44 protein-coding genes, 1 tRNA gene and 2 pseudogenes are annotated in these 46,751 nt (G+C 49.3%); 16 read left to right on the top strand and 31 right to left on the bottom strand.

What is annotated here, in order from left to right; translation table 11 throughout:
* Positions 1-70 precede the first annotated feature (70 nt).
* The 4 genes from H6G00_RS30895 to H6G00_RS30880 form a co-directional block, all read right to left on the bottom strand.
* Positions 71-694 (bottom strand): L-threonylcarbamoyladenylate synthase, encoded by a 624-nt coding sequence (locus H6G00_RS30895; protein WP_190799643.1) that lies wholly within the window; start codon positions 692-694, stop codon positions 71-73.
* Between the two features lie 68 nt (positions 695-762).
* Positions 763-1,662 (bottom strand): peptide chain release factor N(5)-glutamine methyltransferase, encoded by a 900-nt coding sequence (gene prmC, locus H6G00_RS30890; protein ID WP_190799642.1) that lies wholly within the window; start codon positions 1,660-1,662, stop codon positions 763-765.
* A gap of 130 nt (positions 1,663-1,792) precedes the next feature.
* Positions 1,793-2,584, bottom strand: a complete 792-nt coding sequence (locus H6G00_RS30885) for a Tic22 family protein (protein ID WP_190679727.1) — start codon at positions 2,582-2,584, stop codon at positions 1,793-1,795.
* A 405-nt stretch (positions 2,585-2,989) separates the two neighbouring features.
* Positions 2,990-3,063, bottom strand: a tRNA-Pro gene (locus tag H6G00_RS30880).
* A gap of 140 nt (positions 3,064-3,203) precedes the next feature.
* On the opposite strand from H6G00_RS30880, the gene H6G00_RS30875 reads away from it, so the two are divergent.
* Complete coding sequence (locus H6G00_RS30875; protein ID WP_190799641.1) at positions 3,204-3,644, top strand: DUF4332 domain-containing protein; 441 nt, start codon at positions 3,204-3,206, stop codon at positions 3,642-3,644.
* A 54-nt stretch (positions 3,645-3,698) separates the two neighbouring features.
* On the opposite strand, the gene H6G00_RS30870 is transcribed toward H6G00_RS30875, so the two are convergent.
* The gene (locus H6G00_RS30870; RefSeq protein WP_190799640.1) at positions 3,699-4,217 is read right to left on the bottom strand and encodes a GNAT family N-acetyltransferase; all 519 of its coding nucleotides are present in this window, start codon (positions 4,215-4,217) and stop codon (positions 3,699-3,701) included.
* 308 nt (positions 4,218-4,525) lie between these two features.
* On the opposite strand from H6G00_RS30870, the gene H6G00_RS30865 reads away from it, so the two are divergent.
* Entirely contained in the window at positions 4,526-5,251 is a 726-nt protein-coding gene (locus H6G00_RS30865; RefSeq protein ID WP_190641929.1) for a hypothetical protein, read from the top strand.
* A 20-nt stretch (positions 5,252-5,271) separates the two neighbouring features.
* Here the strand turns inward: H6G00_RS30865 and H6G00_RS30860 are convergent, their stop codons facing one another.
* From H6G00_RS30860 to H6G00_RS30850, 3 genes are all read right to left on the bottom strand, one after another.
* A complete protein-coding gene (locus H6G00_RS30860) occupies positions 5,272-5,880 on the bottom strand; it encodes a DUF3318 domain-containing protein (protein ID WP_190799639.1) in 609 nt (202 codons plus the stop codon).
* Between the two features lie 22 nt (positions 5,881-5,902).
* Entirely contained in the window at positions 5,903-7,114 is a 1,212-nt protein-coding gene (locus H6G00_RS30855; RefSeq protein ID WP_190799638.1) for a M20 family metallopeptidase, read from the bottom strand.
* A 177-nt stretch (positions 7,115-7,291) separates the two neighbouring features.
* Positions 7,292-8,422: a glycosyltransferase family 4 protein gene (locus tag H6G00_RS30850; protein WP_199318816.1), complete on the bottom strand. Its 1,131-nt coding sequence runs from the start codon at positions 8,420-8,422 to the stop codon at positions 7,292-7,294.
* A 205-nt stretch (positions 8,423-8,627) separates the two neighbouring features.
* On the opposite strand from H6G00_RS30850, the gene H6G00_RS30845 reads away from it, so the two are divergent.
* The gene (locus H6G00_RS30845) at positions 8,628-9,017 is read left to right on the top strand and encodes a VOC family protein (RefSeq protein ID WP_190799637.1); all 390 of its coding nucleotides are present in this window, start codon (positions 8,628-8,630) and stop codon (positions 9,015-9,017) included.
* Between the two features lie 12 nt (positions 9,018-9,029).
* Here the strand turns inward: H6G00_RS30845 and H6G00_RS30840 are convergent, their stop codons facing one another.
* Both H6G00_RS30840 and H6G00_RS30835 read right to left on the bottom strand, forming a co-directional pair.
* The gene (locus H6G00_RS30840; protein ID WP_190799636.1) at positions 9,030-11,786 is read right to left on the bottom strand and encodes a CHAT domain-containing protein; all 2,757 of its coding nucleotides are present in this window, start codon (positions 11,784-11,786) and stop codon (positions 9,030-9,032) included.
* An 821-nt stretch (positions 11,787-12,607) separates the two neighbouring features.
* Positions 12,608-12,820 (bottom strand): hypothetical protein, encoded by a 213-nt coding sequence (locus tag H6G00_RS30835; RefSeq protein ID WP_190641925.1) that lies wholly within the window; start codon positions 12,818-12,820, stop codon positions 12,608-12,610.
* A 214-nt stretch (positions 12,821-13,034) separates the two neighbouring features.
* Here H6G00_RS30835 and H6G00_RS30830 point away from each other — a divergent pair, with 214 nt between their 5' ends.
* Positions 13,035-13,922 carry a Ycf66 family protein gene (locus tag H6G00_RS30830; RefSeq protein ID WP_190799635.1) on the top strand — a complete coding sequence of 296 codons (888 nt, stop codon included), beginning with the start codon at positions 13,035-13,037 and terminating at the stop codon, positions 13,920-13,922.
* Between the two features lie 13 nt (positions 13,923-13,935).
* On the opposite strand, the gene H6G00_RS30825 is transcribed toward H6G00_RS30830, so the two are convergent.
* A complete protein-coding gene (locus tag H6G00_RS30825) occupies positions 13,936-15,546 on the bottom strand; it encodes a S8 family peptidase (RefSeq protein ID WP_190799634.1) in 1,611 nt (536 codons plus the stop codon).
* Between the two features lie 301 nt (positions 15,547-15,847).
* Between H6G00_RS30825 and ileS the strand changes: the two genes are divergently transcribed.
* On the top strand, positions 15,848-18,787 hold the full coding sequence (gene ileS, locus H6G00_RS30820; RefSeq protein WP_190799633.1) for an isoleucine--tRNA ligase: 2,940 nt from the start codon (positions 15,848-15,850) through the stop codon (positions 18,785-18,787).
* Between the two features lie 32 nt (positions 18,788-18,819).
* Here the strand turns inward: ileS and H6G00_RS30815 are convergent, their stop codons facing one another.
* The gene (locus H6G00_RS30815; protein ID WP_190799632.1) at positions 18,820-19,785 is read right to left on the bottom strand and encodes a hypothetical protein; all 966 of its coding nucleotides are present in this window, start codon (positions 19,783-19,785) and stop codon (positions 18,820-18,822) included.
* An 892-nt stretch (positions 19,786-20,677) separates the two neighbouring features.
* Between H6G00_RS30815 and H6G00_RS30810 the strand changes: the two genes are divergently transcribed.
* Positions 20,678-23,332: an ATP-binding protein gene (locus H6G00_RS30810; RefSeq protein ID WP_190799631.1), complete on the top strand. Its 2,655-nt coding sequence runs from the start codon at positions 20,678-20,680 to the stop codon at positions 23,330-23,332.
* A gap of 373 nt (positions 23,333-23,705) precedes the next feature.
* The gene (locus tag H6G00_RS30805; RefSeq protein ID WP_347278248.1) at positions 23,706-25,463 is read left to right on the top strand and encodes a protein kinase; all 1,758 of its coding nucleotides are present in this window, start codon (positions 23,706-23,708) and stop codon (positions 25,461-25,463) included.
* Here the strand turns inward: H6G00_RS30805 and H6G00_RS30800 are convergent.
* Positions 25,446-26,390, bottom strand: a complete 945-nt coding sequence (locus H6G00_RS30800; RefSeq protein WP_190799629.1) for a phosphorylase — start codon at positions 26,388-26,390, stop codon at positions 25,446-25,448. The two genes, H6G00_RS30805 and H6G00_RS30800, sit on opposite strands and share 18 nt — an antisense overlap.
* Positions 26,391-26,599: 209 nt before the next feature.
* On the opposite strand from H6G00_RS30800, the gene psaI reads away from it, so the two are divergent.
* Complete coding sequence (psaI, locus tag H6G00_RS30795; RefSeq protein WP_190641916.1) at positions 26,600-26,713, top strand: photosystem I reaction center subunit VIII; 114 nt, start codon at positions 26,600-26,602, stop codon at positions 26,711-26,713.
* Between the two features lie 83 nt (positions 26,714-26,796).
* Complete coding sequence (locus tag H6G00_RS30790; protein WP_190641915.1) at positions 26,797-27,282, top strand: photosystem I reaction center subunit XI; 486 nt, start codon at positions 26,797-26,799, stop codon at positions 27,280-27,282.
* A 160-nt stretch (positions 27,283-27,442) separates the two neighbouring features.
* On the opposite strand, the gene H6G00_RS30785 is transcribed toward H6G00_RS30790, so the two are convergent.
* The 9 genes from H6G00_RS30785 to bioB form a co-directional block, all read right to left on the bottom strand.
* Positions 27,443-27,562 (bottom strand): photosystem II reaction center protein J, encoded by a 120-nt coding sequence (locus tag H6G00_RS30785; protein ID WP_190641914.1) that lies wholly within the window; start codon positions 27,560-27,562, stop codon positions 27,443-27,445.
* A gap of 88 nt (positions 27,563-27,650) precedes the next feature.
* On the bottom strand, positions 27,651-27,776 hold the full coding sequence (locus H6G00_RS30780) for a photosystem II reaction center protein L (RefSeq protein WP_190641913.1): 126 nt from the start codon (positions 27,774-27,776) through the stop codon (positions 27,651-27,653).
* 8 nt (positions 27,777-27,784) lie between these two features.
* Entirely contained in the window at positions 27,785-27,919 is a 135-nt protein-coding gene (gene psbF, locus H6G00_RS30775) for a cytochrome b559 subunit beta (protein ID WP_190641912.1), read from the bottom strand.
* Positions 27,920-28,061: 142 nt separating this feature from the next.
* Positions 28,062-28,307: a cytochrome b559 subunit alpha gene (gene psbE, locus H6G00_RS30770; protein WP_190641911.1), complete on the bottom strand. Its 246-nt coding sequence runs from the start codon at positions 28,305-28,307 to the stop codon at positions 28,062-28,064.
* A 159-nt stretch (positions 28,308-28,466) separates the two neighbouring features.
* Entirely contained in the window at positions 28,467-29,480 is a 1,014-nt protein-coding gene (locus H6G00_RS30765) for a photosynthesis system II assembly factor Ycf48 (protein WP_190641910.1), read from the bottom strand.
* Between the two features lie 60 nt (positions 29,481-29,540).
* Entirely contained in the window at positions 29,541-29,906 is a 366-nt protein-coding gene (locus H6G00_RS30760; RefSeq protein ID WP_190799628.1) for a rubredoxin, read from the bottom strand.
* A gap of 122 nt (positions 29,907-30,028) precedes the next feature.
* A complete protein-coding gene (gene lspA, locus H6G00_RS30755) occupies positions 30,029-30,523 on the bottom strand; it encodes a signal peptidase II (protein WP_190799627.1) in 495 nt (164 codons plus the stop codon).
* A gap of 71 nt (positions 30,524-30,594) precedes the next feature.
* Positions 30,595-31,179 carry a biotin transporter BioY gene (locus H6G00_RS30750; RefSeq protein ID WP_190679711.1) on the bottom strand — a complete coding sequence of 195 codons (585 nt, stop codon included), beginning with the start codon at positions 31,177-31,179 and terminating at the stop codon, positions 30,595-30,597.
* 83 nt (positions 31,180-31,262) lie between these two features.
* Positions 31,263-32,381: a biotin synthase BioB gene (gene bioB / locus H6G00_RS30745; RefSeq protein WP_190799626.1), complete on the bottom strand. Its 1,119-nt coding sequence runs from the start codon at positions 32,379-32,381 to the stop codon at positions 31,263-31,265.
* Between the two features lie 697 nt (positions 32,382-33,078).
* Between bioB and H6G00_RS30740 the strand changes: the two genes are divergently transcribed.
* The 3 genes from H6G00_RS30740 (at position 33,079) to H6G00_RS30730 (ending at position 36,975) form a co-directional block, all read left to right on the top strand.
* A complete protein-coding gene (locus H6G00_RS30740; protein ID WP_190799625.1) occupies positions 33,079-35,187 on the top strand; it encodes a BamA/TamA family outer membrane protein in 2,109 nt (702 codons plus the stop codon).
* 471 nt (positions 35,188-35,658) lie between these two features.
* Positions 35,659-35,907, top strand: a complete 249-nt coding sequence (locus H6G00_RS30735; protein WP_190641904.1) for a hypothetical protein — start codon at positions 35,659-35,661, stop codon at positions 35,905-35,907.
* Between the two features lie 288 nt (positions 35,908-36,195).
* The gene (locus tag H6G00_RS30730) at positions 36,196-36,975 is read left to right on the top strand and encodes a class I SAM-dependent methyltransferase (protein WP_190799624.1); all 780 of its coding nucleotides are present in this window, start codon (positions 36,196-36,198) and stop codon (positions 36,973-36,975) included.
* A 148-nt stretch (positions 36,976-37,123) separates the two neighbouring features.
* On the opposite strand, the gene H6G00_RS30725 is transcribed toward H6G00_RS30730, so the two are convergent.
* The 3 genes and pseudogenes from H6G00_RS30725 to H6G00_RS30715 form a co-directional block, all read right to left on the bottom strand.
* Positions 37,124-38,269: an alkene reductase gene (locus H6G00_RS30725; RefSeq protein WP_190799623.1), complete on the bottom strand. Its 1,146-nt coding sequence runs from the start codon at positions 38,267-38,269 to the stop codon at positions 37,124-37,126.
* Between the two features lie 227 nt (positions 38,270-38,496).
* Positions 38,497-38,871, bottom strand: a complete 375-nt coding sequence (locus tag H6G00_RS30720) for an isochorismatase family protein (RefSeq protein ID WP_242042603.1) — start codon at positions 38,869-38,871, stop codon at positions 38,497-38,499.
* 36 nt (positions 38,872-38,907) lie between these two features.
* A pseudogene (locus tag H6G00_RS30715) lies at positions 38,908-39,402 on the bottom strand (transposase).
* 902 nt (positions 39,403-40,304) lie between these two features.
* Here H6G00_RS30715 and H6G00_RS30705 point away from each other — a divergent pair.
* A complete protein-coding gene (locus H6G00_RS30705) occupies positions 40,305-40,925 on the top strand; it encodes a LysE family transporter (protein ID WP_190642552.1) in 621 nt (206 codons plus the stop codon).
* Between the two features lie 226 nt (positions 40,926-41,151).
* Here H6G00_RS30705 and H6G00_RS30700 read toward each other — a convergent pair whose 3' ends face one another.
* Positions 41,152-41,946 (bottom strand): SDR family oxidoreductase, encoded by a 795-nt coding sequence (locus H6G00_RS30700; protein ID WP_190799621.1) that lies wholly within the window; start codon positions 41,944-41,946, stop codon positions 41,152-41,154.
* 275 nt (positions 41,947-42,221) lie between these two features.
* A complete protein-coding gene (locus H6G00_RS30695; protein WP_190799620.1) occupies positions 42,222-42,917 on the bottom strand; it encodes a DJ-1/PfpI family protein in 696 nt (231 codons plus the stop codon).
* Between the two features lie 93 nt (positions 42,918-43,010).
* On the opposite strand from H6G00_RS30695, the gene H6G00_RS30690 reads away from it, so the two are divergent.
* Positions 43,011-43,712: a LuxR C-terminal-related transcriptional regulator gene (locus H6G00_RS30690; RefSeq protein ID WP_190799619.1), complete on the top strand. Its 702-nt coding sequence runs from the start codon at positions 43,011-43,013 to the stop codon at positions 43,710-43,712.
* Between the two features lie 181 nt (positions 43,713-43,893).
* Complete coding sequence (locus H6G00_RS30685; protein ID WP_190799618.1) at positions 43,894-44,613, top strand: hypothetical protein; 720 nt, start codon at positions 43,894-43,896, stop codon at positions 44,611-44,613.
* 71 nt (positions 44,614-44,684) lie between these two features.
* On the opposite strand, the gene H6G00_RS30680 is transcribed toward H6G00_RS30685, so the two are convergent.
* From H6G00_RS30680 to H6G00_RS36370, 3 genes are read right to left on the bottom strand one after another with little or no spacing between them, the layout of a single operon-like run.
* Positions 44,685-45,182, bottom strand: a complete 498-nt coding sequence (locus H6G00_RS30680; RefSeq protein ID WP_190799617.1) for an MFS transporter — start codon at positions 45,180-45,182, stop codon at positions 44,685-44,687.
* Positions 45,179-45,568 (bottom strand): MFS transporter, encoded by a 390-nt coding sequence (locus tag H6G00_RS36375; protein ID WP_277882011.1) that lies wholly within the window; start codon positions 45,566-45,568, stop codon positions 45,179-45,181. The genes H6G00_RS30680 and H6G00_RS36375 overlap by 4 nt, the downstream gene beginning before the upstream one ends.
* Positions 45,519-45,917: an MFS transporter gene (locus tag H6G00_RS36370; protein ID WP_190799615.1), complete on the bottom strand. Its 399-nt coding sequence runs from the start codon at positions 45,915-45,917 to the stop codon at positions 45,519-45,521. Before H6G00_RS36370 ends, H6G00_RS36375 begins: the two co-directional genes overlap by 50 nt.
* A gap of 444 nt (positions 45,918-46,361) precedes the next feature.
* Here H6G00_RS36370 and H6G00_RS30665 point away from each other — a divergent pair, with 444 nt between their 5' ends.
* Positions 46,362-46,643 (top strand): hypothetical protein, encoded by a 282-nt coding sequence (locus tag H6G00_RS30665; protein WP_199318815.1) that lies wholly within the window; start codon positions 46,362-46,364, stop codon positions 46,641-46,643.
* Between the two features lie 2 nt (positions 46,644-46,645).
* Here H6G00_RS30665 and H6G00_RS30660 read toward each other — a convergent pair.
* Positions 46,646-46,751 (bottom strand): annotated as a pseudogene (locus tag H6G00_RS30660) (IS630 family transposase); the annotation flags it as partial.

Here is a 46,751-nt window from a genome sequence, read left to right as displayed (position 1 = left end):
GCAACCCGCGAAGCGGGTTGCCCTTCTATCTGTAACCCTAATTTTTGGAATTGGTATTACTTGAGAATTGCTATAGCTGGATGCTGCCTTGCCGTAAGATTTCCCATTGGTTGTCCTGCCACCGGATGACAGTAGAAGGAACTCCCTGAGAGGTCGCTGGGTCAAGCTCAGAAGGTTTTGCAGGAGACAGCGTTTGTTCCAGCTTGTCCAGTTCTGACGAGGGGAGGGTGAGAACTTCTGGAAACTGGGCAGCGATCGCCTCCATGGTTTGCAGCGGAGGCTCCCCCGAACGGTTGGCACTGGTGGTGGCGAGCGGACCTGTCTGCGACAGAATGTAACGGGCGATCGCACTATTCGGCACTCTAATTCCAATCGTGGTTGGGTCAGTTGGGTTGACTGCGGCGGGCAGATGACTGCTCGCAGGCAACACAAGCGTCAATGCACCAGGCCAATATTGCTCAGCGACTTGTTGCCAAATTTGTTTTTCCTCAGCACTGCCTGCTGTAAACTCCCACAGATCTGCACTGTTAGCCCCCATTAAGATTAGCGGTTTGGTCTGGCTGCGCTGTTTTGCCGCAAAAATTAGCGCAGCTCGCTCAGGTCGCACTGCCAACGCCGGAACGGTATCGGTGGGGAAGCTAACAAGGCGATCGCCAGAACGAGCCGCAGCAATCAGGTCAGAGAAGGAGTGCATGGAAAGGACGAAATGACAGGATAGGTTAGCACGTAACCCATCCTACAAGAACTTCTCATCCTTCACCCCTAACTTCTGGCTGCCAGCGCAAACCGCTCAATTCCTGCTAAGTCTGCGTGAATTTGAATGTCTTGATAGCTACCGTGTTGGTGTAGTAGGGTCGCAACGGTTTGGGCTTGACCTGCCATCATCTCAATCAGCCAGATACCGCCAGCTTGTAAATAATCGGGTGCCGTGCTGATCAGGTGACGAATGCTATCGAGTCCATCGTCACCACCATCCAAAGCTAATTGGGGTTCATGTTTGGCGACTTCGGGTTGCAGTTCAGACACCATTGAGCTGGGAATGTAAGGCGGGTTAGAAACGATGCCGCTGAGGCTGCGCTTGAGTGGCACAAGCGGCTGAAACCAGGAGCCTTGGTGAAATTGAATCTGATCGGTTAAGTCATACCGCTGAGCATTGATTTGAGCGATCGCCAATGCTTCAACACTGAAATCCACTGCGTGAATGGTTGCCGATGGAAAGGCAGTTGCCAATCCCAGGGCGATCGCCCCGCTTCCCGTGCCCAGATCTGCCCAGTGTCCTTGCCTTAGCTTGGGATTTGAGACGGTAGCGGCGATCGCCAAATCAATTAAAAGCTCGGTTTCAGGTCTGGGGATCAAGACAGCAGGGGAAACGGTCAGAGAAAACTGTCTCCAGGGTGCGACTCCTACTAAATATTGGACAGGAACGCTGTCCTCTAACCGGCGCTGCCAAAGTTGCATTACTTCTTCTAAAGGCAGCTTTAACGGTACCTTTTCTTGATTACGGATAGTTCCAGAATATAGGTGCAGCCGATCCAGACCTGCTTCTCGCAAAAGCCACTCAATTTCAAAGCTGGGGATGTGAGCGATCGCCGCCTGCTGTCGAGCATCCTGCCACCATCGCCAAAGCTCTTGGCCAGATACTTCAGCTAGAGGTTTCGTCATCTGCACTTGTAGCTCAATACGATATAGGGGCGCTTCACGAACCGCCCCCTACGCCATTCTCACATCAAACACAAAACCAACAGCACTCAAACACTTACGTTGTAATCCGGGGTCTTACAATTCCGTGAGCCTATTGAGGTCGAGCAGGTTGCCCTTGAGCAGGTTGTCCTTGAGCAGGTTGTCCTTGAAGCGATCGAATGAATTCAATAGTCTCCCTAGGAGGAACCAGCAAAATCTGATTTAGCTCTGGGTTATCGCTATCCTGCAAAGTTTGAATCAGACTTTCCAAATTGACTACCTGAATCGTCATTGATTCAGCCAATTCCGGTTGGCTTTCTCTCAGTTGAGCCAGGAGGTTCTGCAACTCAGCCTGATTGAAGAACATGGGAACAACCTGATTTTGTCCCTGTTGAATGGTCAGGTAACCACCATCTTCGGCAGTCGAGCGAGCCAGGAAAACTGGCACACCGCTAAACTCCTCAGGATTTTCGCCACTCTGCTGAAGCACAGAACGAGCTGACTCAACCTGCTCCGTCGTGGGTACAAACGTAAACTCTAGAGGCTGCTCCTGGTTTTCGTTAGCCACCGCTAGCTCATAGACTTGGGCTAAAGAAACAGGCACAACCTGCACATCCGTAGCAAGCTCTGGATCGCTTTGACGCAGATTGTCGAGAGAGGCTTGAGCATCTTGGCGGCTAATGAATACTCCTGCAACGGCTGGTGCTGCCTCTTCATCTCCCAAAACGGCAACTAGAGGGACACCTTGTGCATTGGTAATCATAAAGACGGGCACTGACTGTAGTCTTTCTACAACCTGTTCTGGCGTCAATGCCAATGCTCGATTGGCTCCACCTAGCAGGGAACCCAGTAGAATACCCCCGACTAGGCTGAGTGTCGTACTCCAGCGAACTAATGACTTCATAACTGCTCCTGATAACAAAAACTGCAACGGGATTCATCCAATGCTGAGTGATTTAGCAGCATCGTTTTGCAAGGTCAAACCCATTGCCCTGTAGATTGACCGCCTAGTTAAGCATCTACCGGACGGACAACAGCAAGCCTTTGACCTTTCAACATAACATCAGACCTTTAAATTTACTTTCGATGTATCCAGGACCAAACCAGGACTGATTGAAATTTGAGCTTTTAAGGTTTTCCTGAACTGATGTCTTCTCGACTCGATGACCTGGTAAATGCAGAAATGGTTCCGAGCGCAATGCATGGAAGACAAGGTTTCACCATATTGCTGTAGCCAAGCCATCGTGCTAATCGCAAAGAGCAACCAGTCTGAAAGCTGCTAACTTCAGTCAATCCTAGCGTTCGGTAATCGGGATGACAGGATTTGAACCTGCGACATCCTGCTCCCAAAGCAGGCGCGCTACCAAGCTGCGCTACATCCCGTTAATGTCACACATCAGTATAACCTGCTTTGCAAAAACCAACCGATTGATTTTTGGGGCAAACTCTTTATAAGGAGTCTCATCACAAACTATAAGATGGAGGAAGCTCCTGAATTTCATTCACCCTAAGCAAGAATTATTATGGGAACTGCTCAGCGTACTCGCCACAGCACCATTCAACCCGCTGATTGGAATATTGCTCAACTGCCTGGGTTGAGTAAGGAGGATTGCGATCGCCTAGCTGCCAGTGGCATTCACACCACGCTACAGCTACTCGAAACGATCAAGACGGTTCCTGAGAAGCAGGCTCTGGCAGCGGAAATCCAAATTCATATTCAACACGTCAACAAGTGGCTAGCACTGTCTGACCTGGCACGTGTGCCCATTGTTGGCTGTCAGTATTGCGGCATGTTGCTGCACGCCGGGATCAGTTCTGCTACCCAGCTAGCGCAAATGTCTCTGCCCAGGCTGCATCAGCAAATTTTGAAGCTGCACGTCTCGACCCTGCACAATCAGGACCACTGCCCGTCTTTAGATGAATTAGCAAATTGGATACGACAGGCGCGATCGCTAAACATTTAGCTAAATATTTAAAGGAATGAGGGAGGATGTTCTCCCTCCATTCCTTTGATCGAATTACTCTGGATACCAAAACATTCCTTTAATGCCTTCTGGGTCGGGCATAAAGCCTAGACCCCGATAAAAGTCTACGACTTGAGGATCAGCAAACAGCGTGATGTTGCTAATATCTTCACTTCGCAGCTTCTTAATCACCTGCTTCATCAGCGCCTTCCCCAACCCCTTTCCCTGAAAGTCTGGATGCACAACCACATCCCAAATGGTTGCATTAAACGCATGGTCAGACGTAGCGCGGGAAAAGCCAATCAGCCGTCGCTGAGTGCCTCGATGTTCCCACATTGAGACAACTAAAAAGCTGTGTTGGATTGCCTTCTTTACTTTTCGGAGCGGACGGCGCGACCAGCCTACGGCATCGCACAGTTCCTCCAGATCGTAAAGATCAATTTCCCGCTCAGTGCTAAAAAAGATGCGACCGTCAGTGGTCGTGGCACCTTGAGCGGTATACCCCCCTCCTGGAGCTGGTTTTGAGGGGGTAGCTGTGTCAGAGGCGCTAAATAAGCTTTTCCAAAAACCCATGCAGGCGTGGTTAGAGTAGTGAAGGTTAAAGAGTGGTACTTGCTAGTATATCTCCCGCGCTCCATCATCGTTTCAATATGATCAATACCATTTCCATTTCAGAGCCACATGTTTAGGAGTGTGTTTCGCAGAGACAGGGCATGCCCCCAGATATGTAGCTTTACGGAGTGGGTTCGCTAACAACATTAATTGAAATGGGGTGGTGCAATTTGTCGGAGATTGCCCTAAAGTTAGGGTTTTCTAGTAAAAGACTCTTAGCCCTTTCGCATCTTACCTCTTGACCGGGCAGGCAAGGTTTACTCCCAATTATGGCTGCGGGCTTGAAATCATCGACGCTGGAACTGCTAAAGCGCTTTAACCGAGCGTTTCCTCAGTTTTATGAGCAGTTTGTTAGTAGTGAAATCCAATTGCAGAACCTGCGACTAGCCTATCAGCTTTACAAAAGTAAACAGGCAGTGATTGAGCTGAAGCCAGAGGGTAGCAAAAGTGCCTTGCATTTTGCTTATCGCAATCAGTCTTTTCTGCTAAGCGATATTTTTGGTGTGTTGGCTGCCTACGGTTTAACGATTCACAGCCTCAGCCTGTACGGGCAAATTTATCCACCAATGCTAGTGTTCATCAAGTTGGTGGTGTCGCGAGGCGGCAAAGCATTAGCTGACAAAACGGCTGAAAATGTTTGTCGGGCAGTGCGTGAGGCACTAGCGGGGCGGTTTGAAGTTGAGGAAATGCTGGCAGTAGAGTTTAACCTGGACGCAGGCTTAGAGCAGGTGGAAACAGAGTTCTACGTTGATCCAGTCTTTCACTTGCCTGCCTTGCTAATTGAGGCAGACAACCAACCGGGTTTATTCTACAAGGTGATGTACTCCATTTGGCAGGAAGATTTGCTGGTCGTTAACGCAAATTTGTTAGTCTGGCGAGGAAGAACGCGCCTGATCCTGTATTTGCTGGGGCCTAATGAGAGCTTGATTCCAGAATATTTGGGGCAAAAGATCGCTGAAAGCGTCAGGCAACGGCTGTTAGGCAGACGCTTTTAAAGTGCGTGCTTACTACGACTTTATTCTCGACGCAGAGTTTGGGGAACTCCGACGGGGGAGAGTCCGGCGATCGCCTTCAGATTTTGCACCCGCAGCAGTTCGGTAAAATCGAGCTGAGAGCGGCCTTCGATGTGGGAAACAGACTCGATTGCTGCCATCAGGTGACGGGCAGCATCGGTTTCGCTGTAACCTCGGCGAACGGCAACCCGTACAGCTGCTTCATCGGCTTCGAGTTCACGTTCAGAACTGTAGTTTTTTCGCCAAATCTGAGTTCCAGCAAGGCTGGTTAGTCCGCCTGCGGTGACAGCGCCAATAATGTCACCCTGCACCAATTCGAAGATAGTGCCGACAACTCCTGCTGCGACTAAACCCTGGTAGATGTCGGGCTTGAGCCAGTTAACACTGCCCAGCCAATTGACGGTTCTCAAGATCAGCAAATCTCGCTGGGGTTTGGGAAGCTGGCTCCAGAGGTCAAAGTTGATAAAAACCGGACGAGTCTGATCCCAGGGTTTGGGAAGTTGGGCGGCAATGACAGTGGGCTGTTCCGGTTTGCTCTTGATTTTGGCAAACATGCGACCGGATGCAGGCAGCAGATCCACAAGTCGATAAATTTCGGAGTCTGGATTCATCATGGGTGAGGAAGGGGCTGCGCTAGTTTACACAAAATTTTTCCACACAGCGGACAAAGATTTCTACACCCATTCCCAAGACGGTTTCGTCAAAGTCAAAGCGGGGATGGTGATGGGGATAGGCTAAATCACGCTCAATGTTGGCTGCGCCCAAAAAGAAATAGCAGCCAGGAACCTCTTGTAAGAAGAAGGACATATCCTCACCGCCCATGGTCTGGCATTCCGGGACGATGCCTAGCGGGGTCTCGATCACGGTTTCAGCGACGGAGCGGACGAGGGAGGCGATCGCCGAATTATTCACGACAGGGGGATAAATCCGCTTGTAGTCTAGCTCATAGCTTGCGCCGTGACTCTGGCAAACGCCGCTAACGATTTGTTCCATCCGCTGTTCAAAAAATCCTTCAAGTCCGGGATCAAAGTAGCGTACCGTGCCTTGAAGTTTAGCAGTGTTGGCAATGACGTTGCGGGCATGTCCGGCATGAAAGCTGCCGATGGTGACAACGCCCGCCTTAAGGGGATCAACGTTGCGCGACACAATCGTTTGCAGCGCGTTCACGACTTGAGCGCCAACGACGATAGAGTCAACGGTTTGGTGAGGCATTGCGCCATGTCCACCTCTGCCCTTAATGGTGCAGTCAAATAGCTCAACAGCTGCCATCATTGCACCATCGCGAACCCCAAGTGACCCCAACGGCAGGTTGTTCCACAGATGTAAGCCGATGATTGCGTCCACATCAGGATTTTTTAGGACTCCCGCTCCTACCATCGGTTTGGCTCCACCGGGACCTTCTTCAGCAGGTTGAAAAATCAGTTTAACGGTTCCAGCAAAATCGGGATGTTGAGACAAATAATAGGCGGTGCCAAGGGCGATCGCCGTATGTCCATCGTGACCGCAAGCGTGCATGACCCCATCATGCAGCGAACGGTAGGGCACCTGGTTAAGTTCTTGAATCGGCAATGCGTCCATGTCTGCCCGAATGGCCAGCACAGGTCCAGGACGGTTGCCAGGAATGATTGCCACAATCCCTGTTTCGGCAATTCCGGTTTGATGCTCGATGCCCCACTCTTGTAGCTTTTGGGCAATCGCTTCTGCGGTTAGCCGCTCTCGAAACCCTAACTCTGGGCGCTGATGAAAGTGTCGTCGCCACTCTACCAAACGCGGCTGTAGAGCTTGAATTTCTGGACGAATTCGGGATTGATCAACGTGGAGTGGCTTGAGAGAAGTGGCGACCATAATTTTGAAGAGACTCCAGGCGGTGAAGAATTCCTATCGTGCGGGATATTTCTAAGGTAGCGGATTCCCGTACATTCAATTGAGTTGAATTATGATTCCAAAACGTCTCAATTAGGAACCCCACTGCCGGGTCAGAAGGAAAAGGGGGAGAAGGGAAAGGAGCCCTGTTAATCGAAGTTAATCGCGTGGACGAGGAACGCGAAGGCGGGGCACTTGCGGGGTAATCATCAGCTTTTTCCACAAGTTCTCGTAACTTTCTGTCATGGCTTCGACGGTGAAATGGGCGATCGCCACTTCTCTTGCTCGTCGTCCTAGTTGCGATCGCAGAGCTGGATCATCTCGCAATTGCCGAATTGCTTGAGTGAGTCCATTCACATCATTTTTGTCGATCAGCAGCCCAGTTTCCCCGTGCCATACCGCTTCTGGAACGCTGCCTACGCGAGTTGCGATGACTGGACGTGCTGCTAGCATTGCTTCAACAATCGCCAGGGGAAATCCTTCTGAGCGGGAAGGGAGTGCGATCACATCAAACCCTGGTAAATACAAGCGGGGATTATCTACCCATCCCGGTAGGCTGACGCGATCGCTAATTCCCAAGTTAAATGCCAGTTTTTCCAGGGCAGTTCGCTGTTCGCCTTCGCCTAAGATGACGACTTTTACCCCTTCAAGGGGAGAGATCGCCTGCAACAGCACTTCATGCGCTTTCATCAGGTCGAGCCGTCCAACACTGCCAACGACGAGCTGTTTATTTGTCTCAACAGGAGATTCGGGTTCGCCGAAATCGGGCACCCCATTGGGAATTGATAGAACAGAATCTCGCCCAAGGGCATAGAAGTCTTCCATGCGCTGAGCGCTTGCCTTACCTACAGCAACATGAGCATCGACTCGCAAGGAAATAGCTCTAGTGCGCCAGAGGGCGATCGCGTCGGTTGTTCGCAGTGGCAGTTGGTCAACTCGCACGACACGAGCGTGGGGCAGCATCAAAGCGGCCGTTAAGCCCGTTGCACAAGCCCAAGGCGTACATAAATTAGCGTGGACAATGTCAGGCTGAAGCTGCGATAGGGTATGCAGGTGGGCGGCAAAGGATTGAAGTCCACGAGAGGGCAAGATGAATCGGTCTGCTTGGGGACGGCCGTGGGCGATCGCCTCCACCACAGTCTGAGAAACGCCTACCACGGATATTTGAAACTGAGCTGACGCAGTAGCTACTAAATACCCCAGGCTAATCTCTGCGCCACCAATCCCAGCCGCATCCGTATAGGCAACCACTCGCAGCGGTCGATCAGTCCCAGCTTGGACAGTTGTCATGCAGACGGACCGTTTGAAATTTCAGTTGGCTCGCGGGTTGCTCAATCTCCTCGATTTGCAACCGCACCAGAGAGCTATCCTAATTTCACAGCCGTCATGTTGTCATATTCCCCTCGAAAGAATTGTACTAATTCCAAAAATTAGGGTTACAGATGGAAGGGCACCCCGCTCTGCGAGGTGCCCTTTTTTGAGAGATTTGAGAGAGATGTTGTTACTTTTTGCTTTGCCTAAGAATTTTGAATGTAGTGCTGCCTTTGTGACACTGGCTACGACTCGGCTAGAGGAGCTGGTCAAGTTCTACGCTCAGTTATTCGGTCAACTGCCACAGCCTCATCTTCCCAATCGCTATGCTGAATTCCAGCTTCCGGGTCTGCGTTTGGGCATTTTTCAGCCAAAAGAGGAAAATGAAGCAGAATTTGCAGGAGAACGAGGCAAAATCAGCCTGTGTTTGGAGGTGAAAAGCCTTGAGGAGGCGATCGCCCACCTCACTGCACTAGGCTATTCACCTCCGGGTGAAGTGGCGATCGCCTCGCATGGCAAAGAAATTTACGCCTACGATCCCGACCAAAATCGACTCATTCTGCATCAGTCTTGAACCCGACTCGCTCTAGCGTTGTGCTAAAGCGCTCCAGGATTGAATTGCCTCTTGCGTCCAGAGCCAGTTATTGCTTAGCGCTTCCGCCTGGAAATTAGTCGGGTCACTCATCATCACCATCTGGTAAAGTTTGACCGACTTACTCTCCAGGTTGCTTTGCTCATTAGCAGATCGCTCAGATGCAGCCTGTTGCAGTGCCAGGGCAATTCCTGCGTAGGCGTTAAGCGCTTTCTCCCCTTGCAAAAGCTGCTCAGGAAGGGGCAAATCTGCATTTGCAGTCTGGCTACTCGGCTGAGCCTTCAGATTAGCTGCCTGCTGCTCTTCCAGTAGCGAGAGGGCTGCGACCCATTCTTGAATCGCCTCACTGGGTTGGCTCTCAGCATAGTAGGCAAAACCTAGCGCAATTCGGTAATCTGCGTTGTTTGGCTGCTCTCGAACTGCCGCTTCCCAATAGCGACGAGCATCGTTGATGCTAAAGTCAGCCTCTCCAGCTTGAACTGCCTGCCACGCCAGTCGCCCATGCAAGAAGTTGATTTGAGGCTGATCGATCTCAGCTTGTGGCACGGTAGCGAGGGCTGCGGTCGCTTGCGGTAGAGCATTGCGGTCGAGCAGAGCATTGACGGCTTGTCCGCCTTCAGCAAATTTCCCCTGGTTAAAGTGCTCGATGGCGATCGCCGTCACGTTTGTCGTATCCGCAGAATTCAGCTCAGCCTCACCTACGTCGGGTAGCTCTGTTCCTTCTGTTTCTAGCGTCTCAGAAATGCTTGACCCTGGCGGCAGCAAGTCATCCGGGTTGGCTCCTCCTGAACTGAACCAATCCCTAGGCACGACTAAGAAGCTAATTAAGGCGATCGCTGCAATGCCAGCTACCCCAACTAGCGGTAAGACAAAGCGGGGAAGCCGCCGAGTCGGGCGCGCAGGCCGGGGTTGGACCGCAGGCTGAATAGCGGTCGCAACACCCGTAGAACGGGGCTGAGGTGCAGTCTCTTCGTCTGGTTCAAGCGGTCTGATCGAGATTGAGCCAGAGTGTGGCGTGACAGGAAGTCCATCGTAAATCCACTGGTCAGACTCAGTCTCAGATTCGGTTTGAGTTTTTGGAGGTGCAGCCCGATCCGCAGAATGAGTTTTTGCTTCGCCATAGGTTAGCCCTGAACCGGGTGCATCTTTGACATGAACAACTTCTGTATCTAAACCCTGCGGGTCTTCCTTACTAGAAAGCTGTTTTAGCAAACCGGCTACGACAGACGCCTCATCCTCATAATCTAGGTCTGTTTCGCCGTCTAATTCCTCGTCAAGCTCCGTTTCATACTCTGAGTAGTTTCGATTTCCGTCCTCTGTCAGGTCGCCCAAATCGTCATCGAGAACTGATTCCCAGTCATCAGGACCGAGATAGCGAGAATCTGGAACTGCATCAGCGGTCAGTGGAGGAGTTGATCTTGCCGCAGCTTGAGAAACGTCATAGCCCTGCGGAATCAGCATCAGCCGATCGGCTGGATTGTCGAGGGTGCGATCGCCCTCCGTCAAATAGCCATCAAACTCTGAGTGCAGATAAAGAATCGGCAACGCCCAATAAAGCTGATGGGAGCCATAGGCAGAAATCAACCCCTGTCGCGCCCGACTAAGGCTGAGGTCAATTGGGTAGCCCTGCTTTAAATTGCGGTAAAACAGGCGGCTCAATGTCAGTGCCACGTCATCCGGAATGCGCTCTGCCATCGCTAGCACCGCCGGAATGCCACGTCCCACCAACGCCTCCGCTAAATTGCGCTCTCCCATGTCCGACATAGGATCAGCCGCCGCTGTGTAAGCGCCGCGACACGAGTTAAACACCGCCATACGGATGCCATTGTTGACCAGTAGCCCCGCCAGGTCATCTCCTGTCAAGATTTCGGTCAGCCCCGTTTTATTGTTGACCAGATACAGATTGCCGCCAGAAGCACCCAAGTTGCTATGCCCCGCATAGTGCAGAACCTGGAATTGCCCCTGTTCTAGCGCCTGGGTCAGTTGTTCGCGACCGGGCTGATCGAGAATCGTCAATTGGATTTCGGGCAAGGTTCCTGTCAGGCTTTCTGGCAAAGAACCGCTTTGATGGCGCAACTCCTGCTGAAGGTGCGTGGCTTCTCGCTTTAGCTCTAGCCGCTTTTGGTCAGTCGGAGCCGCGATCACCATGAGGATACGCAGCGGTTGGTCTGGCTCCTGGGGAAGGGGTGATACAGGCAGCGTCAGGCTAGTGCCCGGTTGGTAGCGAGAAAAGACGACTCCAGTCCCCGTTGCTACAGGCCGAGGCGGCAAGCTTAGCCCATCGCGCTGGCGCATTCTCTCAGCGGGTGAGTCAGTTTCGTGCAGCACTTCCCAGGGTAGACGGGGCAGACGTGAACCCTTTAGCCCTAGCCGCAGCCGCAAAACCTCACCGCGATGTTGGGCGATCGCCTGTGCTGTCATCCAGCTATCGCGCAAGGTGCCTTGAAACAAAGCGCCATAAAGCTGCTGCCCAATTTCTGCCAAACTGAGGGGCGGCAGTGATGATTCAGCATCAGCAGAATGGTCTAAACTGCGGGACAGTTCAAATCCACCAATGCGGTTAACTCTATCTCCTTGCAATACACCCAGCAGAGGATCGTTCATTAGCTGCCGTGCCTGAGCTAGCCAATCTTCAACTGCCCAAGTGACCTGCTCTTCTGCCAAAGGTACACCGGGTGCGACTCGCTCAGTCCGCACTAAATATTCTTCATTCCCCACCGGGGTCACAGAAATGTGAAACTCCTGGGTCACCGTTACCGTGCTCTCCTGACTTCTGATTTGGTAGTTCTGCGCGATCGCTTTACGGGAGGAAGGTCGTACTCAACCGGACGGATTAAAGGCTCAAAAAGTTACCTGCTGTAGAATCTTTTTCTCTACAGCAAACAAACTTCAAGCGAAATTTTTCTGAAGTGAAATGAGCAACAGTAAACCCGCATCTCGTTTCAAACCCCAAAATGTCCGACTTAACCCCAATTTTATTCCGGATGGCAACCCGCTTCCCAGAACAGTGGAATGGTAGATGCACCCTGATTTAACTCCCTGGCTCACTTGTTTGAGTTGGGGAGTTTTCTTTTGCATAAACCAATCGAAATGCTGCTCACTGAGCGACGACTTGAACTATTAGATTGAACTATTTGAATGATTACAGATCAATTACAGCTTCAGCTTTACGAATAATCTTAAGCAGGGTAGATACAAGACCTATCCCTACAATCCTCAAAATCATCCTGTTAGAGATGAGGGGTGATACCCCCCACGATTGAAACCTTAGATAAGGAGATAAGTGAAATCCATAGTGTGCCTCTAATCCAGCAAAACTACGGAGTTTTTAAAGATTTAGTAATGCGGGTATAAAGCAGATGTGAGGTACAAATTAAGTTTGCTGAGTGAATATATGACAACCCCAAACGGGTTGTGAAAGGAATATTTTTCATCTCACAAACAAATTTTGTAGACCATCAAGATGAACGTTTCACCAGATACCAGCAGGGTCAGTAGCAACCAAGCAGTTGGCGTGCCAAAGCTTTGACAAGCCCTGCTCGCCCAAAGATAAATTTTCTCTCAAAAATTTCTTAGCGGGTTGACTGAACTTTGGTAGAGCGATAGGACAGGGTCCCAACAAGCAGCAATAGCTGAATTTGCCAGGGAGCAGAAAATAAGCTGAAAACCAAACTGAGGATCGCCAATGCCAGAAGAGCGATCGCCAATTCCTCAGAAAACCTCTCAACCTTGTCGTAGAACCAGACGGCTGCAACTGCGGCAATCAATGAAGCAATAAACCACATTTTTTTAACCCAGACGAACGAAAAGTTCATATTTAGTAAAATACGCTACTTTCTGTCCCGTTTTATCGAGCAGTCGGTTCACCCTAGTGGGCGATTTACGCAGCGTACCCGCACCCGCTCGAAACTCAGACCTAAATTCCAGAATTTTAGTTGCCTGTCGCGAAGTGGAGCAATCTCAAGCAAAATAGAGTATGCACTCAAACGGGGGTGAACTATGCTCGCACACATCCTGGCGTTGACTATTGGTTTTGGCAGCTTTGGACTTTATATGTCTGCCTTCTTCTTTCCAGAAGTTCATCGCAAAAATGACTTTACCTGGAGCGGGGTTGGGCTGTTTTATGCCCTTGTCCTGTGGGTATGTGCTGGACGAATCACTGGTGGAGTGCTGCTGGGGCAGACCGCCAGCGTTGCGCTGCTGGGCTGGCTAGGCTGGCAAACGCTGGCACTGAGGCGGGCGCTTACTCCCCGTGACCAACAAACTCAGCTACCCGGCTCAGCCAAATCTTTGGGTGAAGCATTCCAGAACGGGTGGAAGCAGCTTCAGACGACGCTACCGCAACGATTGCAACGATTGCCGTTGCTCAATGGACTGGTGCAGCCGATCGCGGGTCTATTTTCAGGGCTATTTGCGGCAACCGCCACCTTCATCCAAAACTTGCTCAAGCCCAAACCAAAGCCTAAGCGATCGCCCAAAAACCGTCCTGCTAAATCTCGTGCCGCTCAGCCTGCATCGCCAACTGAAGGGAGTGAGGCAGAGGCAGAAGTCATTCTTGAGGCAACGATTGCTGAGCCGAGTGGAGCTGCTGACTTGGATGAATTTGATGAGCTAGATGAGTTAGATAAATTTATTGAATCAGTAGACGCTACAACGAAGCCTGCTACCCCTAAACCAACTCCTCCAGCAGAAGTTTCAGAAGCGATCGCCCCTGAAACTTCTGAAGCTTTACTGGAATCGCCAATCGAGGAAGTCCCGTCTGTTGCCACTCCAACAGCTGAATCTCCAGCTTCAGAAAACTTAGGAGAATCAGGGAGCCCAGGAGAATCGGGAGAATTGGAAGATTTAGATGGGGCGATCGCTTCTCACAACAATTCTCCTAGCTAAACAAACCCTCAGATCAAGGCACTGTAATCCCGCTAGACTGAGCAGTCTCGATCAAAATTTGCTCAATCTGATTAGGGGTCAAACTAGGATTAGCGCTGAGCATGAGCGCCACGACACCCGCAACATGCGGTGTTGCCATTGACGTGCCAGACCAATCAGTCTCATAGGCACCACCTGGAACTGTAGAGCGAACCCTAACACCAGGAGCTACAAAAAAGGCAAGGGGTCTTTGCCCAGCAGGGGTAGAGAAATCAGCCACTTTACGCCGAACGTCGATCGCCCCTACACCGATTCCCAAATGCTTCAACCCCAGCAGCGCAGGCTCAATCGGCTGTGTTGCCCCAAAACTCTCTCGCTCATTGCCAGACGCCATCACAGCCACTACGCCTGCTCGTCTCGCATACTTCAGCGCCAATCTGGTTCGGAGCATAGCTGGGTCACCAGGATAGTTACCCAAACTCATACTGATTACCTTTGCGCCATTTTGCACTGCATAGCGGATGCCCGCTGCAACGTTTGCATCAAACTTGCGGAAAAAATTGTCCTCCTCGCTGTCAATCACTCGAATCGGCATGATTTTGGCGGCGTAGGCAACCCCCATAACGCCAAACCGATTTCGGGTGGCGGCAATGGTGCCCGATATATGCGTTCCATGCCCGTAGAAGTCCCTGACATCGTTGCTGTCACGTCCTGCAAAATTCCAGCCATGAACGTCATCGATAAAACCATTGCAGTCGTCATCTAACCCATTGTTTGGAATTTCACCCTGGTTCTTCCAAATGTTGGACTTCAAGTCAGGGTGATTAATGTCAACGCCAGTGTCCAATACAGCAACGGTCACGTTCTGCCCTGCATATCCCCTTGCCCAAGCTTCTGGCGCTTTGACTAAATCTAATCCCCAGTTGCTGCCGCCCAAGTTTTGCACCGCTTTGAAAGGTTTTTGCCCCGCAGCACGGGCAACTGCTGCCGCTGCATCAACCAATCCGTAGCCATAGGAGAAATTGAATCTACCCACTGAATCTGGGAAATTATTCAGGCTTAGCCTATACCGCCCCATTTCCCCAGGATAGGCACTGCTGACCCGAATTAAGTAATCTTTCCCTGGCTTAACGGTAAAGGTCAGGCTAGAGTTAGTACCCCGAACTGTAGCATTGTCGTTTACTGAAATGATGCGATTTGTGTGAGCATCCAAGAGTTCCAGATAAGCATCGAACCGCAAAGATTTAAGCTGAATGTGAAGCTGTTGCCCTCGCTTTAATCCAGCTAAGCGATAGCTGTCTGCATAAAAGCTGGGTGAACCTGGATAGGGCTTATCGCTGCGGCTGAGTCTACCTTGAAGCTTTATCTTTAAGCCTGCTGAGGTTGAGCCTGCTGAGGTTGGGTAGTCAGCAAATTTAATTTCGGGGTAGCTCTGTGAGAGGCGAGCGGTAGAGGCGATCGCAGTGGAACGAGAGTCCCTACTTCTAAAAAATTCATTGCGGCGGGTTGTGAGATTAGCTGACTGTTCCGTCAACCCGTTTGCCGATGGAGAGAAATGCTGCCCCAGCTGATGAGATTGCCAGCTTTTGCGAAGAAACAGCTTTTCAGATAGCTGCAAATTTGGAGATTTTGGAAACGGAGACATAGGTGCTTGAGGTAAGGCTGTGGTTGTCTTCCTATCTGGGCTTAACTAAATTTTGATTACTTCTGACTGCCAGGATCGGGAGAAGTAGATGCAGCTACAGTCATGCACTCCAAGTTTTCGACCAGGTTAATCCAGGATTGCAAGTCCATGCTTAGAATCGGGGTCAAGAAACCATATCAAGAAAGTTGAAGCTTGAGGAGCTTCTAGCTCATAATGGTTCGATAACTCACAGTTCGATCTTTTATCGTTCGAGCTTTCGAGCTTTCATTTAGTTATTCCCCTAAACTATCCCCCGGCGATCGTGACAGAACCAGGAAGCTACAAAGATACCGTTAACCTGCCCAAGACTCAGTTTGATATGCGGGCCAACGCAGTCAAACGAGAGCCAGAACTGCAAAAATTTTGGGCAGACCATCAGATTTACGAGAAGCTTTCTCAAACCAATTCGGGGGAGCCGTTTATTTTGCATGACGGGCCGCCCTACGCAAATGGAGCGCTGCATATTGGTCATGCAATGAACAAGACGCTGAAAGATATCATCAACAAGTATCAGTTGCTCAAGGGGCGAAAGGTTCGCTATGTCCCGGGCTGGGACTGTCACGGGCTACCAATCGAGCTAAAAGTGCTTCAGGCGATGAAGCCAGAAGAGCGACGGAATCTGACCCCAATCGAATTGCGCCATCGCGCTAAAGAATGGGCTTTGGGGCAACAGCGGCAGCAGCGTGAGAGCTTCATGCGCTATGGCGTTTGGGGCGACTGGGAGCATCCTTACCTGACGATGACTCCAGAGTACGAAGCGGCTCAGATCGGTGTATTCGGACAGATGGTGCTGAAAGGCTACATTTACCGGGGACTGAAGCCGGTGCATTGGAGTCCCAGTTCACGCACAGCTCTGGCAGAGGCAGAATTGGAGTATCCAGAGGGGCATACCTCGCGTAGTATCTATGCAGCGTTTCCAGTGGTGAGCCTGGCGGAGTCGGCGCAGGCATTCTCCCCCTACCTTCCAGAACTGGGCGTGGCGATCTGGACGACGACCCCCTGGACAATTCCAGCAAACTTGGCGGTGGCCGTGAATCCGGAGTTGATCTATGCGGTGGTTGAGGTCAGCGAAAAGGATGTGATTGCCGATGACTTAGGGGCGATCGCCCAACAAGCGACAGAAACAGGCAAGTCTTCCGGTATCTTCTTCCGCTATCTCATCGTCGCCAAAGAACTGGTCGAGCGATTGTCTAAGTTATTGAATGTCTCGCTCACCGTCAAAGCCGAACTGCCTGGGAAAGCACTGGAATTTTCCACCTATCGCCATCCGCTGTTTGAGCGGGAAAGCCCGATTGTGATCGGTGGTGATTACGTCACAACGGAATCTGGAACAGGGTTAGTCCATACGGCTCCCGGTCATGGTGAGGATGACTTTAGGGTCGGTCAACAGTATGGGTTGCCCGTTCTTTCACCGGTTGACGATGCGGGTAACTTTACTGCAGAGGCAGGACCCTTTACTGGACTGAACGTGCTGAAGGACGCAAATGGGGCAGTGATTGAGGCACTGATGGAAGCAAAATCGCTGCTCAAGGAAGAAACCTACGCCCACCGCTATCCTTACGACTGGCGCACCAAGCAGCCGACGATTTTCCGGGCGACAGAGCAGTGGTTTGCTTCGGTAGAAGGCTTCCGGGATGAGGCGTTGAAGGCGATCGCCCAGGTTCGATGGATTCCCGAACAAGGTGAAAACCGGATCACGGCAATGGTGGCAGATCGTTCTGACTGGTGCATTTCCCGTCAGCGCAGTTGGGGTGTTCCCATTCCCGTGTTTTATGACGAAGAAACGGGCGAACCGCTGCTGAACGAGGAAACGATCAATTACGTTCAGTCCATCTTTGCTGAAAAAGGCTCCGATGCCTGGTGGGAACTTCCAATCGAGGAATTGCTACCCGAACCATACCGCAGCAACGGTCGCAGCTACCGCAAAGGCATGGATACAATGGATGTCTGGTTTGACTCTGGCTCCTCTTGGGCAGCGGTAGCTGAACAGCGAGAGGGACTGCAATATCCCGTGGAGATGTACCTGGAAGGGTCAGACCAGCACCGGGGCTGGTTCCAGTCCAGCTTGCTGACTAGCGTAGCGACGAATGGCTGCGCCCCGTACAAAACGGTTTTGACTCACGGTTTTGTCCTGGATGAGCAGGGCAGGAAAATGAGTAAGTCACTGGGCAACGTTGTCGATCCGAGTGTGGTGATTGAAGGCGGCAAAAACCAGAAAGCGGAGCCGCCCTACGGTGCAGACGTGCTACGGCTGTGGGTGTCGTCGGTGGACTATTCCTCGGACGTGCCACTGGGTAAAAACATCCTCAAGCAAATGTCGGATGTCTACCGCAAAATCCGCAATACGGCACGATTCTTGCTGGGCAACCTGCATGACTTTGATCCGGCAAAGGATGCTGTTCCTTATGAGCAATTGCCTGAGCTGGATCGCTATATGCTGCACCGGATAACGGAGGTGTTTACGGAAGTGACGGAGGCATTTGAGAGCTTCCAGTTCTTCCGCTTTTTCCAGACGGTGCAAAACTTCTGCACAGTTGATCTGTCTAACTTCTACCTCGACATTGCCAAAGATCGGCTGTACATCAGTGCGGCAGATACCCTCCGTCGCCGTAGTTGTCAGACTGTGTTGGCAGTGGCAATCGAGAACCTGGCACGGGCGATCGCCCCTGTCCTTTCCCATATGGCGGAAGACATCTGGCAATTCATCCCCTACTCCACTTCTCACGAGTCAGTATTTGAGTCGGGTTGGGTGAAGCTAGAGGACGAGTGGAAAAATCCTGAACTGGCAGCATCCTGGCAGCAGCTTCGGCGCATCCGATTTGAGGTGAACAAAGTACTGGAACAGGCGCGGGCAGAAAAGGCGATCGGTTCTTCCCTGGAAGCAAAGGTGCTCCTATATGTACCCGACCTGGAGCTACGCCAAAAGCTGCAATCGATGAATCCGACAGATAGCCTCAGCAGCAATGGGGTTGATGAACTGCGCTATCTATTCCTCACCTCTCAGGTTGAACTGCTACACAGTCCGGCAGCGTTGGCTGACCTGAAGTATCAGTCACAGTCTGATGCGCTCGGTGTGGGTGTGGCAGATGCCGACGGGCAAAAGTGCGATCGCTGCTGGAACTATTCCATTCACGTGGGTGAATTTAAGGAGCATCCGCTGTTATGTGAGCGTTGTATTCCGGCTCTGGCGGGCAAGTTCTAGAGCGGGCAAGTTCTAGAACAGAGGTAGCAAAATTAATTGGCGTAAAGTTCTTCTGGGCCGTCGTGAGTGCAACTGTCTTTGACAAACTCGGTCGGCTCAGGACAGCGGTAGGCTGCTTCCAGATGAACCAGAGCAATGACCCGACCATTCAACCTCAAAACTCCCCAAGAACTAGGGGTGGTGTTGCGGATGAAGACTCCAGTCAAGGCAGCAGTTGGGGCAGCGGCTTGCTCAGCAAAAAGTTGGTTGACTGCTTCAGTTTCTAGCTGGGTTGGAAAGCCAAAGTAATACTGCGGCTGCAGGAGAAATCCTCGTTCTTCGTTGTAGGCGATCGCTTCCGCATCAAGTCTGTAATATCGATAGGGCTGCTGAGCGGGAATCAGCAACGCTAGGGAAGGACTGTGCGGAAAGGAAACGCTCACCGCTTGAAATAGCTGTCGCAGTTCACCCGGCGAAATTGTATTGGTTTGAATCGAATTTAACAGAGACGGGGTAAACAATTCCAAAACTTGAGGCAACGATTGGTCAAGGTCTTGTTGAATTTGGGCAAACTCACGGCTTGCCTTCTCAAATTCCTCTCTTTGCCTTTGTTCGGTTTGCTGTTGGTTGAGCCGCACTACAACGTCTTGCCGGACTCGATTTGCGGCTTGCAATCCAAAAAACAATAAAATAGCTGCAATTCCGGTTACGGGCACCAGACGGTTTAGCTTACGCTTTAGTTCAGGTGAAACTTGTACGTCGGGCAGCTTGGCACGGCTGGCACTGGCTTCAGCAAACAGCGTGAGGCTGAGCAGAACGTGGATCACGATCAGCGTAAAAGTGACCCATGCGATACCGATCACTAACGCCCGAACATAAATGCCTAATGGGTCAGGAAGAATGTCCCATCCGATAAATTCGTCAATTGTCCATAGCAGCACGCCAACGCTGGATAAAGCTAAAGCACAAACGACTAGATTGGTGATTAGTCGAAGCAAAAATCGATGATTGAATAACATGACAACACTCACAGGAAGTTAGCGGTTGAGTGAAGTCGATTTTTGGTCATTGATCAGTAGCTGTTCACAAATGACAACGAACAAAAATCAGAAAAGTTACTGCACTCAACCAGCAGTCGCTATAAGTTATTCCTGCTTTTGCTTCAGTTTTTGGAGTATGTTCTTAGCATCTTGATGGAAGCTTTATAAAAGCGATTCAATAACTGTAAGGACGTTTCACAGAAATAGTCGATTAATCAGCAAAAATTGTAGATTGAGTTAGACACGGAAACCTAGTGTTTACAAAAATTTTGAGTTGGGTTGCGCTCTGCTCCACCCAACCTACGCGATACTTTTAAGCCGCATTTGAAATTTGGCGCAGTCGGCAAAAACGATGTATTGAGTCAGATTCTTGTCAACGAGCATCAGGGAGGTACCGTTTCATTGGCGAGCGCACGGGCATGAGCAACTTCGTCAAACCAAATTTTTGTCGGTCTAACCCGGTTAGAACCATTCTGAGGATCAGCATCATATCACAGCGCCTGCCTCTCCAATTCAGCGCTAGCTTGAGCAATACTTGATTAACAAACTATTTGATGAACGTTGCCCTAGACGATCATCTACCAGTTAGAATCGTCTGCGTATTGCTTTGTATTGCTTTGCCCTAAATTCCCTGTTGATCAAGTCCCAAGGTTCTCACTTTCTCTATTGCAATCTTAGATGGCTCGTGACAGACGCACCCAGACGGCATGTGCCTCTCATGACCCGCTAGTCGTTAGGACTGGCTTGGAACTACATATGCCCCAGGATTGGAGATTGAATTTACTCTGTTTTTTGGCAGGAGTGCGGCTTTGCCGTAGAAAAACAGGTTGAGTTCAGTCCGAGTCCTCACTTAGAAAGCGGATGCGTGCTGGTGTTGCTGAAACGTTTCATTCCAATTTTTCGGAGTTCCTATAAAATTCCTCTCCAAACTGCTCTGGTATTGCCTTTTACACTACAAGTTGGGCTTGCGGTTGGGCTGACCTGCTACTTTTCCTTAAGAAGTGGTCAGAAAACGGTTGATCAAGTGGCCACCCACTTAACTGACGAAGTTTCCATGCGGATTCAGCAGCAAGTTGCTGTCTTCATGGAAACGCCTCACCTCGTTACTCAAATCAATATAGATGCGCTGCGGCTAGGGCAAATTGATCTGCAAAATGCAGCCCGCCTTGAGCGTCACTTTTGGAAGCAGATGCAGTTGTTTCCTAATTTGCGCCCGATCGCCTTTGCCAACCAACAGGGAGAAATTCATGCAGTCGATCGCCTGAAGGACGGCACGCTGGTGATTCGTGTCATGGATGAATCAACTGGCGATCGCTACCACACCTACATAGCCGATGAACAGGGCAAGCGCGATCGCCTGATTGAAACAGATAATACCTTTGATCCCCGAGAGCGCCCCTGGTACGTTGCTGCTGTCCAAGCTGGAGAACCCACCTGGACAAAAATCTATCCCTACTTTTCCTCCTCAGATTTGGCTATCAGTGCTGCTCGCCCAATCTACAGCGAAACGGGTGAACTTTTAGGCGTTACCAACGCGACACTGTCTCTTGCTCATCTTTCCAGCTTTTTACAAGAGCTGGAGGTTGGTCACTCAGGGCAGACCTTTATCATCGAGCGAACAGGAGAGTTGGTAGCAAGTTCAACTTCAATGCGGTCTTTTTTGCCTGCTCAAGCTCAAGCTAGGCAACGGCTCGCAGCAGTTGACAGCGAAAACAAAACTATTCAAACAACGGCAGAGCATTTGCTCCACCACTATAGCGATCTGGATGCAATCGAACACCGCGAGCAACTTGATTTTGAGATGAACGGTGAGCGACAGATTGTACAAGTTACTCCCTTCAGCGATCGCTACGGTCTCTCCTGGCTCGTCGTGGTAGTCGTGCCAGAAACTGATTTTGCTCCCTACATTGCTGCCAATATCCGGTCTACTACGCTGTTGTGCCTGATCGTTATGGTAGTGGCAACCGTAGTCGCAGCACTTACCTCTCAATGGATTGCCCAACCCATTCAACGTCTTAGCCGATCGTCTAAAGCATTAGCAGAGCGAACGATGTCCTCGTGGCGTTGGCAAGAGTTAAGTCAGCCCATCCAAGCCACAGGCATTTATGAACTAAGTGTTCTGGAACAGGCGCATAATCAAATTGAGGCTCAGTTAAAAGACTCTATCACCGCATTAGCCAAGGCAAATGAGCAGCTAGAAATGCGGGTCGAGCAGCGAACGGCTGAACTACAACAGCGTACCAATCAACTCCATCAAGCCTTGCAGTTTGAGGCGCTGCTCAGGCGCATTACTGACAAAGTCCGGGACAACTTGGATGAAGCACAGATTTTGCAAACCGCTGTGCATGAGCTAGGGCAGGAATTATCAGTTGCTTGTTGCAATGTTGGAATGTACGACGCTGACAAAACTGCTTTCACGATTTGCTACGAATATACGACCTTGCCTGATTGTCGGGGAGCCACTCTTGCGATCGCCGACTCTGCCAGTCCTGCTGTTCATCAACAGCTTTTGTCGGGGCTGTCCAGCCAGTTCTGCTTTAATACCGCAGATCCTCTCCGATTAAGAGAAAAGCCTTATGCCATACTGGCGTGCCCGCTTTTGGACAATCAGGAAGTTTTTGGGAATTTGTGGTCGTTCAAACCGAAGGAGCAAACGTTTACTGACCTAGAAGTGCGGTTAGTTGAGCAGGTGGCGAATCAGTGTGCGATCGCCATTCGTCAGTCTCGTTTATTTCAATCGGCTCAAGCTCAAATCGAAGAATTGAAGCAACTGCATCAGGTTAAAGATGATTTCCTGAATACGGTTTCTCATGAGCTTCGCACGCCGATCTCAAATATGAAAATAGCCATTCACCTGCTCAGAATTGCTGCTACACCAGAGCGAAACCAGCAGTATCTAGACATTCTGCAAGCCGAATGTGCGAAAGAAACAAACCTGATTAATGACCTGCTAGATCTACAGCGCCTAGAGTCAGAACATTACTCCATCACCCCTGAAACGATTGTTCTACAAGACTGGATACCAGATGTGATCAGCCCGTTTCTGACCCGATCGGGTGATCGCCAGCAACATCTTCAGGTTAAAGTTCCAGCTGACATGCCGCCAATCACTTCAGACCCGAACGTCCTCGAACGGATTTTGGCAGAACTGCTAAATAATGCCTGCAAATATACCCCATCGGGTGGTGAAATTTGGCTGGAAGTCAGTCACGCTGAGAATTATACTCGTGTCAATTCTGTCCTCGCATTTACAATTAGCAACACCGCCGAAATTCCAAAGGCCAACATTTCTCGCATTTTTGAAAAATTCTACCGAATTCCCAACACTGACTTCTGGAAGCAAGGAGGTACGGGGTTAGGACTAGCACTCGTGAAAAAGCTCACAGAACAGCTAGGAGGAACGCTCACGGTAGAGAGCCAGCAAGGGCAAACCACGTTTACTGTTTTGTTGGCAGGAACGAGCGAGGAGAAGGGCTCAAGAGAGATAAAGGATGAGGAGGTCCGAGGAAGTAGTCTCTTACCCTAGCTCCTAGTCCCCAACTCCTAGCCCCTCTTTTCTCTCTTGCGGAGTAACTCTCGTGGAATTTTTTGCAGCAAGAGTTTCATTAGTATGGAGGGGAGCATTTTCTGAAAGATGAAGGTTAATTTGAGATAGAGAGCAGGTTCTACCGCCCGATCGCTTTGCCTTACCCAATGTTGTCTATGTTTGCTGTGCTGAACCTCAATGGTTAGCCCTTTAGCACAGAGATATTGCTTGACGATGGATACCTTTACACATGAATTTTGCTTCATGTTCAAAAGCATCCTATAAAACAGCAGTCTCGTATAGCAATGGGAAGTAATTAAAGCTGTTAACTGTTGAATTGTGTGCGATCGCCCAATCCTTGATGAAAGTACCAGTGCCAGGCGATTTACTAGACAGGCGTTACCGAGTGCTTCGCACTTTGGCAAAAGGGGGATTTGGGCAAACCTATGTTGCTGAAGACACTCGCTTACCTGGCAACCCCTGGTGTGTGGTGAAACAGCTCAAACCTGCTAGCGATGACCCCAAAGTTTTAGGAAATGCCAGACGGCTCTTTTTGACCGAAGCAGAAACGCTACAGAAGCTCGGCAAGCATGACCAAATCCCTCAACTACTGGCCTACTTTGAAGAAGAGGACGAGTTTTACCTGGTCCAGGAACTCATTGAAGGGCACACGCTAACGTTTGAGCTGCGCCAAGGCAAAAGCTGGAGTGAAATTCAGGTTTGTCACATGCTGCATCAGGTGTTGAGTGTGCTGGCATTTATCCATCATCAGGGGGTCATTCATCGCGACATTAAACCCGACAACTTGATTCGGCGGCGGCATGACCACAAGCTGGTTTTAGTAGATTTTGGCATCGTCAAGCAGGTAGTGGCGCAGGGGCAGCCCAAGACGACTATTGTTGCGGGTACACCGGGCTACATGCCAACAGAGCAATGTTTGGGAAAACCACGCCCCAGCAGTGACCTTTATGCTTTGGGAATTATTGGCGTGCAGGCCCTGACTGGACTCAGCCCATCTGATTTGCCAGAAGACCCTGACACGGGTGAACTTATCTGGCAACCTCTGGCTCCGGTAGGTGATGAGCTGGTGGCAATTCTCAGACGCATGGTGCGGTTTCACTTCAAAGACCGTTATCAGTCAGCCGAAGAGGTTCTGCAAGCAATTGAGCCGTTTTACAGCCGCTACAGAGCTGCAACCCTACCTCCCTTAATTGAGCAGTTTGATGCAGCTCCCAAAGAGTTGGGGCAGCCCGAGGTGCCTTCTCCAACGGATGCAGTAGAACTACCTCCGCTGCCCGTACGAGGGGTCTTTTCAGCGGTGACCGAACCAGACTCTACGGTAGTTTGGCAGGACTCGGTGGGATCTGATGTCTTACCAGAATCACCCGCACTTGAGGAGCCAGAGTCTACAGCATTTATGCTGCCCGTTTCGCTCAACGATTCGCCGCTGTCACCCCCAGAGGATGTGCTTCCAGTAGAGCAAGCTGATAGGGCAACGATGGCGATCGCCCCCCTCCCGACTTCCGCCGCCCCTCGCTGGCAAGCGTTGGTTCCTTCTCAGCTGCGTTCCGCTCCTCTAAAGATTGTGGTGGGGGCAAGTTTGAGCGTGATGATTCTAGCGGCAGCTGTGATCGCCCATTTTGCCAATATTGGCGCTGAGCAAACTGCCCGCATCACCGACCCAACACCAGACATTGACTCTCGCCCAATTCCCCTCGTGTGTGATGAGTCACCGCTGCCGCCGCTGCCCTCAGGGGAGCCTGACTATGAATATTCTGATGGCGTAGCTTATTACGGCTCGGTTGGGGATGGTGATCTGCCAGCCGACGGCAGAGGCACCATGATTTTTCCAAATGGCTATCGTTATGATGGCGAATTTCAAAACGGCAAGCGTAACGGCTGTGGCACACTCACTTTTGAGAATGGCAGAAAGTACGTGGGGCAGTTTGAAGACGACCAGTTTAGTGGGGTAGGAGAGTGGATCTTAGAGAGTGGCGATCGCTACATCGGCGAGTTTAAAGACAATCGCTGTGATGGTGAAGGCAAATTTATCTTTGCCAATGGTGAGACAGCAGAGGGCATCTGGCAAGACGGCAAACTGCAAGGCAGTGACCTATCGTGCGATCGCTAAAGCAACGTTTTGCAAAAGAGTGAGTGGACTGCACTCTTTTAGAATCTGCATTTGCTCCGGGTTTCGGACCAGCAGTGCGCCTGCAAATCCTAGCGAGTTAACTTCGATCGAGTTGAAACTGGATTGCGATCGCGGCACAATCAACATCCACTCTCGCGTCGCTAGTAGGTTATAAGGCGCTGATTGTCGCGTTCCTGTGATTTCACCTTCTAACAAGCCAACAGCCCGCAGCAATGTGTGATAGCGTTCCAGTGTCGCTTTAGCAGCATCCAGTGGAGATGCCATCTCACCTTTCCAGCGGATCAATGCATGGCGAAACGGCAGTTCTGGAATTGTGCCAATTGGATGTTCACTCCCCATATGCTCAAACTGAGCTGCAGCAAACAGTGACTCAATTGGCACTCCCATTCCATCGGGTGCAAACGGCATTGACACGAGTTGCAAATGCTTGTGCCGCTGGCTGGCCCCTGCCCTCTGCCCTGCGTTGTAGAAGACGAGTCCATCGACCTCAGCCAAGGTCATCCACATTGCTTCAAAGTCCTGCAAGTTGAGCCAGTCCTCCTGCTCTTCAAACGCTCGGGTGATGATCAGCAAATGATGATCAACTACATTGAATTTGTTTAGCAAACACAAGTGAGTCGTAGAAAGATTGGCAACAAACAAATCCTCTTCGTAGGGCAAGAACGGGTTGAAATCCTTGTCGGAACTTGTTTTTGGAGTTTTTTTCTGCGCTTCGTCTTTGCGAACTAGATTAGCTACGGTGCGAACAATAAACCGAATGCCTGCTTGCTCAACAAATTCGCACGCTGTGGGAATGGATAGAAGTGCTTTGTGGGCGATCGCCCACTCAGTCTGTTCTCTTACTCGTTTCCATAGACTTCCAGGCTGCGACAAGTCTATCTCTTTCGCATTTTTTGCGTTGACCATAGTTCGGAAATTGACAGTTCGAAGATTGATGTTCGAAAATTAGCGTTCGAAGATTGGCGTTCGGAAATTGAAAGATTGAAAAATGAGCGGCAGTTCTCAGTCACTGACCAGGCGACAAATTTTGTTAAAAATCTTTAGCAATCAACAATTTGCTCTCATTTCACAGTAGATTCTGTTCTAATGGCTTTTTCTAATTAGGAAACTTAGTTATGGCAGCCTCATACTTACCCTCGATTTTAGTTCCCATTGTGGGCTGGGTCTTTCCCGCTGTAGCAATGGCACTGCTGTTCATTTACATCGAACGCGAAGACTCCCCCACCTGATAATAGCTGCATCGCTAGCTGTATCAGATTTTTCCTCGGAAACGAGATAGGCATTACAGAAGAACACTTGGAGATACCTAAATATGACGACAGAAGTAGTCAAGCCTGCTGGTGATCCTCAGATTGGCAACCTGGCCACCCCAATTAATTCCTCGGATTTCACAAAAGCATTCATCAACAATCTGCCCGCTTACCGAGCAGGTCTGTCTGCTCAGCGGCGGGGATTAGAAATCGGCATGGCTCATGGTTACTTACTGTATGGGCCATTTGCTTTCACTAGCCAATTTCGCAACTCCAACGTTGCCGACATCGTTGGCTTAATTGAGGCAGTGATTTTGGTAGTGATTCTGACGATCTGTTTGTCGCTTTATGGCAGCGCAGGCGTGAAGAAGCCAATTGCTACTGTCACCACGCCCAATCCTCCTGAGTCTCTAGGCACTTCAGAGGGCTGGAGCGAGTTTGCAGGTAGCTTTTTGGTGGGTGGAATCGGTGGCGCAGCGTTTGCTTATCTGATCTTCCAGGTGTTTGAGTCTGGAGTGCTGCAAACCTTCGGCAACTTGGTTGGTTAGTCTTACATAACCATCCTAAACATAGCCATCCTAAATGGTCTTTGAAAGCACCCGCTCCCTGAGTGAGTGCTTTCAAAGTTTATGAAGCAAATTAATAAATAAAAAGGGAGGCAGGGTTTAACCCGCCTCCCTTTTGTCTTTCTAAAAGCTGACTCAGTTCTTAGATTGAAGAACCTAAACCTGCGTAAGCACCGTAGAAGAAAAGTCCCAAAATTGCGAGTGCGCCTAAGCCAGCGACTGTTGCGACTACCCACAAAGGAATTCTGCCAGTTCCAGACATTGTTTTACCTCCTAACTCACACGAAACACAGCACGAAAAATAGAGTCAAACTAATTTGAAATTCTCCTTAATGGAGAACTATCTTAAGCTAGTTGAAAAAGTAGCTTGAAAACAAAATGCCAAGTACGAAAACCAACAGCAAACCCAGGTATAGAGAAGTTCTATTTAACTCGACTGGTTGCTTGTTGGGGTTTGAACTTCTGGTTGGTGGCATGGACCCTCCTAACGGTGAATAAACTGCATTGATGCGATCGCACCCAAGAAGAAAATCGTCGGAACCGCAAGAGTGTGAACGGCTATCCATCTAACGGTGAAAATTGGATAAGAAACGGGTTGATTAGGGCTGTTGCTCGTCATAGTCTATCTTTGTCACTCGTGAAACTGTTGTGCAAAACTGCTGTCCAATAAATCGTTTAACTTATTGGCTGCCATCAAATAGGCTGTCTGCTTTAAGCTGGAGTTTTAGTTGGAAACCTGTATCAACTCCTGCCATTAATTTCTATCGGATAAACTCTTCAATTTGCTGTTTACCTTCAAAACGGTCTTGAACGATGGGCACTTCTTGGCGAGTTTGAGTGTAGTATTCGTTAGGTCTAGGTGTGCCAAATGCATCATATGCCAGACCTGTGCTAACAAATAGCCAACCTGCAATAAACAGTGCGGGAATGGTAATACTATGGATTACCCAGTAGCGAATGCTAGTAATAATGTCAGAAAACGGACGTTCTCCAGTAGTACCTGCCATTCAAGTTCCTCCCAATAACAACTGAATCCTGATCTATATCATACGAGAGTAAGCAAAGAGTCACAAGCAAACCTAGTCCTAACTGCAAACCTAATTTAGATTTGAGAAGCGTTCAAAACCACTAGCTTTGTGCTTCTAGGAAATAGTTTGCTCTAGCTTCTAAGCGGCTTGCGATTGAGGTTCATACCTCAACAGCGTACCGCGTTGACCTAAGATGAATCCGCGCTCCGGTGTAACAAAAACAATCCGGTACAGATTAGATGGAATGTTCTCTACACCCCGATCTTTTTCCCAAGTCACACCACCATCGGTGCTGCGGAGCAAGTTGCCACTGCCTCCAGCCACCCAAACTTCTTCGGGTGTGCGATAAGCCAAGTCGAGCAATCCCCAACTGGTCGAAAATTCTGGGTTGGTTGCTTCATCCCATTCTTCAGTGCTGTTGGGTTCGCTGAACTGGACGATTCCACCTCTAGCCAACAGCCACAAGCGACCGTCTCGGCTAAAGCCCATATTTTGCAGCTTCCGAGAACTGGTGCGGTTGTGGGGTTGCCAAGCTTCTTGTCCGGGTTCCCAGGTTGAGTAGAAGTTACCACGGGCTGAAACGGCAACGTACTTACCATCGGGCGATCGCGCAATATTCCGCAATACCCCGACTGCCTCTTGCACCATTGCCTGCCAGGTTCTGCCACCGTCCTCAGTTTGATAAATCGCACCGATGTCAGTGGTCATCTCAGCCGACTGTTTCGCCAGAGCGGTAATGGTGTTGGGTGAACCCGGCAATTTATCGCTGAGAGGCACCCGCAGCCAGGTCTTACCGCCATCCGTGGTGTGTAGTAGGATTGCAGGTTGACCCACGACCCAACCTTCCTGTCCGGAAAAGCTAACCGAGGTGAAACTATAAACTTGCCCCTCATCGAGTTCCAGCGCACGAGGTTGCCAGGTTTGCCCACCATCAAATGTTTCTAGCAGTGTAGAACTCTTTCCAACCAACCAGCCATGCTCCAAGTCATCCGTGAAGGAAACGTCAGAAAGGGTGGCTTCAGTAGAAAGCGCAACGGGCTGCCAGGAGTTATAGCTAATGGACGGTAAAAAGGACCTGGTACAGCCAGTACAAAATAAGACCGCTGCCAATAATATTACAATTCGTTTCAAAGGTTTCAGGATCGGGTGCATCAGAATTTGGTTCAACGGTTTTCAAATAGCTTGGTCAAAAGAGTTGGAAGGGCGATCGCCCTACTGCAACCCATAGAGGCTGAGGAAAAACAAAACGCCTAACGCCAAGGCACCAAAAATCAAAAGGTTTTTTTGACCAGGCGTTAAGGTATTTACACCTAATCCGTAACGAAGATTTTCCTTGAACCCAGAGGGATTTCCCACTGGTCCAATATTGCTAAACTGCCGGGTAGAAGCATTGCACACCGGGCAGCGCCAATTTGAAGGCAACTCTTCAAAGGGTGTGCCTGAAGAAACGTTGCGCTTGTCGTCCCCTTTGGCAGGTTCATAGATGTAGCCACAAGCGCCACATTCATGGCGATCTAGCGGCTTTGGCTCAGTAGACTCGACAGTGTCAGGATTTTTTGGATCAGCTTCAGTACTCATGGTTACGCATACCTAGAGGTGGACTGGACAACAGCCAACACTAGCCAAACTTAAATATCTGTTAAAAATCATTCTATACAGAACTTAACCACAAATCTAATTTTTCTCAGATTTTCCTGGCTTCATTTTTCTGTTTTGCCACTTGAGCGTGGCCCGTTTGAGCGGGGAGGGTTATAGAAAACAGCGATAAGCAGACAAATAATGCCGATATTAATAAAGACATCCGCCAGGTTAAAAACGGGAAACCGAACCAGGCGGAATTCTAAGAAATCTACGACTTCTCCAGCGGCAAAGCGATCAATGCCATTTCCTAAAGCACCTCCCAAGATGAACCCGTAGCCTGCCTGTTCCCAGCGATTCATCACAGGTCCAAACCAGGCGAGCGCCATCAATCCCAGGCTTACGCCCAGCGACAGCCAGCGCAACCAGCCACCTGATTCGCTGAATAGGCTAAATGCAGCTCCGGTATTTGTCACGTAGGTGAAGTGGAACACGCCGTCCACAACCGGGATAGAGTCGTTCAATTCCATTGCCTGCACGACCCAGTATTTTGTGATTTGGTCTAGCACCAAACCCAGGAAGGCAGCAACCCAGAAAAATTGGTTCTTAATATTCATGAATGCAGACTAGAGGGTTGCCGAACAAAATTTCTACAGTTAAGTAGCTAACCATAATTGAACATCTTTACCTAGTAGAACATGAGATGTCGCAGTGCAAAGGCAAGAACTGTGACGGCACACACTACAGCAAGCTGTCCCGGAATCGGATAAATGGAGAAGTTTAAGACTGCTTGAGGAAAGGATAGGGCGTTAATGTCAACCCAGCGCAACATATAGGTTGCAATCAAATATCCCAATCCCGTTGCGTGAATGGTGAATAGCCCGGACAGGCAGCTAAAGGCGAGAGATTCCAGGCGCGACGGCAACCGAAATGCGAATGACCCACAGACCCATGCTCCCGGAATGAAACCCAACAAGTAGCCGAAGCTGGGCTGATAAATGTAGTCCAGCCCACCCCCCTGGGTAAAAACTGGAAATCGGGTTAAGCCCAGAATCAGATAGGCAATTTGTGAAAGGGCTGCTGCCCGCTTCCCGCCCAGACATCCAACTAACAATACGGCCCCTACCTGAAAGTTGACTTGCAGGGAATAGGTTTGTACGCCGTCTTGACTCCAGTTCCAGGGGAGGTTGGTGGTGAACGCTTCCAAGAAGGTGCCACCGATGGTGAGAATCAGACCGATTAAGGCCCACAGGAGTTCGGTGGGAGGGGTCACTTTCAAATCAGAGGAAGGGGCTAGGAGCTAGGGACTGGGGGCTAGGGGTTTGAAGGTTAATTTTTTGTGCAAGACACAAAAAATTAACCTTCTTTAAACGTTGGAACGGGAGCTTCGCCGCCCTGAAGGCCGAGTTCCTGGAGCATGGCTTGGTCTTGCTCCGGGGGTTGTCCGAGGGTGGTGAGGTAGTGCCCGACTAGCATAGCGTTGATGCCTGATCTTAGACCAAGCGTTTGCAGTTCGCCCATGACGGCTTCGCGTCCACCTGCGTAGCGGATAATCTGCTGAGGCAGGATCAGGCGGAAAATAGCGATCGCCTTCAACGCTTCGTAAGGATCAAGTTTGGGGCGATCGCCTAGAGGAGTGCCCGCTCTGGGATTGAGCAAATTCAGCGGCACCGATTCGACTTCTAGCTCACGCAGAGACAGCGCCAGGTCAACTCGATCTTCCCAGCTTTCGCCCATGCCCATGATGCCGCCCGTGCAGGCTTGAATGCCAGCGGCTTTGAGGTTTTTGATAGTTTGGACGCGATCGCGCCAGCTATGGGTGGTGGCGACATTGGGAAAGAAGTTTTCTGAGGCTTCCAGGTTGTGGTTGTAGCGGGTGACCCCGGCTTCTCGCAACGCTTCAGCCTGTTCGGGGGTGACTTCACCCAATGCACAGCAGGGCTTGACATTGGTTTCTGCAATCACTTGTCGAACGGTTTCTAGAACTTGCTCGAACTCGGCAGATTTGCTGTATTTAGGCCCACGCCCCTGACTAACTAGGCAAAACCGTCGGGCTCCGGCGGCTTCGGCTGCCCTGGCTTGAGCCAAAATTTCCTCGGTCGGCTTTAGTCCATAAACGGGTGAGTCTTCTCCGGGATGGTGAGCCGACTGAGAGCAAAAGCCACAGTTTTCAGAACAGTTGCCAGACTTGACATTAATAATGCTGCACAGGTCAACGATGTTGCCGCAGCAAGCTTGCCGCACGCGATCAGCTGTTTCGCACAGCAACAAAATGTTCTCTTGACCTTTGATTTGAGTCAGGGCGATCGCCTCTTCACGACTGAGGCGGTGTCCGGCAATGATGCGATCGCTCAGTTCTCTGAGCTGGTTGCTTAGAGGCTGGTTGCTTAGAAGCTGCTTGTTCGGAGACAGTGTTGCACTATCGGAATGCTGCTCCGAATCTACAGATAAAGGAGATAAAGGGGTTTGAACCACGTTCTACCTTCTGGTTACAATGCTGAAATTTTACGTTCTAGAGATTGTCCCACACAAGCTATTCGTTACATCTGTTACTTGCCTAAGACCAAAGCTGTGCTGGTGGATCGTTAACAGGAACTTAGATAAAAGAAAATCGGTCAGAGTAAATAACATTCCGAACCGTTTGCACAGCGATCGCCACCCTTTTTGATTTGTAACCCTAACTCAAAACTCAAAGTCTAGAAATTAGAACTTGAGTTGTTTTCGTCACCTCTGTCCGTCTCGAATTTTCGTCACCTTTCACCCTAACTTACGCCACAGATTCTTACAGCAATTTCTACTTGGATAAACCACAAATCCCTGTAGGGGCAGTTCGCGAACTGCCCCTACGCTAGGGCTCGCTGCCTTTGGATAAGGCGCTTGAGCCCCTGGTTTTACTTGTTCTACAAACAAGGGCGTGATCTCTGATTTTGAGCAGGTCTTCCTGTATAGTTGGCTGATAAGATCTTTGCTTTAGTAGAGACAAACAGTTTTACTGTTTTGCTAATTCACCAGTTAAAGCGGAATTTTATCAGTTGGTAGTTTCATTACTTGATTTGAGAAAGGCAAATTGAGTCATTTGGGCAATGGGTGAATGAGTTGGGTTGAGACGCGAAGAAAAGGGTTGAGCGATTGAGTCCGGAGATTTCAATGAATTTCTAGAGTTGAAGCTGCTATGCGTGTTCCTGTTTTCGCGTTTTGTACTTTAGCAATGTTGTCGGTTGGAGAAGTGAGGGCGATCGCGCTTCCAGAGATGCTGATGGCTCAGGAATTTTCTCAAACGCCTACCGAGGCTGCTCCGGGTAGCCAAATTCCTTACTATCAGGACTACCAGCCAGCAGCCAGCAGCGCTGCCCCGATGGCAACGCCTGCGGCTGCTAGCTCAACTGCGGAAGCAATGTCTGACGCGTCTCCAGCATCTTCGTCAGACAGGACTGCTCAATCTCCTGATTTTCCTAGCCCAGTTTTGCCGTCCACTCCGCCTGCTATTGCTCCCGCGCAAACCAGTCCACCTCCGCCAGTTAATCTGTTGCCTGAAGATGTCGTGGTGACTGCGACTAATGTTCAGGTTGTGGGTGTGGAGCCAAACCTGCGACAGATCGTTCTAGAAAACATTCAAACGCGACCGGGTGGGGCAACCAGCAATACTCAGCTTCAGAGTGACATAGCGGCAATTTTGGCGACGGGGCTGTTTGCCGATGCGAATGTCACCAGTTTTGAGAACCCGGATGGGTTAAGTGTAGTGTTTTCGGTAGAACCGATTGTGGTGCGATCGCTCCAGCTTTCGGGGGCACGAGTGTTGCCGCTAACCGTGGTCAACCAGATCTTTCAACCGCAGCTAGGGCAACCCGTTGACCCAACCGCGTTGAGACAAGCCGTTCAGCAAATTAACCAGTGGTACGTTGAAAACGGCTACACCCTGGCGCAAGTGTTGGCGCTGCGTCCTAGCCCTCAAGGGGTTGTCACCGTTGAAGTGCTGGAAGGTGTGATTAGCGATATCAACGTTCGCTTTGTGAATGAGGAAGGCGGCACTGTTGATGAGGATGGAGAACCGATCGAAGGACGCACTCGCGAAGACTTCATTCGCCGTGAACTTCAGCTTCAGCCCGGACAGGTATTTAACGAGAATACGGCTCGGCAGGATTTGCAGCAGCTCTATGCCCTGGGTTTATTTGAAAATGTAGACATTTCGCTCGGCGGCACCGCGCAACAAGTGGATGTCACCTATAACTTGGCGGAGCAACTGTCTCGTTCATTTAATGTAGGTGGCGGCTACAACGACGATAGTGGACTGTTTGGCACCGTCACTTATCAGGATCAAAACTTTGGCGGTGTGGGTGAACGCATCAATGCAGATGTGCAAATCTCTGCCGAAGATTTTCAGTTTGGCACAAATTTCACCAGTCCCTATCGAGCCAGCAATCCCGATCGCCTGGGCTACAGCGTCGATGCGTTTCGTCGCCGCACGCTTTCTCGCACGTTTACGGATGAAGTGCTGTTGCCGAATGGCGATCGCGTCCGAGAAGGACGATTTGGCGCGGGCGCTTCTGTTTCCCGTCCTTTGGGGGAATGGGATGCTGAACTGGGATTGAACTACACTCGCGTCAGTTTACGTGATGGCGATGGCGAAATTTCTCCTCGTGATGAGGAAGGAAATCCGCTTAGCTTTAGCAACACGGGCATTGATGACCTGACGATTCTAGAGTTTTCAATGACGCGCGATCGCCGCAACAATCCAGTGAACCCCAGTGAAGGAAATGCCTTAACGCTCAGCACCGAGCAAACCATCCCCATCGGCAACGGCAGCATCTTTGGTAATCGCCTCCAGGCAAACTACGTGCAGTATGTTCCCGTCGATGTTTTGGAGTTGGATGAGGCAACCGATCGCAACCCTGAGGTTTTAGCGTTTAACCTTCAGGGGGGTACAGTACTGGGTGATTTGCCGCCTTACAATGCCTTCAACCTGGGTGGAGCAAACTCAGTTCGTGGCTACCGAGAAGGCAGAGTGGGTACGGGTCGCAGCTATGTCCTGGCATCAGCAGAATACCGTTTTCCCGTCTTTGATCCGGTTGGGGCAGTGGTGTTTGCTGACTTTGCTTCTGACTTGGGAACGGCAGATGAAGTTTTAGGAGAACCGGGCAATGTGCGGGACAAACCCGGATCGGGATTTGGCTTTGGAGTTGGCTTGAGAGTTCAGTCACCTTTGGGGCTAATTCGGGCGGACTATGGAATTAACGATGATGGAGAAGGAAGACTACATTTTGGTTTTGGTCAACGGTTCTAAAAACCGACCATGAGGTTTACACAATTTCCACTTGTATAGACCATAAACTCCCGTGAGGACAGTTCGCGAACCGCCCCTACACTAACGTGCCTTTCCACTTCTCAAAAAGTCTATAACTTATCACCTTGACTAAATACCGTTCACTCAGATATGCTCTCACGTTAAGGTTGTCTTTTTCACTCACGGCAACCCACTAAACCCAAAGATCTAGCGCCGCTCAAAGCTGTGTCCAGCAGCAATGAGCGACTAACCCCCAAACTGGTAACAGCAGTCTGGCGGCTAATGGTGAATTTTAACACTCCCTTAGCCACCCCGACTTGTCATGTCAAAGAAAGCGTTGCTGATCCTTTAAGACATGAAAGTGAAAATAAACTCACTTTTAGTTCTCTCACTCACTTATGCAACGTGTGAATTAGTGCGGGGTGGCTAGGTTTTTGGGGTTTCCTCAAAAACCTCAAGGAGTTACAACTCATGTCTCAATGTTTCTTGGAATCTCCCAACGCATCCCCTGTTGAGAGAGAAGTTGCCGCTATCCAAAGTAGTGAGCGCGATCGCCTGCGAGTTCTCATCATCGGTTCTCGCGATGGTGTAATCGAAACAATTCACGACTTATATCATCGAGGCTTTGCTGAAGTGAATGCGTGGAGTCCACTGTTACCTGCACCCAGTTCTGGTGAAGTGATGAGTATTTTGACACGCGATCGGAGAAAGGGAGAGTAGAAAGAGAGGGAGGAGGGGGCAATCGCGCCCTCTTCCTTGATTCATTTAACGGATTCTGCACCTCAAGCTCACCCAATCTGATGCACAGATATGAATTCAGAGTAGTCTTCACATCTTTATGCCCCAGTAGTCATGAGGTGCTGAGATTCTGAATTTATGCGGAAAGTTTCTATATAACCTCCGCGAGCAGAGGTACTATACGGCTTTCAGTTACCCATCGGGAGTGTACTTTGGTGCTGTTTAGGGGTGGTAAATAATAAGCAGGTGCTAAAGATTTGAGGAGGCGGGATGGCATTCTACGATGTGATTGGTAAAACCTATGCTCAAACAAGAAGAAGCGATCCACGCATCACTAAAAAATTGCTAGAGATTTTGGCATCCTCACCAGCTTCTACGATTGCGGATATTGGTGCTGGAACAGGTTCTTACGCAAGTGTTTTGACTGAGCATGGGTATCGTGTTTTTGCAATTGAGCCATCAGAAACTATGCGGAGTCAGGCGATCGCTCATCCTGCAATCGAATGGATGGATGCATATGTGGAGAACTTGCCGCTATCCGATCAATCTGTGGATGCAGCTATCATCATGCTTGCTTTCCACCATTTTCCAGACTATCGGCAAGCATTAAACGAGATGCATAGAGTTGTAGGAAACGGACAAATGATATTCTTCACCTACGACCCAGAGATGATCTCCAGCTTCTGGTTGACTGAATATTTTCCCTCATTCATTAGAGATGTTGAATCCACATTTTTGCCAATTCCAAAGTTGCTAGAGATTCAATCGATTACGGATAGTGTAGCAAATGTGATTCCCTTTCCTTTGCCAAATGACCTATCAGATTCATTTGCAGCAGTGGGTTGGGCGCGACCGGAACTGTACCTAGATAGTGATATTCGCAATGGTATCTCTTCGTTTAGCAAGATTGATGATGATGAGTTAAATAGTGGTCTATTCCGCTTAAGCGAAGATTTAGAGAGGGGCTGGTGGGATCGCAAATATGGGCATCTACGCCAGCAAAGCGAGTATGATGTCGGCTACCGCTTTTTTCATCGCTCAGCCGTATAACAATTCGGGTGCAACGGATCGAACGAAGTCAATAGGTGAGATGCAAAGATCCCTGCAACCGCTGACCCGAACCGTTAGCCTGTGCATTCAGGCGATCGCTCCCATTCTATTTCTCCCAACCGTTCAATTTTGAGAGATGAGATAGAAATTAATGGCTATGTTCTAGTGTTGGCGATTGAAGGAATGGGTAATCGGTGTAACCCTTCTCAAAGCCGCAGTTTTCAATTGAATCATTGCAGGGAGGCGCATAGAACGTGGCAGAATCAGGTGCGTTGAGAGGCGCATCAAGACGGAATCGCTCTGGTAAATCTGGATTGGCAAGAAACAAATTACCAAACGAAACCAAATCAGCATTGTTTTCTGACAATGCGGTCATTGCAGTTGCTTTGGTGTAGCCACAATTAACCATGAGCGTACCTTTATAAAGCGGTCGGAACAGGCTCGTGGGAATTTTCTGTCCACCGTGACGCAAATCGGCTTCGCTGGCTTCCATCAAATGTACATAGGCAAGGTCAAAGGCATTGAGAGCATCAATTGCGTAGCTGAAGGTTTCAACCGCATTAGAATCTGCCATGCCGTTGTAAGTGTTGCTGGGAGAAAGTTTGATGCCTACTCGTTTTGCACCCCAGACCTGAGTCACCACTTGCGTCATTTCCAGCAGAAAGCGAGTGCGATTTTCTAACGAACCGCCGTAGCGATCGCTCCTCTGGTTGGCATTATCCTGCAAAAACTGGTCAATGAGGTAGCCAAACGCTCCATGCAGTTCCACGCCATCAAACCCTGCGGCTAAAGCGTTTTCTGCACCCTGCTGAAATTGATGAATGATTTCTGAAATTTCATCAAGTTCTAACGCCCTGGGTGTTACGTAAGGCTGCATTCCTTGGGGTGTGAAGGTTTGTCCCTGAGCGGCGATTGCGCTGGGACCGATCGGTGTGGCTCCTTCTGGATGCAAGAGTGGATGAGCGACCCGTCCAGCATGCCAGAGTTGTAAAAAAATTCGCCCACCCTGCTGATGGACAGCATCGGCTACGAGTTTCCACCCGGCTGTTTGCTCAGCGGTAAAAATACCGGGTGTGTTGGCATAAGCCGTGCTGAGCGGCGAGACTTGGGTCGCTTCAGTAATGATCAAACCTGCCGATACCCGTTGAGCATAGTACTCTGCGTTCAGAGTCGTAGGGATTTTCTTTTCCCCCTGACCCGCGCGGCTACGAGTCATGGGAGCCATCACCACTCGATTGGGTAGTGTCAAAGAGCCTAATTCAAAAGGTGTGAACAGGTCGATTGTTTTGCTCATCGTAGGTCATTCCTGATGGTACTTCTGTGTTTATGGGCGATTACCCCGCAAGGGGAACTGCTTCGCATCGCAACTACTTGTTAATCAATTTGGCTAGAGTTTCTTCGTACATAATGGTTAGTATCGTTTTTCCAAAATCATACGACCATGAAACCGCTAACTCTGCCATCACCTGATTGGTTGAAGTGAGCATCACTCCCTGCTTTTCCATTCTCCGCAGTGCTGTTTCATCTGCCAGCGTTGTCGGCGATCCACCAACATCCGACGACCACCTGAACTCTGTAACCATCTTCCACCGCACTAATTGCCGGGTAGACAATGCAAACATCATTGGTTAGCCCTGCCATAATCAGCTTTTTCCTACCCCTTGCCTCCATTGCTTGCTTGTAATCTTCGTACTCCCAGCAATCCACCATACCAGGACGTTTCACTCTCTGCTCGTATGCTTCTGGCGCGATCGTCTGCAAATCATCTAGCAGTTCATCTAGCAGTAACCCTTGAAACTGTGTTTCCATACTGCTGGTTAAAATCAGGGGCACCCCAGCTTCTTTTGCCGTTCGAGCAAGGGCGCGAGTGTTTTGGACAATTACATCATGGGGCAAATTACGAGCCAGTTTAGAGGATGTCTGAGAAGTGTACTAGGCTAAGCGATGAAGCATGATGCGAATATTAGCAACATAGATAAAAGCTTCTGAAGTTTGTGGAAGGACTTCGTAGTCTTTACTGAGGCGACGACACTAGTTGAACCAGCCAAAGGTGCGTTCAACTTTCCACCGCTGTGGAACAGGAACGAAGCCTTTGATAGCATCTTTTTGCAGCACAGGTTCACCAATCGGGCGGTACGTATCGGTGACAAAGCTTACTCGCACCCACTAATACAGTTTGTGGTTGATGCGTTCCTAAGTTCCATTGACTCGCTATACCCGAAAGTAGTGATAGACCGTTTTCCAGCAGGGGAAGTCAGAAGGTAACATTCGCCAAGCACACCCAGCACAAAGAATGTACAGAATCGCGTTGACGACTGCTTGCATATCGACTCTGCAAGGACGACCACCGGGTTTGGCAGCGGGAATCAAGCCTATCAGTAGTTCCCATTGTGCTTGAGTCAGGTTGCTCGGATACGATGTACTCATAGCTCTCGAAATGCTGTCTTGATTTGCTATTGACAGGTTATCGTTTCGAGAGCTTTTCTACTTCTCAGACATCCTCTGAGACGTAGAAAAGCTCTCGAAAAGCACTTCATCCAGAGAATTTCGAGAATAATAGCCTGGGGTAGGGGTTATACGGAAAATTTCAGTACAATAAATTGTCGTACAGCAGAATTTGTCTATGAGGTTGTACCTAGAGACTGCTTGTTAGTAGCAAAAGTCTGTCAAAGAAGTTCTCATTCAACATCAATGCTATATCTGTTGTTATGTGAAGCCATAAAGTGAGGCAGCCTATGGAGAGATATAACCCGCTGACCCCCGCTGCATCGTTAGAGGAGAGGAAACAGCAAGCTCTTCATCAGTGCGATCACCCTAGCAAAGATTTTGCTAAACGTGCTGACCGTCACAAAGCTCGATATAAGCAGCTTCAAGTTACTAGTATTACGCTAGCTGTCTGCACAACCATTCTCTCAGCTTTGTCTGCTAGCAGAGTGCTTGTACAGTTGGATTGGATTGTCCCCGTTGTAAGTGGTTTAGCAACACTTTCAACAACGTTGTTGAGCCAAACAAATACACAGAAAATGTGGGTGCAGTCTCGTAATATTTCTCAGCAGTTTCAGACACAAATTTTTCTTTATTTACAATGCAGTGGGGAGTATGCAAATGTACAGGATGATTCAGAAAGACTTCAATTGTTCTCGAAGCATTTAATGGAGATTTGGTCACAGGCACAGGAAAATTGGTCACAGCAAGCATCTTCTGGGAAGTAAACAAGTCTTGGTTCGTAGGTTGCTGCGCAACAATTCTGGTGCAGCGGATCGACTGGAAACACCCATGGTGTTGCAAAGGTATTGGAAACCGCTGACCGGAACCGTTAGAAAGCACCAATGAACGAATTCTTCCTTTCCGCACTGGCATTCGGATTGGCTGCGGGTCTCAAACCGGGGCCACTCGGTGTAATTGTAATTCAACAAGCTTTATCGAGAGGGCTTTTCGCCGGAGTCCGAGCAAGCCTTGCCCCATTGATTACCGATGGCCCAATCATCATCGCTGCACTTTGGTTTCTCTCGCAATTCAAGAGTATTGAACTATTTGCCGCTGCTCTAAGTTTGGTTGGAGGAGCTTATCTGCTTTGGCTATCCGCGAGGATGTTTCGCGTCAACAACATTTCGTTAACCGGAAAGCTCGAATCACAAAGCTCCCTCGCAACAGCAGTGAAGGTGAACCTTCTCAATCCGGGTCCCTATCTCTTTTGGTTCACGGTTGGCGGGAACTACATCATTCGTGGCTCTACCGCCGAGAGCGTTGTCTTCGTCGTAACCGCTATTGGAACCCTGATAGCTTCCAAGGTTGCTGTTGCCATTCTTGCCGTCCGCTTCTTTCCGTCCTTGGAGAGTCGTGGCTACCGCCTAACAATGAAATTACTTGCTGGCACCTTGGTCTGGTTTGGTCTCGTGTCCATTATGAGGGCAGCTGAACTTGGACTCCACTATGCCCGCGCTTTCTAACTCTTCGTAGCAGCGGACGGCCAAAAAGCCTACGCTTTTGTCCGTCGCTGAACTCCAACGTTAGGACGGACTTGCTTGTTCCAGTCTTTGTCAACTGAGGTTAATCGCAGTAGAAACGTCAGCGCTCTTGCTCATTCTTCTTCAATCTCACCCTCGAGCGTTTGCTGTTTTGTTTGCTCTATCAGAATTGGTTCGTTCTATCAAACTAGCGATGGGAAGTGGGGTATTATCCTTTGCCAAAATCATTTCCTAATATCAACTTCCAGAAGCTAGAAACCCACTTTCGCGGCACAAACCGAGGCAGCGTAGCCAGAATGGGATTAACCAGACTGCCAGGAATCACGATCGGCTCTCGTTTTTCAAATGCTTTTAGGGCATCGCGTACAACAGTCTCAACTGGCATATCGATTTTTTCAGCTACGTTAACCAGGAACGATGGAAATCCCGCTTCTTTGAAGAACTTAATGCCCGCCGGTCCTGGGCAAACAGCTAGCACATGCACTCCGTAGCTGCGATTTTCTGCCCACAACGCTTCGCTAAAGCTGAGAATAAATGCTTTTGTTGCCGCGTAGATCGAGAAATAGGGCATAGACTGAAACGCAGCCACCGAAGACAAATTGATTATCCCTCCCGTTCGACGCTGCCGCATTCCAATCAAGAAGCGATGGCTCAAATCCACAATTGTCGCAATATTAAGCTGCACCATTTTCAGCTGCAGGTCGCGATCGCTTTCGGCAAAATCACCGTAATCTCCAATCCCAGCATTGTTGACTAATAGGTCAATCGATCGTCCAAGTTGTTGCACAGTTTGAAAGATAGTTTCTGTCGCGTCTGGTGCTGTCAAATCCTGAACAATAATGTCTACTTGGATTTGATGTTGATGTTTGAGGGAATTGGCAAGTTCCTGTAACTTGTCCTGGGAACGAGCGACCAGCACAAGATCGGTTTGACGTGCTGCTAATTGTTGGGCAAATGCTGCACCAATGCCAGCAGAGGCTCCAGTAATCAAGGCTGTCGTCATGCAAACTTATCTCACTTTACTAAAGTAGATTCGGCTAAGTTCATAGTTTCTGCATCATTCCGAAGAACTATTACTACAATAGACTTCCTGCGTGAATGGTAGCGCGGCGGAGCCGCGCTACCATTCACGCTTCAAAAAGTGATTCATGCAGGAGGTCTAGTAAACAAGGAAGTAGTAATACGGTAGCTGTGTCTAATGAACCGACCCGTGATCTTGCTAAGTTGGTCGGTGGGGATGCAGCCTTGAAATTTCGGCTGAGCCAGCAACATCAGAAATTAGCTTTTCAGGTTGAGTTGACTCGCTGTCTTTTTTGTTTGGGCTAGGAAAGCATCAAGGAGTGGTTTGCCAAATTGCATCAAGGGTTGCACAATTTCTTCCCCCGCTGTTTCAGGTGTGCCTGCGTTAAAAGGTGGTTCAGGGGTATATTCCATCATCAATTGAGCCATCTTTGCAACCTTCTCTCCACAAAGCAGTCCCAGCAGCGTTAAGCCAAAATCAATTCCTGATGTAACACCAGCCCCTGTGATGCGATCGCGGTCAACAACAACTCGTTGAGGCACAACTTCAACTCCCATCATTGCCAGCTGATCACGAAATGCCCAATGGCAGGTTGCTTTGTAGCCTTGCAGTAAACCAGCCGCTGCCAGGATCATTGAACCTGTGCACACACTCGTCACATATTGAGCAGATTTTGACTGCTGTTGCAGCAAGTCCAAAATTTCAACGTCTTTTATGATCTCGATTTGTCCCATACCGCCACCTGGCACACAAATCACATCCAGAGGTGGGCAATCGGCAAGTGTTACGGTTGGCGTCAGGATCAAACCTTCATTGCTGAGGATAGGGGTCAGATTTTTCCAGACCAAATGCACTTGTGTATTGGGTGGAAAGGCTAAAACTTGGTAAGCTCCCATCACGTCAAGCTGAATTACACCCGGATAAATGAGAAAGCCAATTTGTAGTTGAGACATTCCCCTCAGTTGTTTAATAACGTCTGGTTGTGAAACGATTGTAGGGAAAGCCTGCTAACGCCAATAGTCCTCAAGTGGGTACACTTTTAGCCTATGCCTCGTTCTCTTTCCCCTTTGTTTCAAGCGATCGCTACTGCACCAACTGAACAAGCCCTGCGGTTTAGGGTGATGGATAGTATCAGCGAATATTTTGGAGTGCAACGCTGGGGGATTTATCTTCTAGATGTAAATAACGGCTTAGCCAGTGTTGATGCAAGAGGGGTTTCAGATACGTTTGTTGAACAGTATCAAAAGTTTGGTAAGTCTGTTGATCCAGTTTTGCAGTATGTTTTGCAATACCATGCTCCGGCTCATGAAGAATTAGTTCTACCAAAGGGAAGCTGGAAACAGAGTGAGTTGTATAAAAGATGCTGTTCCGCCTATGATCATGAGCATATTATGACGGGTCCAATTGTTGGGCAAGGTCAGTTAATTGGTACAGTAAACTTTGCTCGTATTGGTCATGTATCTGCGTTTAGTCAATTGGATCTGGCTAGTTTAGGAGCCGTTTGCACTCACCTTTCTGCACGTCTTGCTGAACTGCGGCAACAGCCCTGGGGTACAAATCCATTCGTCAAGTGTCTCACGCCTAGAGAAGTTCAAATTGCTGATCTTGTTGCAAAAGGGCTGACCAACGCAGAAATTGGTGCGGAGTTATGGATCACTCAGAATTCTGTAAAACAAGCTCTAAAGCGTATGTTTCGGAAGTTAGAAGTTTCTGCTCGGACAGAAATGGTAGCGAAATTGCGTATGTGATAGGCTCCAACCATGGAGGCAGTTGAATAGAGCAAGATAGCAATTGTGATGTGTGATGCGGTAGACATCACAACACCCCTAGTTTTGAGTTCAAGGCTTCTGCTGCCGCTCATTTCAACCGTTCTGCTGTGAGTCAGCTTTTCTTCGCGCACAATTTTACAAATAGATTATATTGCTTCGTATGGATATGTGGGCACTTCACAAAGAAGATTGGGAAGCTCTTGAATCTTTAGAGGTTCCAAGGTGCGGTCGTAGATTGGATGTGGCAGGATTTGTCTTGGGCGATTCATTCGAGACGATTTTGCGGAACATCTCAGAAAATTACCTGAGTGCAGCATGGGCGCGCGTATCAGAACGTTTGAAGCAAAATCATATTTTTGCTAGTGATTTGACTTGGGGATGGATGCACCCTGGGGAAACAGGACTTCCTGACACGCTCGACACACCCGAAGCTTCCATCGTTATACCGACCAATTTCACAGGGTGGACAAGTTGCGAACTGTCAGAAATTTGGCGAACTGGAGAATGCAAACGCCTTGATGCACAGTTGAAGAATGGCGTCCCCTCAATCCGTTGCACAGCAACCTGGCGGTCACTCAAATGGAACATTGCGCCGCAGGACTATCAGTTAGCGTTGAAGCTCATTGAAGTGAATTGCACTGAAGAAGTATCAGATTGGCATCCCACCTCTGTGTTACAAAACATTGATGAACCAATTGAACTCTGGCGGCAGATAGGAAGAGCCATACAGGATAATAATCAGCCGCAGGTTGATACTCTGTTAGAGGAAGCAAGACACTTATATACATCATTAGGATTTCGGATTCTCCTTCGAGGGTATAAAACGTACCTTTACAGCGGTGCTCATGAAGGTCACATCACTTTGCCGGATTTGGTGTAACGACCAAAATTCCAAGACATCGCGTTGCAGCAGAACAAGGCGCTACACTCGGCTCATGCATTACACCTCTATCAGTATCGAATCATTCGTGATAGCACAAACATCACAATTGATGCCAGCCATGCACTCACCACAATGCTGAGAATGGCGACATCAAAACTACCCGTTGCTGCCACGATTGACCCTAGAATTAGAGAGCCGCCCACCTCTCCCAACAACATGGATAAACCGTTATAAAGTCCTGTTCCTGCACCCACTTGATTGGCTGGCAAGATGCGTTGAATGATTGCGTATTCTTGAGCCGCATAAGCACTTTGACAGAACACTGCGGCGACAAAAAACAGTACCAAAAGTTCTACTCTATTGGTAGTGGAAGCAATATAAACCATCCCACCTGCTATCAGAAAACCGACTCCCGCAAGTTTTGTCCTTTGCTGCAACTTGTCGCCTAGATAAGCCATCAGCGCAATGCCAGCGATTCCGGCTGAAAAAATTAAAGCAAGCGGCCATCCCAGTTGTGCAAAATCGATCGCCTTTGCACGATTAAAGTATGTCGGCAACCAGTTCAAGACACCAAAGGACAAAAGGCATTGAGACTACCTCCTACAACGGCAAGCCAGAATCGATGATCTCGACGATATTGAACCGACGGTCTTTGCTGCCGCTGATCGTAAGCGGTCGTATCCACAGCAGATTGTACTGAAGACGGCTCATCCGGCACTAGAAAGTAAACTAATGGAATCGAGAGCAGCATTCCAGCAACGCCCAAAACCGCAAAGGTAGAACGCCAACCCCAAACCTGAATCAACGGCACCACAATCAGCGGTGCGATCGCTGTAGACAGCAGAATGCCGCTTCCCAAAATCGCATTGGCACGCGATCGCTCTCCCGACGAAAACCATTGACTAATAATCGCACTCAACATCGGAATGTGAACCCCTTCTCCCAGCCCCAACAGCAAACGTAGGACAATCAGAGCTGTATAAAGAGTATCCAAACGGTGCGCTCAAAGTCGTAACGAGGGAGAAGGCTGCGATCGCTGCTATGACGCTTCGTTTTGCCCCAAATCGCTCTGCTAAAGGACTCAGCAACATGTTGGACAGAGCGTAGGATAAAAAGAAAGCAGCCAACAATAACTCGCCCTTTGAGCCTACTTCGCGATCGCTCCAATTAAAGTCTTGAGCAAGACGAGGTATCGCTAGAGATAGGTTGTTGCGGTCTAAATAATTTACAAAAACCGTTACAGCAAGTACGGCAGGAATTTGCCAGCGAGTTTTGGAGTTAAGGGTTATAGGGGTTGGCATCAAGGGCTTTCTAGATCAATCTCCTCAGTTTACGGAGATGTATCTATTAGCACAAGGTGAAATCATCTGGAATCACATAAGGACAATCTTGAAATCCGCTGGCATGGGTTATGAGAACATAGTTTCTTTACGAACTTATCTATCAAGCCCTGAGTATGATGAACTAAACGTTCAGTTAAGAATGAAATATCTGGGTAACAATGAACCTGCCGCAACCGTGATTTGTTGTCAGCTCCTGAAATCAAAGTGGAAGTTAGCAATCGAAGCGATTGCCGCAACATAACAAGTCATTGAATGCAAGGAACAGCCCAGAGAATTTGTACGTTTTATTTCAAATCGTTGGGAGGAGCGATCGCCTCTGGCTAAACTCTAGATTTCTAGCCAAACCTTATGAATTCGTTGCTAACGAACCTCCGGCTGAAATGGTTTTTAGCCACTAAAGCCATGAATTGCAGCATTGATTTCGTCGAAGTTCTCTATAGAATTTACCTGAATCACAACAAAGTCATCCATTTTCGCAACGGCTACCCGGTTTATTCCCTCTCGACTCCCGCTTTATTTAGCAAACCCGCTGCTAATTTCATTGCTCGTGCCCTCTACCGCACGATTCAAAACAAGAACCTGCCCAACATGATGAGTTTTGCGGTGAATGATGACTGCAACGCTGCCTGTCAGCATTGCAGCTTTTTCACAGCCGTAGAAGAACCAGGTCGGGCAGTTCTATAGCTCTACGGGAGCACGTTAGGACAGGTTTTGAAAGCTGCATCTATACAATTGTGAAAACTCTCAAACTCACTCCATCGTTGTCGCATCCAGTTCTTGAGCACAAACCAC

Origin of the sequence: Leptolyngbya sp. FACHB-541 (assembly GCF_014695875.1) — a bacterium.
GTDB lineage: Bacteria > Cyanobacteriota > Cyanobacteriia > Elainellales > Elainellaceae > JAAUTN01.
Note: the sequence above shows the minus strand (reverse complement) of the source record. Positions and strands in the feature narration are given on the sequence as shown.

Bases quoted from the DNA above. Each gene is read 5' to 3' on its own strand.
- H6G00_RS30895 (WP_190799643.1), bottom strand. From the start codon at position 694: ATGCACTCCTTCTCTGACCTGATTGCTGCGGCTCGTTCTGGCGATCGC.
- prmC (WP_190799642.1), bottom strand. From the start codon at position 1,662: ATGACGAAACCTCTAGCTGAAGTATCTGGCCAAGAGCTTTGGCGATGG.
- H6G00_RS30885 (WP_190679727.1), bottom strand. From the start codon at position 2,584: ATGAAGTCATTAGTTCGCTGGAGTACGACACTCAGCCTAGTCGGGGGT.
- H6G00_RS30875 (WP_190799641.1), top strand. From the start codon at position 3,204: ATGGGAACTGCTCAGCGTACTCGCCACAGCACCATTCAACCCGCTGAT.
- H6G00_RS30870 (WP_190799640.1), bottom strand. From the start codon at position 4,217: ATGGGTTTTTGGAAAAGCTTATTTAGCGCCTCTGACACAGCTACCCCC.
- H6G00_RS30865 (WP_190641929.1), top strand. From the start codon at position 4,526: ATGGCTGCGGGCTTGAAATCATCGACGCTGGAACTGCTAAAGCGCTTT.
- H6G00_RS30860 (WP_190799639.1), bottom strand. From the start codon at position 5,880: ATGAATCCAGACTCCGAAATTTATCGACTTGTGGATCTGCTGCCTGCA.
- H6G00_RS30855 (WP_190799638.1), bottom strand. From the start codon at position 7,114: ATGGTCGCCACTTCTCTCAAGCCACTCCACGTTGATCAATCCCGAATT.
- H6G00_RS30850 (WP_199318816.1), bottom strand. From the start codon at position 8,422: ATGACAACTGTCCAAGCTGGGACTGATCGACCGCTGCGAGTGGTTGCC.
- H6G00_RS30845 (WP_190799637.1), top strand. From the start codon at position 8,628: ATGTTGTTACTTTTTGCTTTGCCTAAGAATTTTGAATGTAGTGCTGCC.
- H6G00_RS30835 (WP_190641925.1), bottom strand. From the start codon at position 12,820: ATGTGGTTTATTGCTTCATTGATTGCCGCAGTTGCAGCCGTCTGGTTC.
- H6G00_RS30830 (WP_190799635.1), top strand. From the start codon at position 13,035: ATGCTCGCACACATCCTGGCGTTGACTATTGGTTTTGGCAGCTTTGGA.
- H6G00_RS30825 (WP_190799634.1), bottom strand. From the start codon at position 15,546: ATGTCTCCGTTTCCAAAATCTCCAAATTTGCAGCTATCTGAAAAGCTG.
- H6G00_RS30815 (WP_190799632.1), bottom strand. From the start codon at position 19,785: ATGTTATTCAATCATCGATTTTTGCTTCGACTAATCACCAATCTAGTC.
- H6G00_RS30800 (WP_190799629.1), bottom strand. From the start codon at position 26,390: ATGGTCAACGCAAAAAATGCGAAAGAGATAGACTTGTCGCAGCCTGGA.
- psaI (WP_190641916.1), top strand. From the start codon at position 26,600: ATGGCAGCCTCATACTTACCCTCGATTTTAGTTCCCATTGTGGGCTGG.
- H6G00_RS30790 (WP_190641915.1), top strand. From the start codon at position 26,797: ATGACGACAGAAGTAGTCAAGCCTGCTGGTGATCCTCAGATTGGCAAC.
- H6G00_RS30785 (WP_190641914.1), bottom strand. From the start codon at position 27,562: ATGTCTGGAACTGGCAGAATTCCTTTGTGGGTAGTCGCAACAGTCGCT.
- H6G00_RS30780 (WP_190641913.1), bottom strand. From the start codon at position 27,776: ATGCCACCAACCAGAAGTTCAAACCCCAACAAGCAACCAGTCGAGTTA.
- psbF (WP_190641912.1), bottom strand. From the start codon at position 27,919: ATGACGAGCAACAGCCCTAATCAACCCGTTTCTTATCCAATTTTCACC.
- psbE (WP_190641911.1), bottom strand. From the start codon at position 28,307: ATGGCAGGTACTACTGGAGAACGTCCGTTTTCTGACATTATTACTAGC.
- H6G00_RS30765 (WP_190641910.1), bottom strand. From the start codon at position 29,480: ATGCACCCGATCCTGAAACCTTTGAAACGAATTGTAATATTATTGGCA.
- H6G00_RS30760 (WP_190799628.1), bottom strand. From the start codon at position 29,906: ATGAGTACTGAAGCTGATCCAAAAAATCCTGACACTGTCGAGTCTACT.
- lspA (WP_190799627.1), bottom strand. From the start codon at position 30,523: ATGAATATTAAGAACCAATTTTTCTGGGTTGCTGCCTTCCTGGGTTTG.
- H6G00_RS30740 (WP_190799625.1), top strand. From the start codon at position 33,079: ATGCGTGTTCCTGTTTTCGCGTTTTGTACTTTAGCAATGTTGTCGGTT.
- H6G00_RS30735 (WP_190641904.1), top strand. From the start codon at position 35,659: ATGTCTCAATGTTTCTTGGAATCTCCCAACGCATCCCCTGTTGAGAGA.
- H6G00_RS30730 (WP_190799624.1), top strand. From the start codon at position 36,196: ATGGCATTCTACGATGTGATTGGTAAAACCTATGCTCAAACAAGAAGA.
- H6G00_RS30725 (WP_190799623.1), bottom strand. From the start codon at position 38,269: ATGAGCAAAACAATCGACCTGTTCACACCTTTTGAATTAGGCTCTTTG.
- H6G00_RS30705 (WP_190642552.1), top strand. From the start codon at position 40,305: ATGAACGAATTCTTCCTTTCCGCACTGGCATTCGGATTGGCTGCGGGT.
- H6G00_RS30700 (WP_190799621.1), bottom strand. From the start codon at position 41,946: ATGACGACAGCCTTGATTACTGGAGCCTCTGCTGGCATTGGTGCAGCA.
- H6G00_RS30695 (WP_190799620.1), bottom strand. From the start codon at position 42,917: ATGTCTCAACTACAAATTGGCTTTCTCATTTATCCGGGTGTAATTCAG.
- H6G00_RS30690 (WP_190799619.1), top strand. From the start codon at position 43,011: ATGCCTCGTTCTCTTTCCCCTTTGTTTCAAGCGATCGCTACTGCACCA.
- H6G00_RS30685 (WP_190799618.1), top strand. From the start codon at position 43,894: ATGGATATGTGGGCACTTCACAAAGAAGATTGGGAAGCTCTTGAATCT.
- H6G00_RS36370 (WP_190799615.1), bottom strand. From the start codon at position 45,917: ATGCCAACCCCTATAACCCTTAACTCCAAAACTCGCTGGCAAATTCCT.
- H6G00_RS30665 (WP_199318815.1), top strand. From the start codon at position 46,362: ATGAATTGCAGCATTGATTTCGTCGAAGTTCTCTATAGAATTTACCTG.